General features: G+C 68.2%; 48 protein-coding genes (2 of these 48 cut by a window edge). 18 read left to right on the top strand and 30 right to left on the bottom strand.

Annotated elements, in window-relative coordinates; all coding sequences use genetic code 11:
* The 4 genes from ACX12D_RS30185 to ACX12D_RS30170 form a co-directional block, all read right to left on the bottom strand.
* Positions 1–204 carry the 5' end (the start) of a putative 2-aminoethylphosphonate ABC transporter substrate-binding protein gene (locus ACX12D_RS30185; RefSeq protein WP_416051353.1) on the bottom strand. Its footprint begins 816 nt before the window's first position, so only the first 204 of its 1020 coding nucleotides appear in the window; the start codon lies at positions 202–204; its stop codon lies off the left edge, out of view.
* Between the two features lie 81 nt (positions 205–285).
* Positions 286–2031, bottom strand: coding sequence for a putative 2-aminoethylphosphonate ABC transporter permease subunit (locus ACX12D_RS30180; protein WP_459374698.1), 1746 nt, complete (start codon positions 2029–2031; stop codon positions 286–288).
* Positions 2028–3128 carry a putative 2-aminoethylphosphonate ABC transporter ATP-binding protein gene (locus tag ACX12D_RS30175; RefSeq protein WP_459374697.1) on the bottom strand — a complete coding sequence of 367 codons (1101 nt, stop codon included), beginning with the start codon at positions 3126–3128 and terminating at the stop codon, positions 2028–2030. The genes ACX12D_RS30180 and ACX12D_RS30175 overlap by 4 nt, the downstream gene beginning before the upstream one ends.
* Before the next feature lie 115 nt (positions 3129–3243).
* A complete protein-coding gene (locus ACX12D_RS30170; RefSeq protein WP_459374696.1) occupies positions 3244–6483 on the bottom strand; it encodes a bifunctional diguanylate cyclase/phosphodiesterase in 3240 nt (1079 codons plus the stop codon).
* 287 nt (positions 6484–6770) lie between these two features.
* Between ACX12D_RS30170 and ACX12D_RS30165 the strand changes: the two genes are divergently transcribed.
* Entirely contained in the window at positions 6771–8723 is a 1953-nt protein-coding gene (locus ACX12D_RS30165) for a sensor domain-containing diguanylate cyclase (RefSeq protein WP_459374695.1), read from the top strand.
* Positions 8724–8742: 19 nt separating this feature from the next.
* On the opposite strand, the gene ACX12D_RS30160 is transcribed toward ACX12D_RS30165, so the two are convergent.
* The 9 genes from ACX12D_RS30160 to ACX12D_RS30120 all read right to left on the bottom strand — a co-directional run bounded on the left by ACX12D_RS30160 (position 8743) and on the right by ACX12D_RS30120 (position 22820).
* Positions 8743–9075 carry a hypothetical protein gene (locus ACX12D_RS30160; RefSeq protein WP_441632494.1) on the bottom strand — a complete coding sequence of 111 codons (333 nt, stop codon included), beginning with the start codon at positions 9073–9075 and terminating at the stop codon, positions 8743–8745.
* Positions 9076–9141: 66 nt separating this feature from the next.
* Positions 9142–13563 (bottom strand): cellulose synthase subunit BcsC-related outer membrane protein, encoded by a 4422-nt coding sequence (locus ACX12D_RS30155; RefSeq protein WP_459374694.1) that lies wholly within the window; start codon positions 13561–13563, stop codon positions 9142–9144.
* Positions 13536–14762: a cellulose synthase complex periplasmic endoglucanase BcsZ gene (gene bcsZ / locus ACX12D_RS30150; RefSeq protein WP_459374693.1), complete on the bottom strand. Its 1227-nt coding sequence runs from the start codon at positions 14760–14762 to the stop codon at positions 13536–13538. Before bcsZ ends, ACX12D_RS30155 begins: the two co-directional genes overlap by 28 nt.
* Positions 14759–17026 (bottom strand): cellulose biosynthesis cyclic di-GMP-binding regulatory protein BcsB, encoded by a 2268-nt coding sequence (gene bcsB / locus ACX12D_RS30145; RefSeq protein ID WP_459376565.1) that lies wholly within the window; start codon positions 17024–17026, stop codon positions 14759–14761. The genes bcsZ and bcsB overlap by 4 nt, the downstream gene beginning before the upstream one ends.
* Before the next feature lie 199 nt (positions 17027–17225).
* Positions 17226–19430 carry a UDP-forming cellulose synthase catalytic subunit gene (gene bcsA / locus ACX12D_RS30140; RefSeq protein ID WP_459376564.1) on the bottom strand — a complete coding sequence of 735 codons (2205 nt, stop codon included), beginning with the start codon at positions 19428–19430 and terminating at the stop codon, positions 17226–17228.
* 59 nt (positions 19431–19489) lie between these two features.
* Positions 19490–20263, bottom strand: a complete 774-nt coding sequence (gene bcsQ / locus ACX12D_RS30135; RefSeq protein ID WP_459374692.1) for a cellulose biosynthesis protein BcsQ — start codon at positions 20261–20263, stop codon at positions 19490–19492.
* Positions 20260–20952: a cellulose biosynthesis protein BcsP gene (gene bcsP, locus ACX12D_RS30130; protein WP_459374691.1), complete on the bottom strand. Its 693-nt coding sequence runs from the start codon at positions 20950–20952 to the stop codon at positions 20260–20262. The genes bcsQ and bcsP overlap by 4 nt, the downstream gene beginning before the upstream one ends.
* Positions 20953–21015: 63 nt before the next feature.
* Entirely contained in the window at positions 21016–21471 is a 456-nt protein-coding gene (gene bcsD / locus ACX12D_RS30125) for a cellulose biosynthesis protein BcsD (RefSeq protein WP_459374690.1), read from the bottom strand.
* Positions 21472–21941: 470 nt separating this feature from the next.
* Complete coding sequence (locus tag ACX12D_RS30120; protein WP_459374689.1) at positions 21942–22820, bottom strand: LysR family transcriptional regulator; 879 nt, start codon at positions 22818–22820, stop codon at positions 21942–21944.
* A 150-nt stretch (positions 22821–22970) separates the two neighbouring features.
* Here ACX12D_RS30120 and ACX12D_RS30115 point away from each other — a divergent pair, with 150 nt between their 5' ends.
* On the top strand, positions 22971–24377 hold the full coding sequence (locus tag ACX12D_RS30115) for a class II fumarate hydratase (RefSeq protein WP_459374688.1): 1407 nt from the start codon (positions 22971–22973) through the stop codon (positions 24375–24377).
* A gap of 278 nt (positions 24378–24655) precedes the next feature.
* On the opposite strand, the gene ACX12D_RS30110 is transcribed toward ACX12D_RS30115, so the two are convergent.
* Positions 24656–25045 carry a YfeK family protein gene (locus ACX12D_RS30110; RefSeq protein ID WP_459374687.1) on the bottom strand — a complete coding sequence of 130 codons (390 nt, stop codon included), beginning with the start codon at positions 25043–25045 and terminating at the stop codon, positions 24656–24658.
* 380 nt (positions 25046–25425) lie between these two features.
* On the opposite strand from ACX12D_RS30110, the gene ACX12D_RS30105 reads away from it, so the two are divergent.
* Entirely contained in the window at positions 25426–26373 is a 948-nt protein-coding gene (locus ACX12D_RS30105; protein WP_459374686.1) for a 2-hydroxyacid dehydrogenase, read from the top strand.
* Positions 26374–26393: 20 nt separating this feature from the next.
* Here the strand turns inward: ACX12D_RS30105 and ACX12D_RS30100 are convergent, their stop codons facing one another.
* The 6 genes from ACX12D_RS30100 to ACX12D_RS30075 form a co-directional block, all read right to left on the bottom strand.
* A complete protein-coding gene (locus ACX12D_RS30100; protein WP_459374685.1) occupies positions 26394–27767 on the bottom strand; it encodes an ATP-binding protein in 1374 nt (457 codons plus the stop codon).
* Positions 27767–28465, bottom strand: coding sequence for a response regulator transcription factor (locus ACX12D_RS30095; RefSeq protein WP_459374684.1), 699 nt, complete (start codon positions 28463–28465; stop codon positions 27767–27769). The genes ACX12D_RS30100 and ACX12D_RS30095 overlap by 1 nt, the downstream gene beginning before the upstream one ends.
* A gap of 13 nt (positions 28466–28478) precedes the next feature.
* Entirely contained in the window at positions 28479–29516 is a 1038-nt protein-coding gene (glk, locus tag ACX12D_RS30090; protein WP_459374683.1) for a glucokinase, read from the bottom strand.
* 4 nt (positions 29517–29520) lie between these two features.
* Entirely contained in the window at positions 29521–30201 is a 681-nt protein-coding gene (gene pgl / locus ACX12D_RS30085) for a 6-phosphogluconolactonase (RefSeq protein WP_459374682.1), read from the bottom strand.
* 52 nt (positions 30202–30253) lie between these two features.
* A complete protein-coding gene (gene zwf, locus ACX12D_RS30080; RefSeq protein WP_459374681.1) occupies positions 30254–31702 on the bottom strand; it encodes a glucose-6-phosphate dehydrogenase in 1449 nt (482 codons plus the stop codon).
* Positions 31703–31918: 216 nt separating this feature from the next.
* Positions 31919–32716, bottom strand: a complete 798-nt coding sequence (locus tag ACX12D_RS30075; RefSeq protein ID WP_441632523.1) for a PaaX family transcriptional regulator — start codon at positions 32714–32716, stop codon at positions 31919–31921.
* A gap of 181 nt (positions 32717–32897) precedes the next feature.
* Between ACX12D_RS30075 and ACX12D_RS30070 the strand changes: the two genes are divergently transcribed.
* From ACX12D_RS30070 to ACX12D_RS30050, 5 genes are all read left to right on the top strand, one after another.
* A complete protein-coding gene (locus tag ACX12D_RS30070; protein ID WP_459374680.1) occupies positions 32898–33698 on the top strand; it encodes a crotonase/enoyl-CoA hydratase family protein in 801 nt (266 codons plus the stop codon).
* 129 nt (positions 33699–33827) lie between these two features.
* Positions 33828–33986, top strand: coding sequence for a helix-turn-helix domain-containing protein (locus tag ACX12D_RS30065; RefSeq protein ID WP_459374679.1), 159 nt, complete (start codon positions 33828–33830; stop codon positions 33984–33986).
* A gap of 100 nt (positions 33987–34086) precedes the next feature.
* Positions 34087–34365, top strand: coding sequence for a type II toxin-antitoxin system HicA family toxin (locus ACX12D_RS30060; protein WP_174425730.1), 279 nt, complete (start codon positions 34087–34089; stop codon positions 34363–34365).
* A 117-nt stretch (positions 34366–34482) separates the two neighbouring features.
* On the top strand, positions 34483–35187 hold the full coding sequence (locus ACX12D_RS30055) for a glutathione binding-like protein (RefSeq protein WP_459374678.1): 705 nt from the start codon (positions 34483–34485) through the stop codon (positions 35185–35187).
* A gap of 20 nt (positions 35188–35207) precedes the next feature.
* Entirely contained in the window at positions 35208–35510 is a 303-nt protein-coding gene (locus ACX12D_RS30050) for a cupin domain-containing protein (RefSeq protein ID WP_459374677.1), read from the top strand.
* Between the two features lie 92 nt (positions 35511–35602).
* Here the strand turns inward: ACX12D_RS30050 and fusA are convergent, their stop codons facing one another.
* Positions 35603–37651, bottom strand: coding sequence for an elongation factor G (fusA, locus tag ACX12D_RS30045; RefSeq protein WP_459374676.1), 2049 nt, complete (start codon positions 37649–37651; stop codon positions 35603–35605).
* 646 nt (positions 37652–38297) lie between these two features.
* On the opposite strand from fusA, the gene edd reads away from it, so the two are divergent.
* Entirely contained in the window at positions 38298–40124 is a 1827-nt protein-coding gene (gene edd / locus ACX12D_RS30040) for a phosphogluconate dehydratase (RefSeq protein ID WP_459374675.1), read from the top strand.
* A gap of 22 nt (positions 40125–40146) precedes the next feature.
* On the opposite strand, the gene ACX12D_RS30035 is transcribed toward edd, so the two are convergent.
* From ACX12D_RS30035 to ACX12D_RS30015, 5 genes are all read right to left on the bottom strand, one after another.
* Positions 40147–41139, bottom strand: a complete 993-nt coding sequence (locus tag ACX12D_RS30035; RefSeq protein ID WP_459374674.1) for a porin — start codon at positions 41137–41139, stop codon at positions 40147–40149.
* A 335-nt stretch (positions 41140–41474) separates the two neighbouring features.
* On the bottom strand, positions 41475–42359 hold the full coding sequence (locus tag ACX12D_RS30030; RefSeq protein WP_459374672.1) for a mechanosensitive ion channel family protein: 885 nt from the start codon (positions 42357–42359) through the stop codon (positions 41475–41477).
* A 46-nt stretch (positions 42360–42405) separates the two neighbouring features.
* A complete protein-coding gene (locus ACX12D_RS30025; protein WP_459374671.1) occupies positions 42406–42864 on the bottom strand; it encodes a hypothetical protein in 459 nt (152 codons plus the stop codon).
* 164 nt (positions 42865–43028) lie between these two features.
* Positions 43029–43358, bottom strand: coding sequence for an asparagine synthase-related protein (locus ACX12D_RS30020; RefSeq protein ID WP_459374670.1), 330 nt, complete (start codon positions 43356–43358; stop codon positions 43029–43031).
* A 416-nt stretch (positions 43359–43774) separates the two neighbouring features.
* Positions 43775–45028 carry an MFS transporter gene (locus ACX12D_RS30015; protein WP_459374669.1) on the bottom strand — a complete coding sequence of 418 codons (1254 nt, stop codon included), beginning with the start codon at positions 45026–45028 and terminating at the stop codon, positions 43775–43777.
* 236 nt (positions 45029–45264) lie between these two features.
* Here ACX12D_RS30015 and ACX12D_RS30010 point away from each other — a divergent pair, with 236 nt between their 5' ends.
* Positions 45265–47433: a TonB-dependent receptor family protein gene (locus tag ACX12D_RS30010; RefSeq protein WP_459374668.1), complete on the top strand. Its 2169-nt coding sequence runs from the start codon at positions 45265–45267 to the stop codon at positions 47431–47433.
* 31 nt (positions 47434–47464) lie between these two features.
* On the opposite strand, the gene ACX12D_RS30005 is transcribed toward ACX12D_RS30010, so the two are convergent.
* Positions 47465–48388 (bottom strand): LysR family transcriptional regulator, encoded by a 924-nt coding sequence (locus ACX12D_RS30005; protein WP_459374667.1) that lies wholly within the window; start codon positions 48386–48388, stop codon positions 47465–47467.
* A 179-nt stretch (positions 48389–48567) separates the two neighbouring features.
* Here ACX12D_RS30005 and ACX12D_RS30000 point away from each other — a divergent pair, with 179 nt between their 5' ends.
* Positions 48568–49344, top strand: coding sequence for a sulfite exporter TauE/SafE family protein (locus tag ACX12D_RS30000; protein WP_459374666.1), 777 nt, complete (start codon positions 48568–48570; stop codon positions 49342–49344).
* Between the two features lie 54 nt (positions 49345–49398).
* Here ACX12D_RS30000 and ACX12D_RS29995 read toward each other — a convergent pair whose 3' ends face one another.
* The 3 genes from ACX12D_RS29995 to ACX12D_RS29985 all read right to left on the bottom strand — a co-directional run bounded on the left by ACX12D_RS29995 (position 49399) and on the right by ACX12D_RS29985 (position 52322).
* Positions 49399–50973, bottom strand: coding sequence for a peptide chain release factor 3 (locus tag ACX12D_RS29995; protein WP_441632552.1), 1575 nt, complete (start codon positions 50971–50973; stop codon positions 49399–49401).
* Positions 50974–51109: 136 nt separating this feature from the next.
* Positions 51110–52075 (bottom strand): YihY/virulence factor BrkB family protein, encoded by a 966-nt coding sequence (locus ACX12D_RS29990; protein ID WP_459376563.1) that lies wholly within the window; start codon positions 52073–52075, stop codon positions 51110–51112.
* Positions 52076–52154: 79 nt separating this feature from the next.
* Positions 52155–52322: a DUF1328 domain-containing protein gene (locus ACX12D_RS29985; RefSeq protein ID WP_459374665.1), complete on the bottom strand. Its 168-nt coding sequence runs from the start codon at positions 52320–52322 to the stop codon at positions 52155–52157.
* A gap of 268 nt (positions 52323–52590) precedes the next feature.
* Here ACX12D_RS29985 and ACX12D_RS29980 point away from each other — a divergent pair, with 268 nt between their 5' ends.
* From ACX12D_RS29980 to ACX12D_RS29950, 7 genes are all read left to right on the top strand, one after another.
* Complete coding sequence (locus ACX12D_RS29980) at positions 52591–52776, top strand: hypothetical protein (protein WP_459374664.1); 186 nt, start codon at positions 52591–52593, stop codon at positions 52774–52776.
* 480 nt (positions 52777–53256) lie between these two features.
* Entirely contained in the window at positions 53257–53805 is a 549-nt protein-coding gene (locus tag ACX12D_RS29975) for a hypothetical protein (protein WP_459374663.1), read from the top strand.
* Positions 53802–54413, top strand: coding sequence for a hypothetical protein (locus tag ACX12D_RS29970; protein ID WP_459374662.1), 612 nt, complete (start codon positions 53802–53804; stop codon positions 54411–54413). The genes ACX12D_RS29975 and ACX12D_RS29970 overlap by 4 nt, the downstream gene beginning before the upstream one ends.
* 18 nt (positions 54414–54431) lie before the next feature.
* Positions 54432–55238 (top strand): hypothetical protein, encoded by an 807-nt coding sequence (locus ACX12D_RS29965; RefSeq protein ID WP_459374661.1) that lies wholly within the window; start codon positions 54432–54434, stop codon positions 55236–55238.
* 84 nt (positions 55239–55322) lie between these two features.
* On the top strand, positions 55323–56015 hold the full coding sequence (locus tag ACX12D_RS29960) for a C39 family peptidase (RefSeq protein WP_459374660.1): 693 nt from the start codon (positions 55323–55325) through the stop codon (positions 56013–56015).
* Between the two features lies 1 nt (position 56016).
* Positions 56017–56808, top strand: a complete 792-nt coding sequence (locus ACX12D_RS29955) for a hypothetical protein (protein WP_459374659.1) — start codon at positions 56017–56019, stop codon at positions 56806–56808.
* Positions 56809–56868: 60 nt separating this feature from the next.
* A protein-coding gene (locus ACX12D_RS29950; protein ID WP_459374658.1) for a transporter crosses the window boundary here: on the top strand, positions 56869–57671 show its 5' portion. 532 nt of this gene lie beyond the right edge of the window; only the first 803 of its 1335 coding nucleotides appear in the window; its start codon is at positions 56869–56871; its stop codon lies beyond the right edge, outside the window.

Here is a 57671-nt window from a genome sequence, read left to right as displayed (position 1 = left end):
CAGCTTGGCGGTCACGATGCCGGTGGAGTCGCGCACCCACTTGATCTCGATGTCCGGGTTGGCCTTCTCGAACGCGGCCTTGTACGCGGCGATCTGATCGGCCTCCAGCGCGGTGTAAACCGTCAGCACGGTATTGGCATGGGCGGCGCCGGCCAGCAGCGCGAAGGCGGCCACGGCGGTGGCGGTGCGGAACAGGTGAGTCATGGTTTCTCCTTGGAAGGCATGTCGTGAAATTCGGATCGTGAAATGCGTGTCGTGGCGCCGGCGCTGGTTAGCGACGGCAAATCAAGGCGCCGGCGCGCGCCAGGCTTGCGTGCGTCGCAGCCAGCCGCGCGCGGCGCCCATCAGCAGCAGGCAGGCCAGCGCCGAGGTCAGCAGGATCAGCGTGGACATGGCCGCGGCCGGCGCGGTGTCGCCGGCATCGTCCATGTTCAGTACCGAGATCGCGGCCAGCACGGTATCGGGGCTGTACAGGAAGATCACCGCGGATACCGTGGTCATGGCCGAGACGAACAGGTAGCGGAAGATATCGATCAGCGCGGGCAGGCAGATCGGCACCGTCACCCGCCAGCAGGTGACCAGCGGCGCCACGCCCAGCGACAGCGCGGCGGCCTCGAACTCGGCATCGAGCTGGCGCAGCGCGGCCGCCGCGGTAAGGTGGCCGGTGGTGTAGAAGTGGGCCACGTTGCAGATCACCAGCAGCGTCATGGTGCCGTAGAGCGCGTGCAGCGGATTGGACGGCGCGTTGAAGAAGAACACGTAGCCCAGCCCGAGCACCAGGCCGGGCACCGCCATCGGCAACACAAAGCCGGCACGCAGCACGCCATGCAACCACGCCGGCCCGCGCGTGCGCTCGGTCAGCCACGCGCCGAAGAAGATCGCCAGCGTGCCGGCCAGCGCGCTCAGCGCGGCCAGGCGCAAGCTGTTGCGGTAGGCCAGCCAGCCGCCGCCATCCATATTGTCGAAGTCGTAATGCGCCAGCGTGAGCTGCAGGTTGTACGGCCACAGCTTGACCAGCGAAGCGCCCACCGCCGCCGCCAGCATGGTCAGCAAGGCGGCGCCGATCACCATCACCACCAGCGTGCAACACGTATCGCGCAGCCCGTCGCGGCCCGGCACATAGACCTGGGCGCGGCTCGACATCTGCGCGCGTTGCCGGCGCTGCATGGCGATGTCCACGCCGAAAGTCAGCAGCGCCGGCAACAGCAGCAGCATGCCGATCAGCGCGCCGCGCGCGAACTGCTGTTGCCCCACCACGGCCTTGTAGGCTTCCAGCGCCAGCACCGGATAGCCGCCGCCCACCACCTTGGGCACGCCGAAATCCGTCACCACCAGCGTAAACACCAGGCACGCCGCGCCAAACAGGCCGTGCCGCGCGCCCGGCAGGGTCACCGTGAGGAAGGTGCGCCAGGCGGAGGCCCCCATGGCGCGCGCGGCCTCGTACAGGCGCGCGTCGGCCAGCGAGAGCGCGGCCATCAGCACCATCAGCGCATGGGGAAACGTATAGAAGGCCTCGCCCAGCACGATGCCCCAGAAACCATAGATGCCGCCCGCGCCGAATGCGCCCTTGAAGACGCCCTGGTTGCCGAACAGGTAGACCAGCGCGATGCCCGGCAGCAGCGAAGGGGCAAACAGCGGCAGCAGCGCAATGCCGCGCCAGAGCGGCTTGAACGCGATACGGGAGCGTTGCAGCGCGTAGGCAAAGCCGAAGGCCAGCGGCACCACCAGCGCGGCCACGGTCAGCGAGACGGCCACGCTGCGGCCCAGCAGCGGCAGGAAATTCGGGTTGGCGACCAGCTCGGCCACGCGCGCGGGCAAGGCCCAGCGCCCGGCTTCATCGAACCACGCCTGGCCAAACAGCGCCAGCAGCGGCAGCACCAGCGCCACGGCCAGCCCGGCGAGCCAGAGCCACTTCATCGCGGCGGGCGCGGCATGCGCGATGCGGTCCGCCGCGCTGCCGGCGCCACGCCCGCGACTGACGGCGGCATCACTATCGGCCTTCGCCCCGGCCGCGGGCAATGCGCGCGTCATGCGAACACCTGCAGCGCCTGGCTGGGCAGCGACACCCAGAACTTGTGGCTGCCCGGCGCCGGCAGCAGATGGCGCTCCTCACGCAGCACGTCGGCAAACAGCGTATGGCCCGGCAGGCGGTCGGCCTCCAGCATCAGGCGATAGCGGCTGCCCAGATAGGTCTGGTCGACAATGCGCGCCAGCAAGCGGTTGGGCTCGCCTTCCACGGGGTGCAGCCGGATGGCTTCCGGGCGGCAGCACAGCCGGGCTGCGCCATCGGCCACCTCGCCCGCGCGGGACGGGGACACGGCCAGGTCGAGCTCGCCCACGCTGAAGGTATCGCGCCCGCTGAGCCGGCCATCCAGCCAGTTGGCCTGGCCGATGAATTCAGCCACGAAGGCCGAGGCCGGGCGCTCGTAGATCTCGCCGGGCGTGCCGACCTGGGCGATGCGCCCGCCCTCCATCACGGCGATGCGGTCCGCCATCGCCATGGCTTCATCCTGGTCGTGCGTGACCATGACGGTGGTCACGTTCAAGCGCCGCTGCAACTGGCGCAACTCCAGCCTCAGATGCTCGCGCACCCGCGCATCGAGTGCCGACATCGGCTCATCGAGCAGCAGCAGCGAGGGTGCCGGCGCCAGCGCGCGCGCCAGTGCCACGCGCTGCTGCTGGCCACCCGAGAGCTGCCCGGGGAACTTGCGCTCACTGCCCGCCAGGCCTACCAGCGACAGCATTTCCGCGACGCGGGCCTCGCGATGCGCACGTCCCATGCCCCGGCCCTGCAAACCATAGGCCACATTCTGGGCCACCGGCAGATTGGGAAACAGCGCATAGGACTGGAACAGGATGCCGTAGTCGCGCGCCTGCGGCGGCAAGCCCGTCAGCTCGCGCCCGCCGGCGTGGATACGGCCCGTGTCCTCGCGCTCCAGCCCCGCGATGATGCGCAGCAGCGTGGTCTTGCCGCAACCCGAAGGGCCCAGCAGGCACAGCAGTTCCCCCTGCGCCACCGACAGCGAAACGCCGTCCAGCGCCTGGAACCCTCCCGCCCCTCCGAAACGCTTGCCTACCTGCTCGACCGCCAGGAACGCGCGGCTCGGCGCGGACTCACCTGCTTGCATGAACAACCCTCTGCGCTTTGATAACAGCGGGCAGCATAGGAGCGGCGCATGCCAGCCGTGTGGCAGTTGGGCAAAGAATCCCGATGCAGGTATCGGCGGATTTTGGGGATGGGCCTCAAACCGCGGCCGGCACCCGTTGCGCCCAGGCCCGCATGGTCGCTTCACCGCCTGCCGCGCAGATCTCCATCAGGCCGGCCAGCGGCACCGCCTGGCAGAACAGGTAGCCCTGCACGGCATCGCAGCCGTGTTCGCGCAGGAAGGCGAACTGCGCTGGCGACTCCACGCCTTCGGCCACCACCTGCAGGTGGAGCTGGTGGCCAAGGGTGATGATGGCGGCCGCCACGGCCTGGTGATGCTCATCGTGCGCAACGTCGTCGACGAAGGCTTTGTCGATCTTCAGCTTGTCGATCGGCAGCCGCGTCAGGTAGCTCAAGCCCGAATAGCCCGTGCCGAAATCGTCGATCGACAATCCCACGCCGAGCGCGCGCACGCGCTCGAAGGTGTCGATGGTCTTGCTGCCGCCCTCGATCAGGATGCCCTCCGTCACCTCGATGGTGAGGCTTGAAGCCGGCAGCCCGGCAGCCGCCAGGCATTGCTTGACCATGGCGGGGAACCCTTCCTGGCGCAGTTGCAGCGGCGAGATATTCACCGCCACATCCAGCTCCACGCCAAGCTCGCTGCGCAGGTGCTGGATCTCGCGGCAGGCCGTGGCCAGGATCCACTCGCCCAGCGGCATGATCAGGCCGCTCTGCTCGGCAATCGGGATGAACTCCGTTGGCGGGATCACGCCGCGCTCGGGCGTTTCCCATTGAATGAGCGCTTCCACGCCGGCAATGCGCAACGTGGCCGTGTCGACGATGGGCTGGTAGCGCAGCTTGAACGCCTGCGTGGCCAGCGCGCGCCGCAGCAGCCCCTCGATGGTGAAACGCGCCATGGATGCCTCGGCCATCTCGCTGGAGAAGCGGCTGAGCTGCGCCCCGCCGCGGCGCTTGGCCGCGTACATGGCGGCATCGGCATTCCTGAGCAGGTCGGCCAGGTTGTCGCCGTCGTCGGGGCACAGCACCATGCCGATCGAGGGCGTCACGCGCAGGCGCTGGTTGCCTAGCTGCAGGTCTTCCGACAGGCGGGCCAGGATCTTGGCGGCGACCAGCTCGGCCTCGCTGTCCTGGCTCAACGGGTCGAGCACCACCACGAACTCGTCGCCGCCCATGCGGGCGACCAGGTCGGCGTGGCGCACCGCGGCCTTGAGGCGATCGGCCACGATACGCAGCACCTCATCGCCGATATGGTGGCCGAGCGATTCGTTGATGCGCTTGAACTGGTCGAGATCGAGCAACAGCAGCGCGATGCGCTCGCCCTTGCGCAGCGCGCGCTGCAGCACCAGTTCCGTGCGTGCATGCAGCTGGGCGCGGTTGGGCAGGCCCGTAAGCGCGTCGTGATGCGCGAGGTGCCGGATGTACTCGTCGGCACGCTTGCGCTCCGTCAAGTCATGCGCGATGGCGAGATAGCCGCCGGCATCCAGGCCACCGATGCCGGCCTCGCCAGCAAAGGCCGGGACCGCCACGTCCCCCGTGCCGCCGGGCAAGTGCGGCTCGGGCAGCGCGGTCAGCGTCAGTTGCACCGGCAGGCGCGAGCCGCCCTTGCGGACATAGGTCCACTCCTGCTCGTCGGCCAGCCCGAGCCGGGCCTTGCCGACCACGGCGGCCAGGCCCGGCGCCACCGGCTCGCCCAGCTCGCTGGTGAGCACGGCCGCGCGCGCCGCAACCTCCTTGGGATCGAGGAAGTCCAGGTAGCGCATGCCTGCGGCCACCTCGCTGGCCTGGTACCACAGCATGCGCTGGCCGGCGCGGTTGATGCCGGTCACCGTGCCGTTGCGGTCGAAGGTGATGACGCACAGCGCGGTGTGATCCAGCACGCGTGCGCTGCGCTCTGCCGCGTCGGCGGCCACCAGTTCGGCGCGGCGGATGGCGCTCTGGTCGGTCACTACCCATAGCACCCGGCCGGGCCCGGCAGCAGGCACCGGCGCTACCGCCACGCGCACGGGAATGATGGTGCCGTCGGACCTGCGGGCGTGGCTCTCCAGCCGCCCCTCCAGCGCCGTCGCGGCCAGCGTGGCGGCATCGGGCAGCAAGGTGGCGATGAGGGTGCCGGGGAACTGGTCCGGCGCCTTGCCGAACAGCGCGGTGGCCGCCGCGCTGGCGATCTGGACACGGCCATCGGCATCGCATACCAGGAAGGCATCGCTGGCGCTGGCCAGGCCCGCGCGCTGCATGGCGCCATCCGCCTGCCGGCCCTGGCGCGCCCGCGCCGCGAGCTGCCACGCCATACGCTGCTGGCGTGCCAGGCCAAACACGATCCAGGCAAGCAGCAGCGTGCCTGCTGTGCCGATCGCCAGTACCAGCGTGGAGCGCCGCGGGCGATGCGCCGATTCGAAGGCCGGCGTGGTGATGGCGCGCAAGGTCCAGACCCTGCCGCCGTAGGTCAGCTCGCGTTCGGCCTGCAGCAACGGCGCCGGGACCGGGGTGCTGGCCGGCCCAGGCCCGGGCCCGGGCTCGGCGTCGCCGGCCAGGAGCGCGCCGGGCTTGGTGTCGCGTCCTTCATAAAGCAGGAGCGACAAGGTGCCGGCCGCGGGCAGGCTGACCCCGCGCAGCAGGTCTTCCAGGCGCAGCGAGGTATAGACATAGCCGGTCACGGCCAGCTGCCGCTGGGTCGGGGTGTTCAGCGGCAGGCCACTGCCGTACACCGGCAGGTACAGCACCACGCCACGCTGCGGCGCCTGCGTTTCGCTCTCCCGCGTGAGTTCCACGCCGCCGCTCAGGCGCACCTCGCCGCTATCCCGGGCAGCCTCGGCGGCAGCGCGGCGCACGGGATCGGACATGATGTCAAAGCCAAGCGCCCGCGTAATGCGCCCGGCGAAGGGCTCGACATACACAACCGGCGCGTACAGGTCGCGCGGGCCCAGCGGGTAGACCTCGAAGCCGGGCTGGCCCTCGCGGCGCATCGTCTCGACCAGCCGGTCGAGCTCCCTTGACGCGGTCAGGCGCGCATAGCCGATCGAATGCGTGCCGGGCGGCAGGTCATCCAGCTGGGTGGTGTACAGGTAGTTGCGCCACTGCTCGCGGGTGAGGGCGGGATCGGCGGCAAACAGCCCGGTGGTGCCGCGCAGCAGCTGCTCGTTGTCCTGCAGGCGCCGTTGCAAGGCGGAGAAGACCGGCGAGAACACCGCCTCGAAATCGCCCCGCGCCACCTCGCGCTCGAGCGTATGCATGCCGCGCCAGGCGCCGCCAGTCGCCAGGGCGCCGGCCGCGGCGACCAGCAGGGACAGCAGGACTGGCGAAATTGAGGGCAGTTTCATGAATTGGGGGTGCGGATGGGAGCCCTCGGTGGCCTCCCCCTGCCGCCGCAGGGCGACGGCCCACTATACCGTGGCGGCAATGGCTCGCCCACCCCCGGCGCGCCACTGTAACGTGCGACGCCACACGATGGCGGGCGCGGCCCGCGCGCGCCCAAGCCAGACTCGCGCGGGGCTGGCGCTTGTGGTAGGGTTGGCGGGCCTGCAAGCCTGCCGAAGCCCGACTCCCGGCAACCATGCGGGCCGGCCGTCCAGAAGGCGCGCGCCGTCCCCCGACACCGCCGGCTCGCATGCCCCAAGTTTCGCTTTCCCTGAAGGCGCGTCTCGCGCTGATTACCACGGCGCTTGCCGCCGTGCTTGGTACCGGCATCGTGCTGGCATCGCTCTATTACGCACACGACGACCTGCGCGCCGCGCTGCAAGACCAGCAGGACTCCATCGTCAAGCTCGCCTCGGACCAGCTCGACACCGCCATGGAAGACCGCATCACCCTGCTGTCCCACGTGGCGCCGCAACTTGCCGGCGAGCTCGCCCGCCCGGGCGCCGAGCTGCGCCTGCTGCTGGAGCGGCGGATTCCCGTGCCCGGCGCCTTCAATGCGTTCATGCTGGCCGATGCCCAGGGCCGCGTGCTGGCCCGGGATGGTGTGCAGGTCAGCATTGCCGACCGCGACTACTTCCGCGAAGCCGCGCGCACCCTTGAACCCGTGATCACCCCGCCTATCCGCGCCCGTATCAACGGCGCGACCGGCGTGCTGGTGGCGGTGCCCATCGTCTCGAAGCAAGGCGAATTCCTTGGCCTGCTGGGCGGCTGGCTCGATCTGTCGAGCGCCAACTTCCTGGTGGAGATCACCCACAACCGGCTCGGCACCACCGGCTTCTATTGCCTGGTATCGGGAGGGCGGATACCGGTCTATGTGCGGCACCCCGATCCGGCCAAGGCCACGCAGCCTGCCCGCGCGCTGGGAGATACCTGCGGCGTCGACGACCGCAGCGGGCGCGTCGAGTTTCTCTCGCCCGCCAGGCCGCTGATCTCGCGCTACCTGATGGAGAGCACCGGATGGGAGCTGGTGGCGGTGCTGCCCGCGCAGGAGGCGTTCGCGCCGCTGCACGCCATGCAGGTACGCTTCCTCGCGCTGGCCCTGCTGTCGCTGGCGGTGGTGGCCCTGCTGATCTGGCTGACGGTGCGGCATCTGCTGACGCCGCTCACGCGCCTGCACCAGGTGGTAAGCGATAGCGCGCACGACCTCGCGGCCTACGAGAAACTGCCAGCGCAGCAGCATGACGAGATCGGCGATCTGGCGCGCGCCTTCGGGCAGTTGATGCATGACGTGCGCGAGCGGCGCGAGCAGCTCGACCTGAGCGAGCGCCAGTTGCGCGCGGTCACCGATACGCTGCCCGCGCTGCTGGCGTTTATCGGGCCCGACGAGCGCTATGTCTTCAACAACCTCGCCTACGAGCGGACTTTCGGCATCACGGTGCAGGCCCTGCGCGGCATGAGCGTGCGCGAGGTGATCGGCGACACCCGCTATGCCCGCGCCCGGCCGTTCCTGCAAAAAGCACTGGCGGGCAGCGCGGTGACGTTCGAGACGGAAGAAAGCGATCCGGATTACCGCTGCATGGAGACCAGCCTGCGCCCCGAATGGAGCGCGGATGGCAGCCATGTGGTGGGCGTGCATGTGCATGTGCAGGACGTGACCCAGCGCAAGCTGGAGACCTTGCGGCTATCGCGCATCTCCCGGCTCGACCACCTGACCCAGTTGCTCAACCGCAACGCCTTCGAGGCGCTGCTGCAGGCCGCCATGGCGCGCAGCCGCGAAGACGGCCGGCTCATGGCGCTGCTCTACCTGGACATGGATCGCTTCAAGGCGGTCAACGACTTCCACGGCCACATCACCGGCGACCTGCTGCTGCAGGCCTTCGGGCGGCGCCTGCAGCGCTGCGTGCGCGAGCGCGACACGGTGGCCCGCCTGGGCGGCGACGAGTTCGCGATCGTGCTGGAGGATATCGGCGGCGCGGCCAATGCACAGCGCATTGCGCAGGCCATCGTGCATTCGGTGAGCCGGCGCTTTTTCATCGACGGGGTGTTTGCCGATGTGGATGTGAGCATCGGCGTGGCGCTCTACAAGGGCGCGCCGATGCCGGACCAGGAGCTGATGCGCCAGGCCGACGCCCTGCTCTACCGCGCCAAGGCGGCAGGCCGCGGCCGCTTTGAGATGGGGCCGCCGGACCTGCTGGATAGCTGACTTAGCTCACCTGGCTGACTTACTTGCCTTCTTCGAACGGCACGTGCTTGCCGTCGCGCGACTGATAGCCCAGCTTGGTGTCCGCGCCCATCATCCGCTCCCATGCCACCATGGCATCCGCCACGGCTTGAGGCTCGCCCTTGAACACCAGCACATCGTTGCCGCAGTTCGGGCACTGCCCGCCAAACACGGCATCGATGCCGCGCAGGTTGGGGGCGTCGATGGCATCGAAGGTACTGAACGCCGTCTTGCACGCGCCGCACACCAGTTGCGCGGGCCGCATGCCTTCGAGCCGCGCGCGGGCCTGGCCGGCACGCTCTGCCTGGCTGCCCCGTTGTTTTGCTTCACCCATGATGGACTTCCTTTGCGCAGCCGCCTGGCTGCGCTTCACTTGATTGATTCATCCGTTGCGCGCCCCTCAGAACGGCGCTGGGCCCACGGCCGACTGCGGCGCCACCGGCGGGAACGCGATCTGCCCGGTCTGGCGCTGCAACGCGTAGCGCACATAGACACCGGCATACCACTGGCGATAGTCGCGCGCGTTGTCGATGCCAAGCATGCCGCCGACAAACAGCTGCTGGGCCGCCTGGTACTCCATCGAGCCAACCAGATTGTAGGCCAGGCCGGTCTTGGACTGGCCAGGATAGACGGTATTGCCGGCCGCCGACTGGGCTGCTCGATCGGTCGGGAAATAGTCCGATGCATCCTCGCGGAACGCCTGCATGCCTAGCGCGCCGCGCACATTGTAGGCCAGCCGGCCGCTGCGCCCTGCCAGCGAGAGCGGCACGGTCACGGCGAAGTAGGTCTGCGGGCTGAAGTAACCACCCTGGCCGAAGGTGAAGTAGCGCAGGTTATCCGCGTACCCCATCGAGGTGAAGTTCACGCCGCTCATCAGGCGCTGCTCGGCGTTGTCGATCAGGCGCAGGTAGAACCCGCCACCGCCTTCCCAGCGTGTGTTGCGCTTCACATCGTGCCCCGTCAGCAAGCCGTAGCCGCCGTAGCCGTAGATGCCGAAGAAGCCATCGTCCCAACCCAGGTCGACGCGCCCGCTGCTGTTCATCACGCCGCCCCACTGCAGGCCGGTGCGGTCATCGCGCGCGCCCGCGTACGACAGCAAGCTGTCGGTGACGGGGCGGCGCGATGCGCCAAGCGACAGCGTGGTGCGTTGCGTCAGCGGCAGGTTGAAGCGCACACCGGTATTGACGTCGGTGTAGCGGAAGCCCAGCGGCGTGCTGCCAATGTCAGCCTTGATGCGGTCCGATTCATAGGCCACGCCCAGCGCCACACCAAAGGCATTCTGCTGGCCGGCGGAAGTGGACCGCAGCGGCGTGCCGGCCGAGTTGACGGGCGCGCCGCCCACCGGGACCGCCAGCGGGCCGCCGCCAAAGCGCGAGGCGGTGTTGAAGTCGCTGCCCACAGAGCCCGCGTCCAGCGCGACCGGTGTCACGCGCGCCACCAGCTTGCCGTTGCCGACGGCTATCTTGGCTTCGGCCACCACCTGCATCTCGGTGAGCTGGCTCATGCCGGAGTCGCCATTGCGCCCGCGTAGCACAGGGCCGCCGGCGAGCGTGCTGGTGCGCTGCGATTCGATCTCGTTGAGTTCCTGCTGCGCGGTCTTGGGGCCGGTCGGGTTGGCCTGCGAATCGGCTTCGGCCAGCCAAGGCGCGCGCGACTGCGCGCCAATCGGCTGGCGTGCGGGCGCGGCGGGCGCGGGTGCCGCCGCGTAGCCGCCGGCTGCCGGCGCGGCGTACTGCGCGACGGGATACTGCGGTGCCACGGCCTGCTGCGGCACGGGATAGGGCACGCCAGGCTGCTGGGCGAGCTGCGCGTTGGCTGGATAGGCGGGGTAAGCCTGACCAGTCTGATAAGCCTGGTTGGCTGGATAAGCCTGCGCAGGCGCCTTGGCCGCGCGCGTGTTCTTGCCGCGTGTGCTGGCGGGGGCCTGCATCGGCATGGGCGCTTGGACCTGCTGCGCATAGTAGGCCTGCGGCTGCTGGATCTCCGGCGCCATGCCTTGCCCGGCGGCGGACAGCGGCGCCGGAATGTAGGGTTGCGAGGCCTGTGCGCTCGCGTACATCATCACCGGCGCGGGAGCCATTGCCGGCTGGGGCGCGGCCGCGGCGCGCGTGGGACCGGGCACGATCAGGTACGGCGCCTGCGACCCGGGCGGCGGCAACTGCGAGCTGCCGCGCTGGCCGGGCAGGCCGACAAACGGGTTGGACGGGACGCGGTCGAAGCCCGCGCCATCCGGGCGCGCGCCGGCCGAGGCTATGCCCGCGGCGTTCTCTGCTGCCACCGCTGCGCGGAAATATTCGGCGGCGCGCGAGGTCTTGCCTTGGGCGCGGTAGAGCCGCCCGGCGGCGGTCAGCACCTTGGGCGATTTGGGCGCCTGCGCCAGCGCCATCTGCAGCGTGCCTTCGGCCCAGCTGTATTCCTTGGCGGCGGTGGCGGTGCCGATCGCCGCCAGCATCAGGTCGAGGTTGCGCGGATCCTTCTCCAGCACGCTCTCGTACAGCGTCAGGGCCTTCTTGTTCTCGCCCGCCTGCGCGTACATGCGCGCCAGGCTGGCGCGCACGGCGCTGTTGCCGGGGCGCTCGGAGAGCGCCGGCGCCAGCATATCGTAGGCAGCCACGAGGTCGCCGCTCTCGGTCAGCGCATCGGCCTGGCGCACGATGTAGGCGACCCGCAGGTCGTCATAATCGCGGCGCTGCGAACTGCTCAGGTTGGCGTTGGCAAGCTGGCGCAGCACGCCAGCCAGCTCCACGTCCTGCCTGGTCTTGAGCAGGATGGCGGCGTACTGCAGCTGCATGCCGACATCCGGGCGCACCGTGCGGCCCATGACGTTGCGCATCAGCGAGAGCGCGCGCGCCTCGTCGCCCGCGTCGGCATAAGCCAGAGCCAGCGCGCCGAGCTGATCGGGGTCCTGCTGGGCGTAGCGTTCGGCTTGCTGCAGCACGCCCAGCGCGGCGGCCCGCTGGCCGGCGGCGGCGAGCCCGCTGGCGCGCTCGGCTTCGGCGTGCACCCACAGGCGGCGTTGCAGGGTGCCCATGTCGCGGGTGCGGTTCTGCGGGGGAATGCGCTCCAGCGCTTCAAGCCCGCTTTGCCAGTCGCCGGTCTCGGCGGACAGCAGGGCGCTTGCGTACAGCGCGTCCGGCATATTGGGGTTGGACAGCAGCAGGCCGTCCATGACGCTGCGCGCCTGCTCCTTCATGCCCATCGACGCATAGGCGCGCGCCACATCCAGGCGCACCCACGGGTTGGTGGGGTCGGCCGCCATCGCGTCTTCCAGCGCGCGGCGCGCGCCGGCGGCATCGCCGCGCTGCAAGGCGGCGCGGGCCTGGCCACGGGCCTCCTCGGCGCGCAGCTTGCCCAGCGAGCCCACCTTGTCTTGCTGGGCGGGCGTCAGGTTCTGCACGATGGCAAGCGCTTCCGCGCTCTTGTTCTGCGCCGCCAGCACGCCAACCAGGCCGCGCGTGGCGTCGGGATTGTCCGGCTGCTGCTTGAGCACGCGGCGATACGCTGCTTCGGCCGGGGCGTACTGGCCTTCCTCGGCCATCACGTCGGCCAGCGCCACCTGGGCGGAAGGCTCGCGCGGGTCGAGCTTGACCGCACGCTCCAGCAGGCTGCGCGCCTCGGCGCGGTTGCCAGCGCCGCGCGCGGCGCTGGCCTGCTCGGACAGCAGCCAGTACGTGGCGCTGTTCTGCGCGCTGCGGTAGCGGCCCCCGGCGCCACGCTTGGCGGCCTGGTCGAGGAAGTCCAGGGCTTCGGCAAACTTCTCCTGCTTGAGGCGCAGCACGCCCATGCCGCCGAGCGCGTCGGCGTCGCCGGGGCGCTCCTGCAGCGCGGCCTGGAACCGGTCGCCGGCGCGCTCGAGGTCGCCGGCATCCATGGCGTCGAAGCCCTGCTGCACGATCTGGCGCACGGGGTTGCCAGCGGCACCTGCCGCTTGCGTGGCTTGCTGCTGTTGCTGCTGGGCCTTGACCGCATCGAGCTTGGCGCGGATGGTGGCGTCGTCGGGATGGCTTGCCAGCCAGGCATGGTACAGCGGCGTATCCGCCGGGCGGCCGCCCAGCCAGGTCAGCGCCCGCCGCCAGCTCTCGCTGGCCTGGCTGGCTACGTCACCACTTTTAGACAGCCCCTCCAGCTGGCGAATGCCGTCGCGGCGCGTGGACTCGCGATAGGTCAGGTGCTGCGCCAGTGCGAGCTGCGCGCGATTGTCCGACGGATTGGCGCGGGCCAGCTGCTCCAGGCCCTTGCGGGCTTCTTCCCAGCCCTGTGCCGTGCCGCCCAGCGTCTGGTAGTACTCCAGGGCCAGGTTGCCTTGCGGCACCGCGCCGCCCGCAGCTTGCTGATAGCGCTTGACCGCTTCCTCGCTCTGGCCGCTGCGCGCCAGCTGGCGCGCCTGCTCGACCTGCTGGGTTGCGCCGCCGCTGCTGATCACCTGCGTGAGGCGCGCCACCAGCGGGGAGTTGGGCTGGGCCTTCTTCAGGCGCTCCAGGTAGGTGCGCGCGCCATCGGGGCGGCCCGCCTCGGCTTCGGCCACGCCCATGCCATACAGGGCTTCTGGCTGGGCCGGATTCAGCCGCAGGATCTTCTGCCACGCTTCGGCAGCGCGGTCGCTGCGGCCGCGTTCCTGCCAGTACTTGCCCTGGTCCACCAGCAGCTTGACCGGGTCCTCCTGCGCCGTGGCGGCCGCGGCGAACGCCGTCAGCAGGCTCAGCACCAGCGTCTTGGCGCGCAGGCCCTTGCCGCGCGCGGTGTCCGCAACAATGTGCTGCCCGCTCGCCGAGCGGGGGGTGTACGCGCGTCCGTTCATGGCCGGGCGCTTGCGGTTCGACATGTCTTCTCCCACTCCAGCTCCAGTTGCCCCGAAGGCGCGAACCGGTAGCGGCCTTCGGCAAAGCCGAGGCCGAATAATCCCAATACTGTGTCGTAGTACGTGGCGGCGGATCTGCCCGTGGCCGAGCCGATCATCGTCTCCGCCCGGGTGCGCTGCACCGCGGCTGCGGGCGATCCGGCCGCCTGCAGGAACGGCACCAGCGCGGCGGAAAAGCCCGTCGGGCCATCGCCGTCCACGGCACCGCTATCGGCGTGCATGCGCTCGGGCGGCGCGGCGCGTCCCGCCATGCGCTGCGCCTGCGGCGCCAGCGCCTTCATGAGCATGCGGCCAGCGGCGTCACCGCGTGGCGTCACGCCGGCCCACAGGTAGACACGGATGGCGTCATAGCTGCTGACATCGCCCTTGTCGGGGTCGGTGAGAAAGCCGCTGCCGGCCGCGTCGCTGCGGTAGGCCGACCAGTCGGGCACGATGCCCTGTTTGGCCACCGCGTCGACCAGCTTACCGGCCTGCGTGGCAAGCGTGCCCCACGGGCCGGACGGCTCGGCCGCGGCCAGGCGGCGCAGCAGCGGCACCGGCAGGTAGCTGGCATTGAGGCGCCATTGGCGCGGGCCATCGGCATTGCCTTGGACGAAGCCCTGCGGGCCGGGCAACAGCATGGTGCCAAAGCCGGGCAGCGACACCACTTCTTGCCTGGCCACCAGCTTGAGCAGCGCGCGCGCCTGCTCGCCATAACGCGGCTGCTTCCACAACCGCGCGGCTTCGAGCAGCGCGAAGGCGAACCACAGGTCAGCGTCCGATGCGGGGTTGGCATCGATCACGCCCCACGAGTCATCGGCCCGGTGGCCCCACTGCCAGGCGGGCAGCTTGTCCTGCAGGTTGCCCGCGCCGAGGTTGGCAACGCTCCATTGCCACAGGCGGTCGAACGTAGCGCGGTCGTTGGCCATCAGGGCGAACACCATGCCGTAGGATTGGCCCTCGGAGGTGCTTTGCTGCTCCTTGGTGGACGGGTCGAGCACGCGGCCGTCGGCCTGCACGAAGCGGGACAGGAACTGCTGGTACAACGGCCACGCGCAGGCAACCTGCGCCGATGTCTTCGGCGCTGCGGCGCGGGCCAGCACGGGCCAGCCACCCAGCGCCCCGAGCGCGCCCAGGCCGGGCAAGCCCGCGAGCCATCGGCGGCGTGTGCGGTTCACGCTCACTTGTGTTCCCCCAGCTTGCGGCGCGCGGCGCGTGCCCGCAGCGACAGATACATCAACACCGCCAGCAGCAGCGCGGCGCCGCCGATCATCAGCACCATGACGAGCGGCCGCTGCGAGAGCCACCACTGCACATAGGTCCAGGGCGGCAGCTTGCCCACGTGGTAGTTCTGCTGTGCCGCCAGGCTGTCGATCTCCTTGCCGCGCACCAGCGCCAGGCTGCCTTGCACCTTCGTGACCCGGTCGGGGTCGAGCAGCACCTCTGTCACGGTCTGCAGGCCTTGCGGCGCGTTGCTGGTGACAGCCACCACACTGCGCCCGGACGCCAGCGGCGACTCGAAGGCGCTTAGCGCGGCATCGGTGCTGGCGCTGCTGATCGACATGCGCGTCTCGACCGGGCGGTTGCGCGTGCCATCCGCGCCGTTCCACCAGCCCGTCACCGCGGACACCAGATCGGTCAGCGCAAAGCGCTTTTCATTGCCGGCCAGCGTGACCGGCATGCGCTCGGCCCATTGCGTGAAGAGCGGCTGGCTCTGCGTGGTGCCGATCACCAGCAGGTCGCGCGCGGCCTGCTTGTCGACCTGCGCGGCGCCGCTCACGGCCACTCCGGTAGTCGGATAGCCAGTGGATTCGCCCATGCGCCCCATCAGCGTGAGGTAGGTCGAGTAGTCCTCGGCAGCGGGCTTGTCCGGCAGGATGACCGCGGTCTCGGAGAGGTCGGCCATGCGCGTGAAGGGAAAGCCGCTGTTGCCGAACACCGCCAGGTCAGGCAGCGCGATAAAGTGCGGCAGGCCGGTGATGTTGATGGTCGAGTCCGGGTCGATCGCGCCCTTGACGTTGTCCAGCATCACGTCCTTGCACGCGCCCTGCTTGAGGTAGTCGTAGTAGAAATGGAACTGCAGCTGCGACTGCGCGGGCAGCATGAACAGCGGCAGCGCGATGCGCTCGTCGACCGGCACCGAGCCATCCGGCAGCACCTTGGCCAGCAACTGGCTGGCACGGCCATCCTGGTTCTTGACCGAGCGCAGCGCGTAGGCGCGCAGGAACTGGTTGCTCACACTGATGTTGAGGGTGGACTTGTCCACCACCGGGCGCGGCGTATAGCGGTACTTCAGGTCGATCGGGATGCCCTTGCTGCGCCAGCCGAACAGGTCGGGCGGCAGCCGGAAATTCACCCGCACCAGGTCCGGGTTGTAGCCCGAGACATTGAGGTCGCGCATTTCGGCTAGCTCGCCAAAGCGCACCGGGCGGTCGCTGCGGATCCAGTTGGGCGCGTCGTAAGGCACGCGCGGCGCCACGTCGTCGAGCTTGTTGATGGTGGCGCTCTGCCCGGACAGCGCGCGCGCGCCGAGCGTGAGCGCCTGCGCCGCGGTCTTGAGCTCGGCGCTGTCGCGGCCCATCACCAGCAGAAGCTTGCCGTTCGCATCGCCCGGATTCGGCACCACCGCGATCGACGGCCCGCCGATGGCGGGCACCTGCACACCCGCGGGTTTTTCTTCGTTGGTGACGAACACCACCGCATTGCCGGTAGCGGGTACCTGGTTGAGCGTGGCGGCAAACGACGCACCGCGATAGCCGGCCAGCGCGCCGAACCACGACGAGACCGTGCCCGCGGCTTCCAGCGTGGCCGGCGACGGCGCGCCAGCGAACACAAAGGGCAGCCTGAGGCGGCTAACGTCACGGCGATCGAAGAACGGCAGCGGCAGCAGCGCCAGTTCGTTGGCCAGCGCCACCGGCGTGAGCGTGAGCTCCAGCACGCTGCTGTTGCCAACGGTGGCCCACAGGCTGGAGTGGAAGGGATCTTCGCAATCGGTGGTGTAGTGGCCGATCAGCTGCAGGTTGAGGCGGTTGAACTCGGTGATCAGCCGCGGCTCGATCGGCACGTCGCGCTCCAGGCTGGTGCCCGCGGTGTCCTTGGGCACCGGCACGGCGCCGGCAACCTCGCCGTTGACCATCACGTTGATATGCGACAGCGCCGGTATCAGCGCGGGCGAATACGTGTAGCGCAATTTCAGGCGCGCGCCGGTCACGACCTCGTCGGCACGGATCGAGAATGGCACGCCGTTGATGGCGTCCACGCCGCGCAACTGGAACGGCGCGGCGGCACCCAGCTGCTTGAGCGTGAGCTGCACGGTGCGCGCGCCGCTGCGGGGCGCTGCGGCGGCGGCCTGCGCCGCCACCCCGGCGGGCGACTGCGCGGCGACCGCGTCGCGCGTGGTGTCGGGCACGCCGGCACGCTGGGCGCCGGCCGGGGTCACCGTCAGCATGGCGAGCGCGAGCAATGCGCTAAGGCGGGTCGCGGCGGGCAGGCGCGCGGTGCGGTGCGCGGTTGAGCGCACAGGCGAGCGATCGGTCAGGCGTGGTGTCTTGGTCAAACGCATTCTCTGTCTTTTGCCAGTGGTCCGGTGCGTGTTCAAGCCGCGACCCGAACCGTTGCGGGACGCGGCGCTGGGCCAACGAGGCCGATCAACGGGTGGAAGCGCCAGGTTCTGGACGGCGCAACAATTGGCGCATCTCGCGCCCAAGGTGGAACATCACGTTATGGAAGCCAAGCAGGCCAATGCGCAGGATCTGGCCGGCGGCCAGCCCCGGGGCATCCGGCCGCTTGCGGCCCCAAGAATCGATCCACGCGTCGGCTCGCGCAAAGGTGCACTGCACGAAAGCCATCTCCTCGCGCGGGCTCATTTCCGCCAGCTCCAGGCCGGTGTGCGTGTCGCCCTGGAACACCACCTTGGCGGGGAACATGTGCTCGTCGTTCTGCAGGTAGAGCGAGATCTGCACCTGTTCGCCCACGGCTGCCTTCATGCCCGGCGGCAGCCGCATGCCGATGCCGCCCTCGGCAAAGTCGATGGTCTCGCACACCAGCGTGCGGCCATCGGGAAAGTGCAGCGTGGCTGGCAGCTTCATCGCCACGCGGTGCGCCACGCGGATCTGGCGCGTCTCGCTGGCGACCGCGATCGAGGCACCGAGGATGATCAGGTTGTAGAACGTCCAGATCAGGTTGAGCACCACCGTGGTGGCCTCGAACTGGTTCCACAGGAACAGCCGCAGGAAGCCCACCACCACGCCCAGCAAGTTGAACAGCAGCAGCACCAGGTAAGGCCGCGAGATCACCCAGTCGAAGTAGGCTTCCTCGATCACGCCGCCCTTGGGCGTCACGTTGAACTTGCCGGCCGCTGGGTTGACGAACGCCACCAGCACGGGCCGCATGATGTACCACGCCAGCACGGATTCGTAGACTTCGTTCCAGAACGAATGGCGGAACTTGCCCTGGATGCGCGAATTGGTCATGTTCGCGTGCAACAGGTGCGGCAGCGCGAAGGTGGCGATGGTCAGCGCCGAGGCCTGGATCACGTGGGCGCCGAACAGCAGGTAGGCCAGCGGCGCCGTCAGGAACACCAGCCGCGGCAAGCCGTAGAAGAAGTGCAGCATGGCATTGAGGTAACACAGCCGCTGCGGGATCGACAGGCCTGGCCCGAACAGCGGGTTGTCCACCCGGCAGATCTGCGCCATGCCCCGGGCCCAGCGAATGCGCTGCCCGACGTGGCCGGAGAGGCTTTCCGTGGCCAGCCCCGCGGCCTGGGGGATCGCCAGGTAGGCGGTGCCGTAGCCCTTGCGGTGCAGCTTGAGCGCGGTGTGCGCGTCTTCGGTCACGGTTTCCACCGCGATGCCGCCCACTTCCAGCAGCGGCGCGCGCCGGATCACGGCGCACGAGCCGCAGAAGAAGGTAGCGTCCCACAGGTCGTTGCCGTCCTGCACCAGGCCATAGAACAACTCGCCCTCGTTGGGGACTTCCTGGAAAGTGCGCAGGTTCTTCTCGAACGGATCGGGAGAGAAGAAATAGTGCGGCGTCTGCAGCATGGCCAGCTTGGGGTCCTTGAGGAACCAGCCCATGCTGATCTGCAGGAAGGAGCGCGTGGGAATGTGGTCGCAATCGAAGATCGCCACGTACTCGCCGTGCGTGCCCTTGAGCGCTTCGTTGATGTTGCCGGCCTTGGCGTGGCGATTGTGGTTACGCGTCACGTGGGTGACGCCGACCTTCTCGCAGAACTCGCGGAATTCCTCGCGCCGGCCGTCGTCCAGCACATAGACGTTGATCTTGTCGCGCGGCCAGTCCAGCGCCATCGCCGCGAATACCGTCGGCTTGACCACCGACAGCGGCTCGTTGTAGGTCGGGATGAAAATATCCACGGTCGGCCAGCTGGCAGTGTCCGCGGGCATGGCCACCGGACGGCGCTTGAGCGGCCACGCGGTCTGGAAGTAGCCCAGCATCAGCACCACAAATGCGTAGATCTCCGCCAGCACCAGGCCGATGCCAAAGGCGGCGTCGAACCAGCCGCCCAGGCCCACCGTTTCCGTCAGGCGCCAGTACATATAACGGCTGGAAGCCGCGATCGACAGGATCACCATCATCAGCGTGGCGAGGTGGCCCTTGACCCGGTTCAGCCAGACCGCCAGCCCGAAGCACACCGCGGCAAACCCGACCTGCTGCCAGAAATCCAGCGGCACCGTGATGACCAGCGCAAACATGAGCAGCCCGGCCAGCAACGCCAGCCCCCGCGCCACAGCGCTATCCCAAAAGGGAAGCTCGACGACGGTGTTGCCGAAACGCTGCAACGCGGCCGACAGCGCGTTGGGCTTGTCGTCGCCCTTGCTTTTGACCTTGTCCATGTCCTTGCCCTTGGCCCGCGCGCCCTTGGGCGCCGCGGCGGCTTTTGCCTTGGCTGGCTTCACGCGGCTTCTCCATGAGCGGCCAGCGCCTGGCGCACCCATGCAGCGCAGCGCTGCAGGTCATGCGTGGCCTGGCTGTGAGGGTTGTACTCGAGCACGCTGCGGTCGTAGGCCAGCGCCTCTGCCACCGCCTGGTCCTGGTGGATCACGCCCAGCACGCGCTCGCCGAGCTGGGCGCGCAGCACCTGCACCACGTCCTTGCCGAGCTGACGGCTCACGTCGACCTGGTTGATCACCAGCATATGGCCCAGGTAATCGGGCCGGCCCTCGCAATAGGTGCGGATCAGGTCTTCCATCAGGGGCATGGTGGCGTAGGACGCGGCGTCCGGCAGCGACACCATCAGGCACAGCTGCGCGCATGACAGCGCCTGGCGCATGTATGGCGACGGGCCCGGCGGCGTATCAATCACCACGACATCGTCGCGGCCCAGGCCAAGTCCGGCAAGCTGGGTGCGCAGCCATCCCGGATGGGTGGAGAGGTGCGCCTCAAACGCGGAGCGGTCCACCTCGTTGAGCGAGCCGAACGGCATGACCAGCACACGGGAGCGGCCCATGTACATGCTCTGCTGCCACGCTTCTCCGGCCAGCGTGGCGCGCGCATGCCCGGCAACGTCCTGCGGCGGCATGCCGAAATGCAGGCGCAGCGCATTTTGCGGATCCAGGTCCACGGCGAGTACGTTCTCGCCGGCAACCGCCAGCGCTTCGGCCAGGTTGGCCGACAGCGTGGTCTTGCCCACACCGCCTTTGGCCGAGACAACAGCAATGATCTTCACGAGCGATTCAGCCGATCAAGAAAGGAGCGGCGCGCGGGTGCGCGCTCGCTGGTGGTGGCCGGCTCCTGGCGGCCTTCGAGGCGGGCGAACACCTTGGACAATTCGGTGTCGGCGGCGCGGGCCGGCTCTGCCTGCGGCGCGGTCGCGCCCGCAGGCGCGGACGGGGACCAAATGCGGGCCGGCTCGGGCTCGGGGGCAACGACCGGGTTCGCTACGGCTGCCCGCGGGGGTGGCGCAGCGGCAACTTCCGGGGTTGAACGCGGCATCGAGGCCGACGCCGCCGGCGCCATGCCTTCCGGCGTGCGGAAACGCGGCCTCATCGCCGAGGCGGGCGCGCCCGTTGCCGGCGGTGCCACCGTTACCGCCGGTGGGACAACCTGAGCGGCCGGCGCCTCGGCGGCGCGAGCCGGCTCCGCGGCAGGCGCAAGCTCGCCTGCCGGCAGGGCCGCGCGCCACAATGGCGCGGGCGGCGCGGCCTGCGCCGCTGCCGGGCCGGCAACGTCATGCGCATGCGGCGCGGCGGGCTGCACGGGTGGCACTACGGCAGCGCGGTCGACCCGCACGGACGTCAGCAGCGGCCAGCGCTCGCGCGCCTGCGTCGCCGCGTCTTCGCGCACGATCTCTTTGTATGACTCCGCCTTGCCGCCGAAGCGCTGGAACAGCTTGGACAAATCGTCGGATTGACTCATGGGATCTCACTCACGCAAGGCTGTGCGCCGGCGCGAAAACTATCGCAAACCGCTGACGGCACTTCAACGCCCGAACCGGAATTCCACGCAGCCGGTGGCATCGATCGGTGTACTTTGGCTGACCCGCAGGCTCTCGGACGAGCCGAGCATGCGGAACCAGTGCTGGTACGCCCCTTCCAGGAATGCCGGCGACCAGGTGTCGGCCCCGTCTCCAAGCGCCGCGTTCAGCGGCGCGCAGTAATGCCGGACCACCAGAGCGCCCCCCACATCCTCGATGCTGGTCCAGCCCCAGTCCACATCCAGCCAGATCTGGGCGATGGCGCGCTCCAGCTCCGCAAGCGTCGCACAGGCGCCAGGATCGAAACGCTTGGCAAAACGCGCGCCAACGCGCCACATCATGGCGCGCAGGCCGGCCACGTCCATGGTCTCGGATAGTTCTTCGGCGAGCGCCGACAGTACATCACGCCATTGCGACGAGCAATGCCGCTCAGTGAGATATTGCAGAATTGCTTGATTCACCCCGACATCCTGTTTTTATTGCTTACAGTCAATATTCTTCTTATTGTTGGAGCGCCATTTTCTTACCAACCCCGCGGTCTGGGCAAATGCTTTGCGAGCAACAATGGCTATGTTCCATCCTCGCAACATCCACAACGGCAGCCCCCAATGCCCCAATCCGGACAATTTGCCGCGCGGGCAGGCGCCGCAGCCTCTCACAGGCATCCCAAGCCTGACAGTTTCCAGGTCACGGGGGAACCCACCCCCTTCTGAAGCGGGGATCACTTCACATTGCCAGCCAAATGTCTCTACATTAGCCCGCAAGGTGCTGTTGGCGGTCAGGGAAACCGCTCACAGTGCCATTCTGGCGCGATAAATGGCTGGCCAGCACACGTATATTCTCCCTGCGGGGATATAGCGCGGCTGAGGGCGAGAAACGATATGACAGGGCCCGCGGCAGTAAAGCGAGCGGCTGCGGAGGCGGCTGCGGACTAGTCCAGCATGACCTGTGCGCCAGGACGGGCCGCTGCGACGAATGCATCGATCAGGCGCGCCCCGCGCCGTTCGCGCAAAAAATAAAGATACTCGCTCATTTCCTCGCTACTGTCTTCAAAATCCAGCATTTTCAGGTGCGGATGGCTCGGCACCTCGTGGCGGGCAATGACGGAGACGCCGAGCCCGCGAATGACCGCCTCGCGGATCGATTCCCGGCTGCCGATCTCCATCGGCGTGGCAGGCACCACCCCCGCCCGGGCCAGCATCCGCTCGGTGACAATGCGCGTGGTCGACCCGGCCTCGCGCATCAGCAGCCGGCAACTGGCCAGCGCGGCGACCGGCACCCGTGCCTGCGCCGCCAGCGCATGGCTGCGATGCACCACCAGCACGAGCGGGTCCTCGCCCAGCAGCATGCGCTCCAGGCGGGGGTCGTCCACCTTCTGCGAGGACGAGGCCACGTCCACGCGATATTCCTGCAGGGCATCGAGCACTTCCTGCGAGTTGCCGGTCTCGACCGCCACATCGATGGCCGGATAGCGCGCGCTGAAGCGGCCGATGATGTCTAGCACGTAGTACGGCGCGGTGGCGCCGATGCGCAGGCTGCCGGTGCGCAGGTCGCCCGAGTGGCGCAGGAAGAAATCGATCTCCGTTTCCTGCTGGACCAGCGCTTCGACCTTGGGCAGCAACGCCAGCCCGGCATCCGACAGGGCCAGCCGCCGCCCGCCGCGATGGAACAGCTCGACGCCGTAGGCTTCCTCCAGCGCGCGGATCTGGGCCGTGATGGTCGGCTGCGAGAGGCCGAGCCGCTTGGCGGCCTGGGTCACGCTGCCGATGCGGGCGACCATGAAGAAGGACTTGAGCTGGGCAATGAGCATGCTGGAGACGCGTGGTGATAGCGCAGGTGATTCGGGCGCTGGGCCCCGGTGGCCGCGCCCGGCGCCACGGATGACGCCGTTGCTGCCGGGGGCGTATTCTAAGGCCCGGGATCTGTTGCCACGCCGCCTTCGGCCGAACAGGAGAATGCCATGCCCGAGCGCAAGCAGGACGCCACCCGGATCGAGACCGACAGCCTAGGCGACGTACCGGTGCCAGCCCGGCACCTGTGGGGCGCGCAGACCGAGCGCTCGCGCCAGAACTTCCGCATCGGCAGCGAGACGATGCCGCCCGCGCTGATCGAAGCGTTCGCCATCCTCAAGCTCTGCGCAGCGCGTGCCAACCGAGAGCTGCGCGTGCTCAAGCCGGAACTGGCCCACGCCATCGAGGCGGCGGCGCAGGAGATCATCGCCGGCAAGTGGCCCGGGGAGTTCCCGCTCTCGGTCTGGCAGACCGGCTCCGGCACGCAGACCAATATGAACCTGAACGAGGTGATTGCCAACCGCGCGATCCAGCTGCTGGGCGGCGAGCCGGGCGCGAAGCAGCCGGTGCATCCCAACGATCACGTCAATGCCAGCCAGTCGTCCAACGACAGCTTTCCCACGGCGATGCATATCGCCGCCACCCGGACGATCCAGCTGCAACTGCTGCCCGCGCTGGAGCGCTTGCAGCAGGCGCTGGGGCGCAAGGTGGACGCGTTCAGCGATATCGTCAAGGTGGGCCGCACGCACTTGCAGGACGCCGTGCCGCTGACGCTCGGCCAGGAGTTCTCCGGCTACGAAGCCCAGGTGGGCGAGGCCCAGTCGCGCCTGCGCCAGGCCATGCTGCGCGCCATGCCGGTACCCCAGGGCGGCACCGCGGTGGGCACCGGGCTGAATGCGCCACACGGCTTTGCCGCGGCCTTCGCGCGCGCGCTGTCGGACTACACGGGCCTGCCGTTCGAGCCCGCGCCGAACCGCTTTGCGCTGCAAGCCTCGCACGATGCGCTGGCCGACCTGTCGGGCGCGCTCAACACCACGGCATCGTCCTTCCTGAAAATAGCGCGCGATTTCATGTTGCTCGGCTCCGGCCCGCGTGCGGGCCTTGCCGAGCTGATCCTGCCGGGCAACGAACCCGGCTCGTCGATCATGCCGGGCAAGGTCAACCCCACCCAGGCCGAGGCGCTGGCCATGGTGTGCTGCCGGGTGATCGGCAACCACACCACCGTCACGCTGGCCAATGGCCTCGGCACGCTCGAGCTCAACGCTTACAAGCCCGTGATCATCTACAGCCTGCTGCAATCGGTCACGCTGCTTGCCGATGCCGCCGCGGGCTTTGCCGAGCGCATGGTGGAAGGGGTACAGGCGGATCGCGAGCGCATCGCCGAGATGCTTGGGCGCTCATTGATGCCCGTGACGGCGCTCAACCCGCACATCGGCTACGACCGCGCCGCCGAAATTGCCAAGCTGGCGCTCACGCGAGGCCTGCCGCTGCGCGAGGCGGCGCTCGCCTCGGGACATGTCACGGCCGCCCAGTTCGATGCATGGATCGACCTGAAGGGAATGACCAAGGAAATATGAGGCCGCCGATTGCGGCCAACGCTTAGCGCTGGCCCATCTCGCGCACGGCGCAGACGGTTTGCGGCCTTGGCAGAGAACGCCGGGGCCCGCATTCGGCGATCAGCATGCGTGCCGCCCGAGTGCCACCCGGGCTGAAGCAGGGTTCGACGAAAGCCGGTTGGCTACCGGGGGGCCGTCTGACCGGGTGCACGGGCCGGCCTTTGTTGCCGAAAAGCAAAAGCGTACCCGTTTCTGCGTGCCGTCAAACCCGCCTGCAACGGCCAGGAAGGGGCTCGCGCCTACTTGCCCGCAGCCTTCTGCCGATAGCGCGCCAGTTCGGCGCCTAGCCACGGTGCGCTCTCCATCGGCTGGGCCTGGCCGCACTTGACCAGGTAAGGCTTGCCGCTGACGCTGCTCTTGCTCGCGCCCAGTTCGATAAAGCTCTCGCTGGTGCTGATGGCGCCCTTGTCGGCCAGGTAATCGAATTTCTTCTTGAGGTGGGCGGCCGCATCGGGCGCCGGATACCAGCTGCCGTTGCGGTTGAACTGGCAATTCGAGCCTGCCAGGTAGGCAAAGAGATGGGTGACCTCGGCCTGCGTGGCGGCAGGCGGCGGCGCGGCGGCGGCGGGGGCCATGGGGACCGCCAGCGCGGTGGCTAGCAGCAGGGCGGACAAGAAAGCAGGCTTCATTTTCACGGAGTCGATAAGTCGCATCCGCTGCATTAGAGCGGCATTCCCGCTCCACTTCAAGGCTTGACTAGCAGCCAGGGCGCCCGCCGCGTGGACGAAACCAAGTGCCCGCGCGGCAAAGCGTACCCGTTTCTGCGTAGCAGTCCGGAGCGTCAGCCGATCGCGCCGTCGCCATCGAGCAGCACCGTCGAACCCGTGGCAAAGCCCGTCCCGGCCAGCTAAAGGATGGCTTGCGGATGGCTTGCGCCACGTGCCGGAGCACGCCAGCAAGCCCGGCGCGCCGCCGCTACAATGCCGCGGTGCAGCTTAGGCCTCGTCCCGGGGCCGCTCACCCTCCTCCCAGCCGTCGCCAACCGCCTCGAAACAACCTCCTGCCCATCATGAAGCCGCTCCTGCTCGTCCTCAGCCACGTCAGCGCCCAGCATCTGTCCTGGATTGCCGAACAATACGAGGTGCGCTACGCGCCCGACAGCGCGGCCCGTGCCGCGCAGGTCCGGGAGGCCGGCGCCCGCGTGCGCGCGGTGCTGACGATCGGCACGGTCGGCCTCACCGCCGCGGAGATCGACGCCATGCCCGCGCTGGAACTGGTGTGCGCGCTGGGCGCGGGGTACGAGAACATTGCCGTGGCCCACGCCCGCGCGCGCGGCATCGTCGTGGCCAACGGCGCCGGCACCAACGACAGCTGCGTGGCGGACCACGCCATGGCGCTGCTGCTAGCCACCGTGCGCGCCATCCCGGTGCTGGACCAGGCCACGCGCGCCGGCAAGTGGCGCACCGCGCTGCCGCTGCAGCCCAATGTGTCGGGCAAGCGCATGGGGATTCTCGGCCTGGGCACCATCGGCCGGCGCATTGCGCAGCGCGGCCTGGGCTTCGACCTGGAGGTGGGGTATCACAACCGGGCCCCGCGCGACGACGCGCCGTATCGCTATTTCGACAGCCTTGGTGCGCTGGCCGAATGGGCCGACTACCTGATCATCGCCACGCCCGGCGGCGCGGGCACCCGCCACCTGGTCGACGCCAAGGTGCTGGCCCAGCTGGGCCCGGGCGGCTACGTGGTCAATATCGCGCGCGGCAGCGTGCTCGACACCGCGGCGCTGGCGGATGCCCTGCGCGCCGGCAAGCTCGGCGGCGCCGGACTTGACGTGTACGAGACCGAGCCCGAGCCGCCCGCCGAGCTGTTCGACTGCCCCAATGTGGTCCTGACCCCGCACGTGGCAGGCAGGTCGCCGGAAGCCATCGACGCGTCGGTGCGGCAGTTCCAGGAGAACAGCCGGCTGCATTTTGCCGGCGAGCCTGTACTCACACCGGTAATCACACCGGTAGGCTGAGCAAAGGCCCCGCCGCGCGCTCACGCGACGGGAAACGCCACCCGCACGCGCAGCCCGGGCGCGGCGTCTTCCAGCGAGACCCGCGCGCCGTGCGATTGCGCGATCTCCGCCACGATGGCCAGGCCCAGCCCGCTGCCCCCAGTGGGCGCTTCCGGCACCCGGTAGAAGCGGTCGAACACGCGCGCGCGCTCGGCGGCGGGAATTCCCGGGCCATCGTCCTGCACGATCAGCTCCGCGCTCTGCGTACCCGTTTCTCTTCCGCCCGTCATGGTCCGCTCCCTGCCAACCAGCACATCGACCCTGCCGCCGGACGGCACATAGCGCAGCGCATTGTCGACCAGGTTGGTCAGCAGAATGCGCAGCGCATCGACGTCGCCGCGCACCATGACCGGGCCGGCGGCAGCGTCGAGCCCGAGGTCGATGTGGCGGTCGAGCGCGGCCTGGGTCATCTCCGCCACCACGCTTTGCGCCAGCGCGCACAGTTCCACCGGCTCATGCGGGGGCGCTGCCGCGCCGGGTTCCTGGCGCGCCAGCGTGAGCAACTGGGCCACCATGTGCGTGAGCCGCTCCAGCCCCTGGCGCAGCTTGCCCACGGCCTCCTGCCGCTCCTCGGCCGTATCGGCGCGCTCCACCAGCTGGGCCTGCAGCTGCAGCGCGGCCAGCGGCGTGCGCAGCGCGTGCGCGGCGTCAGCCACGAAGGCGCGCTGGGTATCGATGGCGTGGGACAGCCGCGCCAGCAGCTGGTTGAGCGCCTCGGTCAACGGCGCGATCTCGTCCGGCATGCGGCTGACCGCCAGCGGGGCCAAGGCGTTGGCGTCACGCTGGCGCACCCCCGCGGCGATCTCGCGCAGGGGCCGCAGGCCGCGTCCCACGGCCACCCACACCAGCCAGCCAATCAGCGGCAGCAGCAGTAGCAGGGGCGCCACGGTGCGCAGCGCCATGCGCGCGGCTACCTCGCTGCGCGCCGACATGGGCTGGGCAATCTGCACCACGCCGAGCCCGAGCTGCACGCTGTAGATCCGCCATTCGCCCTGCTCGGTCTTGACATTGGAAAAGCCCAGTTCGGCGCGCGGCGGCAACGCCGGATGCGCGTGCGACAGATACAGGCTGCGGCCGGAGCCATCCCAGATATGGATCACGACGTCTTCATCGGCATGGAACAGGCTGTCGCTAGGCGAGCCCGGCGCGCCGGGCGACTGCTGCTGCACGAACGGCGGCATCACCGGATCGGCAAACTGGCTGGGCAGCGCGGCGGCCACCTGCTTCATCTGGTAGTCGAACAGTGCGTTGGCCTCCTGCCGGGCCTGCCCGTAGATCAGCGCAGTGGCAACGGCGATGCCGGCCAGCAGGCCCAGGGCAAGCCACCACAGCAGGGTTCTCTGGATGGAGCGCATCAGCCCGCGCTCCCGGCTTCGAGCTTGGGCACCACATAGCCCACGCCGCGGATATTGCGGATCAGCCCCGCGCCGAATTTCTTGCGCAGCGCGTGGATGTAGACCTCCACCGTGTTGCTGCCGACTTCATCGCCCCAGCCGTACAGGCGCTCCTCCAGCTGCGCCACCGACCACACCTTGCCGGGCCGCGCCAGCAGCGCCGAGAGCAGGCCGAACTCGCGCGCCGACAGGCGCACCGCCTCGCCGTCAAGGGTGGCCTCGCGGGTCACGGGATTGATCACGATGCCGCCATAGCGCAGCAGCGGCTCCGCCCGGCCTTCGGCGCGGCGCACCAGCGCGTGCATGCGCGCGGCCAGTTCCTGCAGGTCGAAGGGCTTGACGAGGTAGTCGTCGGCGCCGCTGTTGAGCCCCGCCACGCGATCGGCCACGGCGTCGCGCGCGGTCAGGATCAGCACCGGCGTATTCACGCCGCGCGCGCGCAGCGCGGCAAGCACCTCCAGCCCGGAGCGGCGCGGCAGGCCCAGGTCGAGCAGGATCAGCGCATAGCAGGCCTCGCCATCGGGGCCGCCCGACTGGGTGGCCGTGGCCAGGCCGGCCTCGCCGTCCTGCACCCAGTCCACCGCGAAGCCTTCCTGGCGCAATGCCAGCTTCACGCTATCGCCGATCATGGCGTCGTCTTCCACCAGCAACACTCGCATGGGCAGGTCCGGATCAGGCAGGGTTAGGTTGGTTGGCCGGGTTGGCTCGGCTGGCACCATCGCCATCGCCATCGGCGCCGTGCGTGATCGCTTCCTCCAGCGCCTGCGCCAGTCCGGGCAGCGCCGGGTACTGCGCGCTGATCACGTAAACCGGCAGGCTTTCCAGGTAAGCGCTCAGCCGCCCCTTGGCGGTAAAGCGCGCGTTGAACGCGGAGTTCCGCAGCGCGGGCACGAAGCGCGGCACGATGCCGCCGCCCAGGTAAACGCCGCCGCGCGCACCCAGTACCAGCGCAATATCGGCCGCCACGGAACCCAGCAAGCCGCAAAACACGGCAAGCGCGCGCTCGCAGAGCGGGTCGTGCCGGTGGATCGCGCCTTCGGTCACCTCTGCCGGCTCGAGCTGGCGCGCCAGGGGCGTACCCGTTTCTGCGTGCAACGCGGCATGCGTCAGCGACAGCCCCATGCCCGACAAAAGTCGCTCGGCCGAGACACGGCCGAAGGCCTGGCGGGCCGCGCGCCACGCGGTCCATTCGTCTTCGGTCTCCGGCATCAGCTCGATATGGCCGCCCTCACCAGCCAGCGCCACGGCCGGCCCGGAGCGCGCGGGCACCAGCCCGGACACGCCCAGCCCGGTGCCGGGCCCGACCAACGCGAGCGGCGCGCCGGCCACCGCCATGCCCTGGCGCAGCGGCGTCAGATCCTGCGCGCCGAGGTGTGGCAAACCCAGCGCCAGCGCGGTGAAATCGTTGATGGCCAGCAGCAGGTCCAGGCCCAGCGAGCGCTGCATCTGCGAGATGGAGAACGCCCAGGCGTGATTGGTCAGCTTGACGCGATCGCCGGTCACCGGGTTGGCGAGGCCAACGGCCGCGTAGCGCGGCCTGGCACTGCCGGCCGGCAAGCCGCCGAGATAGTGCTGCATGGCAGCCTCGAGTGAGGGGAAATCGGCCACTTTGAGCGCGGTCACCGGGCCGATGCGCTGCGGCGCGGTCTCCAGCGCAAAGCGCACATTGGTGCCGCCGACATCGCCCAGCAGGCGTGGAAAGTTCTGCATGGCATCAAGCCGAGAAGACATCGGTGCCGTGCCGGTGCCGGCTAAGCACCAGGCTGATGGGCAGCGCCGGGATGGGTCCCTTGCTGGCGCGTGCGAACACGGCTGCCTTGACGGGTCCCGCGAACGACAGGAAAACGCGCTCGGCGGCCAGCAGCGCCGCCAGGTTCAGCGTGATGCGCGCGTGCGGCGCCTCGCGCGGATGCGTCACCATATAGCCCGGCCGCGGCTCGGCAAGCGCCTGCTGCAACTCGGGCGCCTCGGGAAACAGCGAGGCGGTGTGGCCATCCTCGCCCATGCCCAGCACGATCACGTCGGGCTGGCGCCAGACCACGTTGAGCCGGGCCACCGCGCTGGCCGGGTCGGCCGCTTCGGCGGCATCGGCCACCAGCGGCACGAAGGCCGCCTTGCCGGCCGCCTCGCGCAGCAGGTGGCGGCGCACCAGCGCGCCGTTACTGTCGTCATGGTCCGGCGGCACCACGCGCTCGTCGACCAGCGTGATGGTGACCGCGTCCCAGCGGATGGTCCGATGGCGCAGGCGCTCGAACATCGCCACCGGCGAGCGGCCGCCGGACACCGCCAGCACCGCCCAGCCGTTTACGCCGATGGCGATCTCCAGCGCGTGGGCCACCGAGATCGCCATCGCTTCGGCCAGGTCCGCCTCGGAGGTATGTTCGTAGCGTCGCATGGGCAATGTCTCCTGTTCGAATGAGGGTCAATCAATGATCAGCGGGCGCGGCTCACACCTCTTCGTGCCACAGCGAGCCGTCGCGCGACATCAGCGCGGACGAGGAAGCCGGGCCCCACGTGCCGGCGGTATACGCCTTGGGCGGCACAGTGCTGCCCGCCCACGTATCGATGATGGGCTCGACCCAGCGCCAGGCCTGCGCCTGTTCGTCGCGCCGCACGAATAGTCCGAGGCGTCCGCGGATGACATCGAGCAGCAAGCGCTCGTAGGCGCCCGCGCGGCGCACCTTGAAGGAGTTGGCGAAGTCCAGGTCGAGCGAGGTGCCCGTGAGCGCCACCGTATCGCCGGGCTGCTTGACCAGGAAATACAGGCGGATGCTCTCCTCCGGTTGCAGCCGGATCACCAGCCGGTTCTGCGGCGACAGGGTCAGCGGGCGCGGGAAGATGGCGTGCGGCACATCGCGGAAGTGGATGACGATCTCCGCCACGCGCGACTGCATGCGCTTGCCGGTGCGCAGGTAGAACGGCACGCCGGACCAGCGCCAATTGGCGATCTCGGCCTTGATGGCGACAAAGGTCTCGGTGTGGCTGTCGGGCGCAATGCCCTTCTCGTCCAGGTAGCCCACCACCGGCTTGCCGCCCACGGCGCCGGCCCGGTACTGCCCGCGCACGGTTTTCTCGGCCACGTCCTGCGGCGTGATGGGCTTGAGCGCCTTGAGGATCTTGATCTTTTCGTCGCGGATCGCGTCCTCGGACAGGCTGCTGGGCGGCTCCATCGCCACCATGCACAGCAGTTGCAGCAGGTGGTTCTGCACCATGTCGCGCAGCGCGCCGGTGTTGTCGTAGAACTCGCCGCGCGTCTCCACGCCAAGCTCCTCGGCGATGGTGATCTGCACGTCCTGCACCCATTCGCGGCGCCACAGCGGCTCGAACAGTGCGTTGCCGAAGCGGATCGCCATCAGGTTCTGCACCGACTCCTTGCCCAGGTAGTGGTCGATCCGGTAGATCTGGTCTTCGGCGAAATACTGCGCCACGGCCGAGTTGATCGCGTCGGACGAAGGCAGGTCGTGCCCGAGCGGCTTCTCCAGGACGATGCGGACATTGGGATGATTGAGCCCGGTGCGCGCGAGCTGCTCGCAGATGGGGACAAAGATATGCGGCCCGGTGGCGAGATAGCACACCACCACCTCTGGCGAGCGCTGCAGCACCTTGGCCGCCAGCGCATCGAAGTGCTCCGGCACGCGGGCGTCGGCCTGCACATAGCTGATGCGCGCAAGGAAGGTGGCCCAGGCTTCGGGCGGCGCATGCTCAAGACCCGGCCGCACGCTCTGCTCCAGCGAGCCGACGTAGTCTTCGGTGGAAAGGGGATGGCTGCCGGTGGCAAGAATGCGGGCGTTGGGATGAAGCAAACCCGCGCGGTGTGCATCGAACAGCGCCGGCAGCAGCTTGCGCCGCGCCAGGTCCCCGGTGCCGCCGAACAGCACCATGTCGAAATCGGGCATGCTCACCCTGTACTCCTTGTCTTGGCCAACGTGGGGGCGGCGCAAGAGCCCGGCGGGGCCTGCGGGGTTCCAGGAACACCAGCGCGCGTCACTTTACTGAGTGCCGCGGTGCGCCGCATAAGTTCCGGCCAGTTTAGTTGAGTCGCTGCCGCTTGGCGAGGCGAGGATCGCTCGGCGCCACCCGGCGCGCAGCCCGCGATTCGCCGCCTGCGCGCGCTAGCCGGCCAGCAGATCCACCCACAGGCCGCGCGCCTGGAGCTGGTAGGCGCGCGTGGCCTCGATCAGGGCGCGGCGGGGCGCCGGGTCCATGATGGCCTCGGGCAGCAGCGGATCGCGCACGATGGCGCGGATGATGGCACGCCCCACCAGCATGGTTTCGCGCGCGCCGGCATCCGGCGCCATGCGCGCCAGCTTGGCCCGGCTGCGCTCAAGTTGCGCCAGCGCGCGGCGGTACGCGGATTGCAGCGCCGGCACGTCCCACAGCTGGGGCATGCGCGCGGCGGCATCAGCATCGAACTCGCGGCCCACGAATAGCAGGCCGGCGCTGGCCATCCCGAGCCGGGACAGCGCGGCGCGCATGGCCGGGGCGCCGCCCGCGAGATTGTCCGGGCGCACGTTGATGCCGGCGGCCAGCACCCGAAAACCGGACAACGACAGCGCGCGCGCATGGTGGCGCCAGGCGGTCTTCTCGCTGCGCGCCACGGCGGCATCCTGCACCACCAGCCAGTCGCCGGCCCAGTGCCCCAGCCGGCTCTCCTTTTCAAACCAGTGCTCGACCTCGTCGTAGACCGGGTTGCCTTCCGGCAACACCGCGTAGCAGCCGCGCTCCGTCTTGACGATGCGGCCCTGGCGCTGCAGGCGCGTCAGCGCCACCCGCACGCTGGGCGTGCCGATGCCCATCACCTCGGCGCCGCGCGCCAGCGCCTGCACCGGCAGGGTACGCTCCGGGTGGCCGTAGAGCAGGTCCAGGACCAGGTCGGTCGCCGAGGGCTCGCGGATTTCTATTTCATGCATGGGTCGAAAGCGGGAGCAACGTGGGCGGTACAGGATGCCGCGAAGGGTAAACCAGAAATATTTCTTTTCTTGGCATAAATATATCATTCGACGAAATATTTATGCATGTGGAAAAACACCTAGAAAGTACCTGAAAGTACCCGATTCACCCTTGCCAGGCGCAGGCACCGAGGATGAGAGCATGGATAGTAAGCCCAGTCAGCCCAACCATTATGTCAGGACCGAAACGTCCGGCCCGGTCCTCACCATCATTCTGGACCGCGCCGACAAGCGCAACGCCGTGGACGGCCCGATGGCGCTGGCGCTACGCGAGGCATTCACCCGGTTCGAATCCGACCCGGCGCTGCGCGTGGCCGTGCTGTGGGGCGCGGGCGGCCATTTCTGCGGCGGCGCCGACCTGTCGGCGGTAGGCGACCCGGCGCGCCGTCACGAACTGGATCCGCAAGGCGGTGGCGCGGGCCCGATGGGCCCGAGCCGGATGGCGCTGTCCAAGCCGCTGGTGGCCGCGGTCAGCGGCTATGCGGTAGCGGGCGGGCTGGAACTGGCGCTGCTGGCGGACCTGCGCGTGGCGGAGCGCGATGCGGTTTTCGGCGTGTTCTGCCGGCGCTGGGGCGTACCGCTGATCGACGGCGGCACGGTGCGCTTGCCGCGCATCGTTGGCATGGGCCGCGCGCTTGACATGATCCTGACCGGCCGCCCGGTGTCCGCCGAGGAAGCGCTCGCCATGGGGCTGGCCAACCGCGTGGTCGAGCCCGGCCAGGCCCGCGCCGCGGCCGAGGCGCTGGCGCATGAGCTGGCCGCCTTCCCACAGCGCTGCATGCTGGCGGACCGGGCCTCCGCCTACGGGCAATGGGACCTGCCGCTGGCCGACGCACTGCGGGCCGAAGGCGCCAACGGCACGCCGATCGTGTTCGAGGAGGGCATTCCGGGCGCCGCCCGCTTTGTCGGGGGTGCCGGCCGGCACGGCAATTTCTCCGGCTAGGCAAGTATCGGGAACGAGGCAAACACGCCCCAGCTCAACTAAGCGTACCCGTTTCTGCGTAGCCGAACCGGGACGCAATGGCCACGGAATCACCTCCGTACCGCCAGCGCCGAACTCAGCCCACCATGCATGGCCGGCCCGGCGGCCATGGAGCGGCTGGTGGCAGGCGAAAGCGTCACTACCGTGGCGTTCGGCCTGGGCTACGCCAGCGTCAGCAGCTTCATTGCCCTGTTCCGCCGTTACACCGGCGCCACGCCGCGGGCCTGCCTGGCGCGGGGCAAGTGCTGAGATAGGACAGGCGCGAGGGGCCCCTCGCGGGTGCAGCAAGCGCCAACCTACCCGCTCTTGTATGCTACGGCTATTGCCGCCGAAGAAGCCTGACCGCGCCATGAGCCACAAATCCCGCAGCCTCCTGCAGTCGATCTTCAGTCACCCGCTCAGCAACAACATCCACTGGCGCGAGGTGGAGTCGCTGCTGCAGCAACTCGGCGCGAAGGTAGAGCCGATCCAGGGCGCCCGCTTCAGGGTGGTGCTCAACGAGTATGAGTTCTACCTTCATCACCCGCACCATGGCAATGTCTGCGCCAAGCAGGAGATCAAGCACCTGCGCGATTGCCTGGTTGCCGCCGGCGTCAGCCCGCCCGACGGCGACGACAAGCCGAAGTGACCCGGCGCTTGCCCGGGCAGGCCCCGCGGCGAACCCCGGCACGGCCATCCTCATCGGCCGCCAGGGCCAACCATTGCCCCAGCTCATCCATTCCCATTCCCATTTCTACGGATTTCCATGACCAATCTTTCCGCCTTCCTCGTCACCAATAAATGGCCCGCCTTGCGCCCGGAGCGGATCCAGCTCTATTCGCTGCCCACGCCCAATGGCGTCAAGATCTCGATCATGCTCGAGGAAACCGGCCTGCCGTACGAACCGCACCTGGTGCGCTTCGACACCAATGACCAGTACACGCCGGAGTTCCTGTCGATCAGCCCCAACAACAAGATTCCCGCCATCCTCGACCCGAACGGCCCCGGCGACCAGCCGCTGGCCCTGTTCGAGTCCGGCGCGATCCTGCTCTACCTCGCCGACAAGAGCGGCAAGTTCATCCCGCAAGATCCCGCCGGCCGCTACGAGACCATCCAGTGGCTGATGTTCCAGATGGGCGGCATCGGGCCGATGTTCGGGCAACTGGGATTCTTCAACAAGTTCGCCGGCAAGGAATACGAGGACAAGCGCCCGCGCGACCGCTATGTCGCGGAAGCCAAGCGCCTGCTGGCCGTGCTCAACGGCCGCCTCGCGGACCGCGCCTGGATCATGGGCGACACCTACACCATTGCCGACATCGCGACCTTCCCCTGGGTGCGCAACCTGATCGGGTTCTACGAGGCCGGCGAGCTGGTCGGCATCCAGGACTTCCCCCACGTCACGCGCGCGCTCGAGGCCTTCCTGGCGCGTCCCGCGGTGGCCAAGGGCCTGGATATACCGAAGCGCGTTTAAACCAACCCGGAGCCACACCAGTGCCGCTGATTCAGTTTGACGACCTTGCCGCCGCGCTGCCCAGCGCATGGAAGTCCACCGTCGTGGGCCAGGTCGGCCCCGCCCGCATCAAGGTCCTGCGCATGGATGAACAAGCGTATGAAGCGGAGACGCACGACTACAACGAAGGCCTGCTCGTGGTGAGCGGACGGCTCATATTGCAAGTGCAAGGCGAAGCCGGCACCGTTGTCGTCGAGCCGGGGCAGATGTACCTCGCCCTTGCCGGCATCCCCCACGCCGTGCTGCCCGGCAGCCACGGCACGCTGGTGATCGTCGACGTCTGAGCGGGCCTGTGCGCGCCGGCGGATGATGCCTCGCCGGTCGCCAAGGGGCGGGCGCCCACGCGGCGCCCGCCCGATTGCAACTGCCGTCAGACTCAGCCAGCCATCTCCACCAACGCCGTGGCCGGTGCCGCGGCATAGTGATCGAACTGCATGCCAAAGCTGGCGCGGCCCGAGGTCAGCGCGCGCAGGCTGCCGATGTAGCCGAACATGCTGGCCAGCGGCACATGCGCCTCCACCACCATGGTGTTGCCGCCACCGCGTTGCGATTGCCCGCGCACCGTGCCCCGGCGCCGGTGGATATCGCCGATGACATCGCCCACATGATCGGCGGGTGTCACCACTTCCACGCTCATCACCGGTTCCAGCACCACGGGCGCAGCCTGCCGCGCGGCTTCACGGAAGGCGCACGCGGCCGCGGTCTCGAAGGCCAGGGCCGAGGAGTCGCGCTCGTGATAGCTGCCGTCCAGCAAGATGGCCTGGACATCCACCACCGGGTAGCCGGCGAGCACGCCCTGCGCGGCCGCGCGCCGGATGCCGGCCTCCACCGCCGGCACGAACTCGCGCGGCACCGCGCCACCGCTGATGCGGCTCTCGAACCGGACGCCCTCGCCACGCGCCAGCGGCTCGAAGCGCAGCACCACTTCCGCGTACTGTCCCGGGCCACCGCTTTGCTTGCGATGCAGGTAGCGCGCATCGGCGGCACGGGTCAGCGTTTCGCGATACGCCACCTGCGGGCGGCCTACCGTGACCTCCACCTGAAAGCGCGTGCGCAGCTTCTCCAGCGTGACCTCCAGCTGCAGCTCGCCCATGCCGGACAGCAACGTCTGCCCGCTCTCCGGATCCTGACGCAGGCGCAGGCTCGGATCTTCCTGCACCAGCACTTGCAGGCCGCGCGACAAGCCGGCCTGGTCGGACTGGCTCTTCGGCTCGATGGCCACGTCGATCACCGGCTCGGGCGTGTCGATCGTCTCCAGCACCATGGGGTGCGCGGGATCGGTCAGCGTGTCGCCGGTGATGGTGGCCTTGAGGCCCGCTATCGCCACGATGTCGCCGGCCACGGCAACCTCCAGTTCCTGCTTGCGGTCCGCATGCATCTCGTACAGCCTTGCCACCCGCTCGCGCTTGCCACTGCCCGCGTTGAGCACGGTGTCGCCGGCCGCGAGCCGCCCGCGATACACCCGCAAGAACGTCAGCGTGCCGTGCGCATCGTGCACGACCTTGAAGGCGAGCGCCACCAGCGGCTGGTCCGCGTCCGCGCTCACGGCATGACGGCCCGCTTCGCCGGGTGCCGGCAGGTACGCTGTCACCGCATCGAGCAAAGGCTCCACGCCCTTGTTCTTGAAGGCGGAACCCGCCAGCACGGGCACCACGGCTGCGCTGATGGTCGCGCGCCGGATGGCTGCGCGCAGGGCGTGCGCGGCCGGCTCGCGGCCCGCCAGGTAGTCTTCCAGCAAGGCATCGTCCTGCTCGGCCAGCGTTTCCAGCAAACGCTGGCGCCAAGCCGCGGCCTGCTCCGCCAGCGCCTGCGGCACGGCATCGGTCACGTAGCCCGTGCCGCCCGCGCCGCCTTGCCATAGCAGGGCCTGCATGGTGACGAGGTCGACCACGCCGTGGAAATCGCCCTCGCTGCCGATCGGCAACTGCAGCACGAGCGGCACCACGCCAAGGCGTTCCTCGATCATGCCGGCCACGCGCAGGAAATCCGCGCCGGTGCGGTCCAGCTTGTTGATGAAGGCCAGGCGCGGCACGCGGTAGTGGTCCGCCAGGCGCCAGTTGGTCTCCGTCTGCGGCTCCACGCCGGCCACGCCGTCGAACACCACCACGGCGCCGTCGAGCACGCGCAGCGAGCGGTTCACCTCGATGTTGAAATCGATGTGGCCCGGGGTGTCGATCAGGTTGATCTGGTGCCCGCGCCAGAACACGGTGGTGGCCGCGCTGTTGATGGTGATGCCGCGCGCCTGCTCCTGTGGATCGAAATCCATGGTGGCGGCGCCGTCATGCACCTCGCCCAGCCGGTGGCTGGCGCCGGTGTAGAACAGGATGCGTTCGGACGTGGTGGTCTTGCCCGCGTCCACGTGGGCAATGATGCCGATGTTCCTGAGTTTCCTGCTTTCCTTCCTGCTTTCGTTTCTGCTTTCCATGATGGGCTGCCTGAATGCAAACACCCTGGCGGGTGCGTGCCTGCCAGGGTGTTTTTGGTCCCTGGGAGGCGATCTGCGAGGCCTCCCGGACTGCATGTGCAGCCAGGAGGCTATGGGATCGCTTGCGAGGCGGCGCCGGCATGCCGCATGCGGCACGCAATGGTCTCGGTGACTACGCCAGACGACGCCGTTACCGCACCAAGGGACGAGCGCAAGCCCCCGTTCCCTTGGCCGGTTTGAATCGTGGCAATCAACTTGTCGTAGGTACGCATGGCGTGTCAGATGGTGGCGAAACAAAAAAACAAAACCCCGGCGGGCCTGCGGGCCGTCCGGGGTTGGCGATGATCGGTTTCGTCGTTCCCGGAACTGGCCTTGCAGCCTTCCGGGCGGGACGCTCGGAAGACTAGACGTGAATAGCCAGCAGCACGCGTTCACCGTAAGGTGCCGCGGCAAACGCTGCGATGGCGGTGCGTTGCGCTGCTTGCTTCATGTCGTTTGAACTCCAGAGAATGGGGCGGAGTCTAGCACTTGTGGAGAAAACGTGCAGCGGCTCATACTGGCGCCAACCGCGCGCCAACCCCGCGCCAACCGTGCACCCCTCCCCAAAGTGCACTAGGCTGAAAAAGCACCCACGCAGGAGATCCCCATGCCAAGCCACCCAGTCCTGGAACGGGTCACCGCCCGCATCATCGCGCGCAGCGCCGCCACCCGCCAGACCTACATGGACCGCACCCGCGCCATGGCGGGACAGAAGGTGGAGCGCGCGCAGCTCTCGTGTACCAACCTGGCGCACGCCGTGGCGGCCATGCCCGAGCAGGCCAAGATCCGCCTGAAGGCGCAGGAGCGCCCCAACCTCGCCATCGTCTCCTCCTACAACGACATGCTGTCGGCGCACCAGCCCCTGGCGGAGTATCCGCAATGGCTCAAGGAAGCCGCGCTGGAGGCGGGCGGCACCGCGCAATTCGCCGGCGGCACGCCCGCCATGTGCGATGGCGTGACGCAAGGCCAGGACGGCATGGATCTCTCGCTGTTCTCGCGCGACGTGATCGCGCTATCCACCGCGGTGGCGCTATCGCACCAGATGTTCGACGGCGCGCTGTACCTCGGCGTGTGCGACAAGATCGTGCCGGGGCTGGTGATGGGCGCGCTGTCGTTCGGCCACCTGCCCGCCATCTTCGTGCCGGGCGGCCCCATGACCACCGGCATCGGCAACGAGGAAAAGGCGCGCGTGCGCCAGCGCTACGCCGAGGGCAAGCTCAGCCGCGCGGAGTTGCTGGAGGCGGAGAGCAAGTCCTACCACGGCCCCGGCACCTGCACCTTCTACGGCACCGCCAACTCCAACCAGATGCTGATGGAGATCATGGGCCTGCACCTGCCCGGCACCGCCTTCGTCAATCCCAACACGCCGCTGCGCGAAGCCCTCACGCGCGAATCCGCGCGCCAGGCGCTGCGCCTTGTGCATGGCGGCGATCGCTATACGCCGGTGGCGGACGTGCTCGACGAGCGCGCCTTCGTCAATGGCATCGTCGGCCTGCTGGCCACCGGCGGCTCCACCAACCATACGCTGCACCTGGTGGCGATGGCGCGCACCGCGGGCATCGTGCTGGGCTGGGACGATTTTGCCGAGCTATCGGAAGTGGTACCGCTGCTGGCGCGCGTGTATCCGAACGGCAGCGCGGATGTGAACCAGTTCCAGGCCGCCGGCGGACTCGGACTGGTGATTCGCGGCTTGCTGCAGCTTGGCCTGCTGCACGATGACGTGACCACCGTGGTCGGCAAGGGCCTGGCCGACTACACGCGCGAGCCGGTGCTGCGCGATGGCAAGCTCACCTGGATCGACGGGCCCGAAGCGCCGCTGGACGACAGCATCGTGCGCGCCGCCGGCCAGCCTTTCGCGCCGGAAGGCGGCATCAAGCTGCTTGACGGCAATATCGGCCGCGCCGTGCTGAAGATCTCGGCGGTCAAGCCCGAGCACCACATCGTGCAAGCCCCGGCGATGGTGTTCCACTCGCAAGACGCGCTGATCGAAGCGTTCAAGCGCGGCGAGCTGGAGCGTGACTTTGTCGCGGTGCTGCCATGGCAAGGGCCGGCCGCCTGCGGCATGCCGGAGCTGCACAAGCTCACGCCCACGCTGACCGTGCTGCAGGACCGCGGCTTCCACGTGGCGCTGGTGACAGACGGACGCATGTCCGGCGCGTCGGGCAAGGTGCCGGCCGCCATCCATGTGTGCCCTGAGGCATTGAGCGGCGGCGGCATCGCCCGCGTGCGCGAGGGCGACCCGATGCGCGTGGACGCGCATGCGGGCGTGCTCACGGTGCTGGTGCCCGAAGCGGAATGGGCCGCGCGCTCGGTGACGCCACCCGATCTGTCCGCCAACCGGCATGGCGTGGGACGCGACCTGTTTGCCAATTTCCGCCGCCACGTCAGCACGGCGGAGGCCGGGGCGTGCTCGCTGTTTGCCGAGGAGGGCTGACGGGAGATGGCTTGTGCGCGGCTTAGAAGCTATGGCTGATGCCGGCACCGAAGCCGGTGCCGCCACCTGCGTAGCGGCTGTGGCGGTACGACACCGCGCCGTACAGCGTGGTGCGCTTCGATAACGCGTAGTCCACCCCGCTGGTGACGTAGCCGGTCGCGCCCGCCGTGCCATAGCCCTGGAAATCGCGCGCGCCCGAGAGCTTCAGCGTATAGGCGCCCACGCGCCAGTTGACGCCAAGCGTGGCGGCGCTGCGCCTGGCGCTGGCGTCGCCGAGCAAGGCCTGGCTCGCGGCGCTTAGATGGGTCTGGCTGTACGAGGCCATTAGCCGCACCTTGGTGAACGCGTAGGCCAGCCCCGCGAACCACGTGTTGTCATAAGCCGAATTGCGCTCCGCCGTCAGCATGGCCGACCAGGGCCCGGCATCGTAGTTGAGCGAGGCCGCCAGCGGCCGCGTGCGGTCCTGGTTGCCGGCGGCGTCCGGCGTTTCGTTCTTCTCCACGCCGGCGGATACGTGCACGTGCATCCCGCCCCATTTCGGCGAGTCGTAGAACACGCCGTTGTTCAGGCGCGAGTATTCGCCCGCGGGGCCATTGTGATACGGATCGGTGCGATAGGACGGGTGATACACGTACCACGCCACGGAACTCACGCGGTTGAAATTGTCCCAGCTGTCGTACTGCCAGTCGTATTGCCACATCGGCGTCAGCGCACGGCCAACGCGCAGGTCGCCGTAGGGCGACCTGATTCCAACGGTGGATTCGCCCTGGAAATACGGCGTGGCGCCGCTGGCTTCGAGCCGGCCATTGCCCATGTCGAAGCGCGTTTGCAGGTTCAGGGTGGCGGCCCAGCCGGGGGCCAGGGTTTCGCTGCCGCGCAGGCCGATGAAGCTGCGCTGCATGGTGCCGAGCTGAATGGGCTGGCCGGGCGCGGGACGAAAGATGCCGACGTCGGCAAACCCGTACAGCGTTAGGCTGCCCTGCGCGTTGGCCATCGGCGCGGCAGGAGCGAGCACGGCGGCGCAGGCCAGTGCGGGCAGACACCGCGCGAGCCTCGCGCGCGATGCACAAGGGAAGATGCCTTGATTGGCGGGAGAGACTTTGCGCAAGCTGAGGGGCTTCCGTGCGATGGGGTTCAGTTCGAGCTTGTGTGCAGACAGCAAATCCAATTCCAGAGATTGAAGGCATGCCGTGTTGCGCCGCGTGGCGCAACGAAACGCGGATACCGGTGAAGAACCCAAAGGGCAGAGAGAAATAGAAAAGCAACGGCGGCGCAAGCGCTCGCCACCAAACGAGATCGCCACCGGGGTGCTTGCGCACCGCGGCGGCGGTATCCGAAGAGGTTGGTTCGTCAGCTCAGGCGATGCGCGGGACTCGGCGCTGCGGGCGCGGCCGCTTGCACGTCCTCGGACACGCGCCACTCCTGCACCGGCACGGCGATGGCGCAGCCGGCGGCTTCGAGCACCTGCTTGATGCGGTGGTAGAAAGCAAAGCGCACGTTCCAGTAATCCCCGGCGGCAACCCAGCAGCGCACGTTGAGCGTCACGCCCTGCGCGGCGTAATTGACCACCATCGCCTCGGAGGCCGGGTCCGCCAGGACGCGGCCCTCGGCCGCGAGCATGGCGCGCAACGCATCGAGTGCGGCCTGGATGTCGGCACCGAAGGTGACCGTGACTTCAATGTCGAGCCGGCGGGTGGGATTCTCGCTGTAGTTGGTGATGGCGCTGCCCCAGATCTTGCCGTTGGGCACGCGCAGGCAAACCCCGTCGAAGGTGGTCAGCTCGGTCATGAACAAGCCCGTCTCGCGGACAGTGCCGGCCACGCCCTGCGCATCGATGTACTGGCCCACGCGAAACGGCCGCAGCAGCACCAGCATGATGCCCGCGGCAATGTTCTGCAGCGTGCCCTGCAACGCCAGGCCGATGGCCAGGCCGGCGGCGCCGAGCATGGCGATGATGCTGGCGGTCTGCACGCCGAATTGCGACAGCACCAGCACCACCGTGATCACGCGCACGATCCACTGCGTGGCGCTGGCCAGCATCGGGCGCAAGGTGGCATCCACGCTCGGGCGGTCAAACGCGCGCAGCACGGCGGCACGGGCGCGCCCGGAGAGCCACCAGCCCAGGATCAGGATCAGCATGGCGGCGATGCAGTTCAGGCCTTGCTGCACCACCAGTTGCAGCAAGTACGCCCAGGCTGCCTCCAGCTTGTGGGGCTCGATGAAGTTCAGGTTCATGGATTCGACTCCGGCGATCAATGTGGAAAGGCGAGACATGCTTGGCTCAGGATGCATCGTCGTCGCGGCAGCGGTGCACCGGTTCCCCGGCATCCGGCAGCGGCGTTTCGCTGCGCGCCAGTTGGCCCGGATCGAGCTGGTGCGAGAAGCCGGCGACCGAGCGCATGCGGCGCTGGCGGTCCTCCGGCAAGGTAGGCACGCTCTGAATATAGACGGTGAGCCATTGCGCAAGGCGCACCAGCACGGACAAGCGCGCGCGCTCGTAGCCATGCGAGGCGTCGGCGCCGAAACAAAGCAACGCGGTACGCACATCGTGCCCGGCGCTCGCCGCCGCGCCCGCATCGGCACGATGGAAGCGGAACATATCCCGATGGCTGGGAATGCCGTGCTTGTCGCACAGGCGCGGCGAGCGCGGCGGTGACGAAATCGCCCACCTGTATACCGATTTGCGCAGCGCCTGCGGCGTGGTCTTGAGGTAAAGCGGGTCGATCTTCAATGTCTGCATGCGGGCGGGTTCATGGTTCGGTTCGAAAGATTTAAGGAAGAGGTTGGTACGCTATTGATCATGAAGAGGTTGGTACGCACGAGCGTGGCATCGGGCCATGAAGCGCTCGGCGGCCGGCTGGGGTTCGTGGTTGGCCACGCCGGGTCGCTCGTTGGCTTCGATCATCACGTGCGCCGGTGATCGTGCGCCGGCACCAGAAAATCCAGCGCCACCACCGGGATGCGCAGTGCGCGCGCAACGGTGACGGCGGCCTCGCCACCCACGGCTTCGAGGCCGATGGCGTAGGCACGCAGGTCGGGCGTACCCGTTTCTGCGAGCAATCCGGTGATCGGACTGGTGTCCATCCCGCCCGACAACAGCACGCTCATCGGCACGTCGGCCACGGTGCGGCGATGGTCGAACGCGCGCGCGCCCAGACCGACCAGGCCCTCTGCGCCGGGGCCGCGCCTGGCCCGGTCGCGGGTCATGTCGCTGACGGCGTGCAGGTCGGCCATGACCTGATCAGAGCGTCGTTCTCCAGCAATGCCGCACATGTTTGTGTCGCTCTCCTGTCACTGGCGGTGCCCGGACTACCAAAGCCGGCGATGACCGGACTTGATGTCAGACGATTGCCTGCATTTGATTGAAATTGAGGATACTTTCAGGACAAATGACAGGGGAATTGGTTTCCCCCGGATGCTCGGGAACCGCCGGGCGAATCGGCGCCAGCCCTGCGTGGGTAAGGGCTGGCCCCGATTGAAAAAAATTTCGCCGGAGTGGGCTTGGGCGTACTTTCTATGTGGGGGAAATCGTGCGGCACCGCTGCGCGGGAGCACGCAGAATTGGGTACGCTTTGGTGCGGAGGAAGGCGCGGAGGAAGAACGGGCGCAGCACCCGGCCGGTGCTGGGACCGGCCGGTTTGAACCTTATTTCAAGCTGTGACGGGGTGATTGTGCAAGCGGTCGCGCGAGGCTAGCGAGGGGAACAGGCGCATCCACACCACCACCACCACCAACGTGCCGATGCCGCCAAGCAGCACCGCGCCAACCGGCCCGAACAGGGCAGCCGTCACGCCGGACTCGAACTCGCCAAGCTGGTTGGACGCGCCGATAAAGACCGAATTGACCGCGCCCACGCGCCCGCGCATATCGTCGGGCGTATCGAGCTGGACCAGCGTGGAGCGCACCACCACGCTGATCATGTCGGAGGCGCCAAGCATGACCAGGGCCGCCATCGACAGCGGCAGCCAGTGCGAGATGCCGAACACCATCGTCGCCACGCCGAAGACGGCCACGGCGCCGAACATCACGCGGCCCACGCGGCGGTTCATCGGATGGTGGGCGAGCCACAGCGCGGTCGCCAGCGCGCCGATGGCGGGCGACGAGCGCAGCAGGCCCAGGCCCCAGGGGCCGGTATGCAGGATGTCGCGCGCATAGATGGGCAGCAGCGCGGTGGCGCCGCCTAGCAGCACGGCAAAGAGATCCAGCGAAATCGCGCCAAGCAGCACCGGCCGGCCGCGGATATACGAAAACCCCGCGAACAGCGTGGCGATGCTGACCGGCGTGGTCAGCCGCTGCGCGGCCTGGCGCAGCTTGAGCGCGGTGACCAGGCAAGCGGCCACGGCGAACAGCGTGGCGCTGATGGCATAGACCACGCCCGGGCCAGCCACGTAGGCGAAACCGCCCAGCGCGGGGCCGATGATGATGGCCGTCTGCGTGGCGGAGCTGGACAGCGCGACCGCGCGCGGAAACATGCGTGGCGTGACCACGCTGGGCAGCAGCGCTTGCAGGGTCGGCGTTTCAAAGGCACGGGTGGCGCCGATCAGGGCCACGAACACGAAGATGTGATCGCGCGTGATCCAGCCCGACAAGCTCGCCACCGCCATCGACACCGCGATCAGCGCTTCCAGCGTCTGGCAGGTGCGCACGATCAGGCGCCGGTCGAAGCGATCGGCCACATGGCCGGACATCAGCAGCAGCATCACCGAGGGCAGGAACTGCACCAGCCCCACCATGCCAAGCATGAACGGGTCGCGGGTGAGATCGTAGATCTGCCAGCCTACCGCCACAGTAAAGATCTGGTAGCCGATGGTGGTGCACAGGCGGGCAAACCAGAACAGCCGAAATGAAGGGTCGCGAAAGACTGAGTCCGGCTCGGGGGCCGGAACGGAAGCAGGGGTCGGCATGGATGGCGGAGATGACAGGACGGGCGGCGGGGCAAAGCTGGCACGAATTCTATCCGAGTCGCGGCGTGCATGCAGGCGTATGCATCACCTCCCGCCCCTTTCATGTATCAACAATGATGCATTGTGGCAACGGGGAAGACACATACAGTGGAATCGAGAATGATTCGTATTTATAATACGAGCCCTCGATGCGGCGGATGCACGGATCCCCGCCAGCGCTTCCCAGGAATTCCATTTTGCAGCCCACTTTCAAGCTCTCCAGCGCCGCCATCGGCGCTGCCCTGCTTTGCCTGACCCTGTGCGTGCATGCGGCCGCGCCGGCAACCGCCCCTGACGCGGCAACCCCAGGTGCTTTCAGCGCCGAAAGCACCCTCAATGCCGTCACGGTGGTCGGCAACTGGCTGGAGAGCCCGAACGAGGCCAAGGTGCTGGAGCACCCCGGGGCGCGGACCATCGTCGACCGCGAGACCATGGTGGAAAGCGGCGCGAGCAATGTGCGCGATGTGCTGCGCCGGGTACCTGGCGTGCAGGTCCAGGACAGCAACGGCACCGGTGGCAGCGACATTTCGCTGAACGTGGGCGTGCGCGGGCTGGCCTCGCGCCTGTCGCCGCGCTCCACCATCCTGCTCGATGGCGTGCCGCTGGCCGTTGCGCCCTACGGCCAGCCGCAGTTATCGATGGCCCCGGTGTCGCTGGGCAACCTGGAGGCGGTCGACGTGGTGCGCGGCGCGGGCTCGGTGCGCTATGGCCCGCAGAACGTGGGTGGGATCATCAACTTCGTCACGCGGCCGATTCCCAAGACCTTCGCCGCAAGCGCCTCGGTGGAGTCCGACATCTACAGCCATGGCGGCGGCGTGAAGACCATCCCGAGCGCCTTCATCGGCGGCACCAACGCGCAGGGGCTGGGCGGCGCGCTGCTGTACTCGGGCGTGCACGGCAACGGCTACCGGGCCAGCAACGACCACGTCAACATCGACGACCTGATGCTCAAGGGCGCTTACCGCATCACGCCGGCAGACGAGCTCACCGGCAGCCTGCACTACTACGATGCCACCGCCGGCATGCCCGGCGGCCTGACCTCGGCGCAGTACGCGGCAGACCCGTTCCAGTCGGTGCGCCCCTTCGACAACTTCAGCGGACGCCGCAAGGACATCACGCTCAAGTACGCGCACAACGACAACAACCGCAAGTTCGAGGTGCTGACCTACTACACCGAGAGCTTCCGCGGCAGCAATATCGAAAGCGAATCCGGCAACCAGCGCCGCCTGGTCTCGTACCCGCGCAACTATCACACCTTCGCAATCGAGCCGCGCTATTCGCAGCTGTTCCGGGGCGAGAACGTAAGCCACGAAGTGGGCGTGGGCTATCGCTTCCTGCGCGAGGCCAGCGACGAGCAAGCCTCGCGCACGGCCTTCTATCGCCCGGGCGCCGGCTTTGACGCACCCAACGCGCCGTCCACGCTGTACCAGTCACGCACCGGCGGCACCACCGCCAACGCGGTGTATATCGACGACACCATCAACGTGGGCAACTGGACCATCACCCCGGGCGTGCGCTACGAGATGATCCGCTCCCATGTGACGGACAACCTCTCCAGGCTGCGCAACGACGTGAAGTCCGAGGAGCCGCTGCCCTCGCTGGCGGTGATGTACCACGTGACCGACCAGTGGAAGCTGTTCGCCAACGCTGGCGTGTCCTTTGGCCCGCTGCAGTATTTCCAGATCGCGCAGACCACCAACGGCCTGGCCCCGGAAAAGGCCAAGACCTATGAGATCGGCACGCACTTCGACAGCGTCAATGGCTGGGGCGGCGAGCTGACCCTGTTCAACATCGACTTCGATGACGAGCTGCAACTGCGCGGCGGCACCAGCGGCAGCCCGGACGCGTGGACCAACCTTGGTGCGACCACGCACCGCGGGGTCGAATCCTCGCTGCGCTACGACTTCGCCAAGCTGACGCCGACACTCGCCGGACTCTCGGCTTACGCTACCTACACCTTCACCGACGCCACCTATAGCCAGGGCAACTTCGCCGGCCGCGACCTGCCGTTCTATTCGCGCCACGTGGCCACGCTAGGCATGCGCTACCAGCGCAACCGCTGGATGCTGAACGTGGACGCCTTCGCGCAATCGAAGCAGCGCTCGCCGGGCGACCCGGCAGTCGCCAATGCGCAATACCAGACCGCGCAAAGCGCCAACGGCGCGCTGGGCGATATCCCCGGCTATGCATTGATGAACCTGCGCCTGGGCTATGACTTCGGCAAGGCGGCGCAGAACCTGAAGATCGCGGTGGGCGTGAAGAACCTGTTCGACCGCCGCTACTTCACCCGCTCCACCGACAACAACGCGGGCAAGTACGTGGGCATGCCGCGCACGTTCTACGTCCAGGCTTCGCTGGCCTACTAAGCGACTAAGGCAACGAAGGCGATCAAGGCGACTATCGAGGCGACAGCGCCGCACGCAGGCACTGCGCCAGCGCCGCGGCGGCTGGCGCGGCGTCGCGGCGCGACAGCAGCAGCACGCGCGTATCACAGCGACTATCACAGCGACTATCGCCGCCGGCATCGGCCAGCGGCACGCAGCGCACGCCCGGCGGTGCCAGGCGACTGAGCGAAGCCGGCACCAAGGCTACGCCAAACCCTGCCTCCACCAGCGCCAGCTGCGACAGCTTGCGCGAGATCGCCGCCGCCGAGCGCGGATAGAAGCCACGCTCCAGGCAGCACTGCGCCACGCGATGGCTCAGGCCGCCCCGATCCGGATGCGGCAGCGACACGAAGGGTTCTTCCCGCAACCTCTCCAACGCCACGCTTTGCTCATGCGCGAGCGGATGTGCGCTGCATACCGCCAGCATCAGGCGCTCTTCATAGAGCGGGTCCACCTCGACGCCGGGGAGCCGGCGCAGCAGCGGCTCGCGCGCCAGGCCCAGGTCGGCGCGGCCCTCCTCGATCTCCATCGCCTGCTGTTCGCTGGAGGCCTGCGAGATCTCGAAACGTATCCCCGGGTGCGTCGCCTGGTACTCGCGCAGCACCGCCGTGCATGCCGGCGTCAGCGGCACCGAGCTGGAATGCAGCAGGCGCACCGTGCCCTGCTCGCCGCGCTCAACCTGACGCGCCTGCGCCGAGGCCTCGGTCAGCTCGGCCAGGATGCGGCGTGCCGCCTCCAGGAAAGCGCGGCCGGCCGGCGTGGTCTCCACATGGCGCGGCTTGCGCACCAGCAATACCACCTGCAGCATGCCCTCCATCTCCTTGATCTGCCGGCTCAGCGCCGACTGCGCAATAAAGAGCCGCTCCGCGGCCAGGCTGAAGCTGCCGGCATCGACAATTTCAACGAAGTAGCGCAACTGCTTGAGGGACGGACTCATTGAATGGGCGGGCTCATGGGACGGACGGGCTGACATCGGCCTGGGTCGTGCGCGCAAGTGTGCCATGGCGCGCGCGCCGCGCCCAGCGCGCTGCCATGCCGCTTTGCGATGGATCGCGGGGCGCTTTGATATTGGTCCGAGCACGCACGCGTCCCTATGCTGTGGGGCACGCAACCCTGATGCCAATGCCCGTGGACCTGACCGCCCTGCTGCCCGACGTTTCCCTGCCTGCCTACCTCGCCATGTGCATGGCCATCGCCGGCGCCTATGTGATCTTCGGCATGGCGGGCTTCGGCACCGCGCTGGTGGCCGGGCCCCTGCTGGCCTACCTGATGCCGGTGCGCCAGATCGTGCCGCTGCTGGCGCTGATGGACTGCACGGCCGCAGCCTTTGCCCTGCTGCGCGATGGCCGCGCCGCCGACCGCGCCGAGCTTGGGCGGCTGCTGCCCTGCATGCTGGCCGGCAGCCTGGTGGGTGCCGCACTGCTGCTCAAGCTGCAGTCGGACCTGTTGCCGCTGCTGCTTGGCGTGTTCGCCATGGGGTATGCGATCTGGTCGCTTGCCGGCAAGCGGCCCACCGGCTTCACGCCACGCGCGGCGCTGCCCTTTGGCTTGGGCGGCGGCGTGTGCTCGGCCATGTTCGGCAGCGGCGGCTTTCTCTATGCGATCTACCTGTCGGGCCGGCTGGGCAAGGACGCCATGCGCATGACGCAGTCCACGCTGATCGGCGTGAGTACGCTGACGCGGCTGGTGCTATTTGCCCTGGCGGGAGTCTATGCGGGTGCGGCCATCATCAAGCTGGCGCTGCTGCTGGCGCCGGCGATGGCGCTGGGCCTGTGGGCCGGGCGCAGGATCACGCTGCGCTTGTCGCGCGAGCAGTTCCTGCGCATGGTCAATGCGGTGGTGCTGTGCTCCGGTGGCACGCTGATCCTGCACTACCTCATGCGCCTGGATTAGACGCGCCGCCCGAGCGGGCGGCGCTTGCGCCAGATCGCTCTGGCCGCGCGAAAATCAAACGATTTCGCGCGTCTCCATGAACTGCAGCTTGGGGAAGCGCTCCTGCGTCAGGCGCAGGTTGACCATGCTGGGCGCCAGGTAGACGTGGTCGCCGGCGCCGTCGAGCGCCACATTGTGGCCCGCCTTCTCGATCAGCTTATCGATCTCCGCGGGGTCGCCCTTGAGCCAGCGCGCGGTGGCGCAGTCGTGCGACTCGAAGATCGCGTCGACACCGTACTCGTGCTCCAGGCGGTGCGCCACCACATCGAACTGCAGGATGCCGACGGCGCCCAGCACCAGGTCGTTGGAGGCGATCGGGCGGAACATCTGCGTCGCGCCCTCTTCCGCCAGCTGCTGCAGGCCCTTTTGCAACTGCTTGACCTTGAGCGGGTTGTTCAGCCGCGCGCGGCGGAAGAACTCAGGCGCGAACGACGGGATGCCGGTGAACTTGAGTGCCTCGCCCTCGCTGAACGCATCGCCCAGCCGGATGGTGCCGTGATTGGGCACGCCAATGATGTCGCCAGCGTAAGCCTCTTCGGTCGTATTGCGGTCCTGCGACATGAAGGTGATGGCGTTGTTGATGGCCATGGTCTTGCCGGTGGACACATGCTGCACCTTCATGCCGCGCTCGAAGCGGCCCGAGCAGACGCGCACGAACGCGATGCGGTCGCGGTGGCGCGGGTCCATGTTGGCCTGGATCTTGAACACGAAGCCAGTGAACCTGGGCTCCTGCGGCTCCACCGCGCGCGACTCGGCATTGCGGCCCTGCGGCGGCGGTGCCAGCTCGCACAAGGCGTCGAGCAGTGATTGCACGCCAAAGTTGTTGACGGCCGAGCCGAAGTACACAGGCGTCTGCTTGCCGCTGAGGAACGCGTCCTTGTCGAAGGCATGCGACGCGCCGCGCACGAGCTCGATCTCGATGCGCAGCTCTTCCGCCTGGGTGCCCAGCACGCGGTCCAGCTCCGGGTTGTCCAGGCCCTGGACCATGGCCGAGGTGCCCTTCTCGCCGTGCGGGTCGAACAGCTGCACGCGGTCGTCGATCAGGTGGTACACACCGCGGAAGGCCTTGCCCATGCCGATCGGCCAGGTCATCGGCGCGCACTGCATCTTCAGCACGTCCTCGATTTCGTCGAGCAGCTCGATGGGCGAGCGGCCTTCGCGGTCGAGCTTGTTGATGAAGGTGATGATGGGCGTGTCGCGCAGGCGGCAGACGTTGAGCAGCTTGATGGTCTGCGCTTCCACGCCGTTGACCGAGTCGATCACCATCACCGCGGAGTCCACCGCGGTCAGCGTGCGGTAGGTGTCTTCGGAGAAGTCCTCGTGGCCCGGGGTGTCGAGCAGGTTGACGATGTTCTCGCGGTACGGGAACTGCATCACCGACGAGGTCACCGAGATGCCACGCTGCTTTTCCAGCTCCATCCAGTCGGAGGTGGCGTGGCGGTCGGCCTTGCGCGCGCGCACTTCGCCCGCGACCTGGATGGCGCCACCGAACCACAGCAATTTTTCGGTCAGGGTCGTCTTACCCGCGTCAGGGTGCGAAATGATGGCAAAGGTGCGACGACGCGCAATTTCGGATACGAGCGAGCTCACGGCAGTGGATTCGGCAAACAGAAGATGAAAAAGGGGCCCGGGGCGCAGCGGACCGGCGCCAGGGGCCGGCGCGACCATCAGCTTGCGGTCGGGGGCCGGGCACTGCGGGCATGCACGAAGGGAATCGGGCCGTATTTTACCGGTTCGCGGGACCGGCCGCGCGCGGATCGGGCGGCGGGCTGATGCTTTGCCCTCGCAAGCTGCCGAATTGCAGCGCGTATTGGCGAGTCAGCTCGGCACCGAAGAAGAAAATTTGTGCCGAATAATACACCCACAACATCAACGCGACCACAGAGCCCGCGGCCCCATAGGACGAAGCCACGGCGCTATTGCCCAGGTAAAGGCCAATCAGCCGCTTGCCCACCGAGAACAGCAGGGCGGTGATGATGGCGCCCATGGCCACGTCACGCCAGGCGATGCGGGCATTGGGCAGCATCTTGAAGATCACGGCGAACAGCAGGGTCACCACGGCAAATGAAAATGCCGTGGAAAGCACGTCCGCCACCGGCGCAAACCACGATTGCGTCCACATCTGCCCCCAAAACCGCTCGACTATCGCCAGCGCGGCATTGACGATCAGCGACACCAGCAGCATGAAAGCCAGTACCAGCACCAGGCTGAACGAGAGCAAGCGGGCGCGCAGCAATTGCTGCCAGCCGGCGCCCTGCGGCGGCGGTGTCTCCCAGATCTCGTCGAGGCTGCCTTTGAGTTCCGCGAAGGCGCTGGTGGCGCCGACAAACAAGATGCCGGTGGCGATGGCCGCGGCCAGCCGGCTACCGCCCGAGCGGTGCGTGGCGGCAAGGATTTCCTGGATGGCAGCCGCGCCCTGGGCACCGACGAGGTCGTCGATCTGGGCAAAGATCTCGCCTCGTGCCGCTTCCGCGCCAAAGAAGATGCCGGCAATCGAGATCACCAGCACCAGCACTGGCGCCATCGAGAAGAGCATGTAGAAGGACAGCGCCGCGCCCTTGCTGGCGGCCCGGTGCGCCAGCCATGCGCTGACCGCGGCCAGCACCACCTTGGCCGTGCGCGTGGCGGTGTGGCGATCTGGCAGCCATTGGCCGATGCCGCGAGCGTGTCGCTTGGGCGGCGTGCGGTCCAGGGACTGGTCGGGGGAATCTGCTGGATTCAAGCGTGGATCCCGTTGTTGATCGGGCGGCTAAAGGGCCCGGCGACCTGCCCTAGCCCTGGTCTTTGCTCAGGCCCCATATCAACGACACCGCGCACAGCACGAGGAAGATGATGAAGAGGATCTTGGCGAACTCCGCCGCCGCGGCGGAGATGCCGCCGAAGCCAAACACGGCCGCGATCATGGCGATGACGAAGAAAACCACGGCGTAGCGCAACATGATGGGACTCCAATGAAGCCTTCTCCCGTTTTGTTATCCGTTCCAAGGTTCATGATACAGCCCATCCCGCGCTTTGCCCAAGCCGCCCGGGCGCGGCTCGCGCCCCCGGTTCCGGCCCGGTCCGGGCGTTGAACGGCTAGACTGAAAGATGGGCTACGCGCCGTCTCGCTGCGGGTGAACGGCGCCGCCGGGACGGTTGGCCGCAAGCACCAGCCGTCCAGGTACCGTCCTCCCGCACACAACCTTTCGACAACCAGAAGGAGGCACCATGAACCGGAAAACCCTCCGCCGCCTTGGCACCGCCGTCTTCCTGGCGCTCGGCCTGCTCGCCGCCGCCGGCTGCGAACGCAGCCAGCCCGGACCCAAGCCCATCTCCGGTGCACTGGCCGAGCAAGCCGCCGGCACCGCGCAGGCACCCCTCGCTCCATCAGTCTTGCCCGTGCTGCCGGCCTGAGCGCCAACAGCTTCGCAACGGCGCGCCCAGGCCAATGCCGCCGACCCAGGCATCACGCTCCTGCAAGCCCGGAGCGTACCCGTTTCTGCGTACGGAGCCGCGCGCCTGCAAACGCGCGTAAAGCGGCGCAGGCGGGGCGCAGACTGCCCGGGCCGCCCGCCTTGCCGCCGATAGCAAAGACCGGGCGGCACGCTTGCCGGCCCCAGCCCTGTTTCAGCGATGCAACCAGCACCGGCCCGCCCTTGCGGGCGCTCATGGCGCGTCGTCATGCCTGACTCAGCATGGCCGTGCGCCCAATCGGCGATCGCTTTCGTCCGGCACCATCGGCAATGCCGCGTTACAGCGCTGCAACCAAAATGTTCTTCCTCTATCAGGGAACTTCCGCGCGCTCTCGCGCACCACCCGCAAACCGTTGCCAGCGCTCGATTGCAGGGTATTGGCACGCTTGTCGCTCTGTTCGCCACAGGGAGACATAAAAAAATGACGCGACGAGTCCTACAACGCGGGAGTGAGTTCAGCCATGCGTCAGCCGCCAGCGCGAATGACGGCACGGAGGCGTTCGTATCGACTGGCGCGGCCTGCGCCATCGGTCTTGCAGCTTTTGTCGCCGCCCTTGCTTCCTTCTCCGCGATTGCAGACTCAAGCGATATCGTCGTTCTGCGCAGCGTCGAGCCGCGTATTGCCTATCGCGGCATACCGCAGGGGGACATGCCGATAGCCGCCGCTGTCGAGCCGTTTCCGTCCGCACGTTTCCAGCAGTCCACCGCCGCCATCGCCAGCGACCTGACCGACAGCGATCTCGCTGCCGCGGTAGGCCGCAGCACGGCCGGCAACGCCGTGTCCGGCGCCAGCCAGTCCGCCACCGGGCGGCTGGCCCTGGCGCCCAGCCAGATCGAGGGCCTGGCTAGTGGCAGTGGCGCCGGGAGCGTTCCGGGCGGCATCGCCGGCCAGGTCGCGCAGGCTACCGGCAACATGACTGGCGCCTTGATGCACGGACTGGCGCCGCTCGCGGTGGGAGGCCGGCCATGACAGGCGTCCACACCATGCGCGGCAACCACGCTGCCTGGCTTGCCACCCTGATGCTTGCCTGCCTGCCACTGCACGCGCAGGTCCAGGGCTCAACCACCGACAGCACCCGCATCGATGCCGGCGCGCTCAGCGGCGTTGCCGGTCGCGCGGCCGTGAACCTGGCCGCTGGCAACGGCAATGCGCAAAGCAACCAGGCCGCCATCGCGAGTGGCAGCGCGGATGTGCAATCGCGGCAGCGTGCCGGCGCAACCGCGCCCGCGACAAGCGCCGTCAGCCAGATCGGCGGCGGTGCCTTCGCCAATGGCAGCGGGCTGCTTTCGGCAAACGTGGCCAGCGGCAACGGCAACGTGCAAATCAATGCGGCAGTGCTGGCGCCGGCCGCCAGCGTAAAGATCGAAGCCATCTCCGACGGCTTGCTAGCCGCGGAATCGGCCGGAGGAAGTCGCCCGAGTTCAGCGGGCCACGCAACGGGTCCGCGCGAGGCAGTCATCCAGCCAGATGCCTACCGCAACGCAACTGGCCTGGTGCAGCTGAACCAGACGGCAGGATCGGGGAATGTCTCGTCCAACGTTTTTGTGCTCCGTCCCCCGGCGGGCACTTTTTTCTAAGCAGGGAAGGAGAAAATCATGAGAACGAAAATCCTCGCCATTGCAGCGGGCATTGCGCTTTCAACCAGCGCATTCGCGGGCGGCTTCAGTTACTTCGACCGGCCCGACGACGCCGATATCTACAGCCAGACAGCGATCAGCAACGACATCTATGTCCGTGGCTTCGGCTTTGCCTGGGGAGATATCCACTTCAGGTCAGAATCGGGCGCGGTGGTCAACAGCCAGCAAAGCGCGCGCGACAACAGCGTGCGCATCGGCCCGTCCACCAACAGTGCATTCGGCGGCGGCAGCGCGCTGGTCAATGCGCAAGGCAATATCGGCGTGAACATATCCGCTGGCGCTGGCAACGGCCAGTCCAACCAGGCCGCGCTGGCCAGCATCGATGCGTCGGATGTCTTCGCCTCGGCGCAGGTGTTCTCCAGCCAGAAGACCGGGGATAACGGCATGCACATGGTCGGCGCAGCAAACAGCGCCAGCATGGCCGATAACATGCTGGCCGGGGCCAAGGGCAACGTCGGCGTGAACATCGCCGCGGGCGCCGGCAACCTGCAGAGCAATGCGCTGGCGGCCTCGGTCAATATGGGCAGCGGCGACAGCGGCCGCAAGGGCGGGGACCCTGTCGGCGCGCTGGCCAAGGCAACCGCGTCCAATGACCAGACCACCTACGGCAATGGCCTGTCGATGTGCGGCTGCGGGCCGAACAACGCCGCCACGCTCAACGGCGGCGCCCTGGCAAACGCAGTGGGCAACATCGGCGTAAATATCGCCGCCGGGGCCGGCAACGCGCAGAGCAACGGGCTCGCCATTTCCACGGCGACCCACTGAGCAGGCACTGCGGCAACAGCACGAACGCGGCAGGAGAGCCGGGGTCCGGGGGACGCCGGCTCAACCCGCCCAAAGGGGAGTGTCATGCGCGCGCTATTCCGCGTGACCGGGGCATGCATGCTGCTGGCAGCAGCATTCAGTGCCCATGGTCAGAGCACGATGACGATCGACATCGACGGACAGCCGATGCTCAGGAAGCCCGTCAAGAGCATGCTCGAGATGCGCTACCAGAACATGATGCGCCAGCAGCTTGACTTTAGTTGCGGCGCGGCCGCGGTAGGCACGCTGTTGCGCTACGGCTACGGCTATGATCTGGCGGAGCCCAGGATCGTCGAGGACATGCTGCGCATCTCCGACGCCGACACCGTGGTCAAGAATGGCTTCTCCATGCTCGACATGCGCAACTACGTCGAAACGCTGGGCTTGCGCGGACGGGGATTCCGTGTGGACTACAGTGCCCTGCGGCAACTCAAGATCCCGGTCATCACCTTGCTCGACGTCAACGGCTACCTGCATTTCGTGGTGGTGCGCAAGGCCATCGATGGGCGCGTGTTCGTTGCCGATCCGGCGCTGGGCAACCGCATCATCAAGGAGGAGGATTTCGCGGCGAACTGGAACGGGCTGGTGTTCGCCATCGTCGGCCGGCCGTTCGATCCGAACTCGCCGCTGCTCGATATCGCCGCGCCCGCCTTGCGCGACCGGACCAATGCCGCGCTGGCCGGGGGCATGGTGCCCGCGGCGCTTGATTTTGGCCTGATACGGATGGACTACTTCTGACATGGACACCGCGCTGCGCCTCCTCTGCCTGAGCTGCTCCGCCGGCATGGTGCTGGCCACGCCAACGCCTGCGCTGGCATCCACGGCGGCTGACGATGCCAGCGACGTGATGGCATCGCCGGCAATGGCGGAACTCGTCTCCGACGCGGAAATGGCGGGCGTGCGCGGCAAGTACATGGGCGCGAGCCTGGTCAGCGGCTTTGTGGTGGAGATGGTTTCGCGCTGGCAGAACGATACGGCGATCGCCACGGCAACCGCCCGCGTCGCCGCCGCCAACCTCGCCGCCAGCACCGCGGTGGCGCAGGCCACGGCGAGCTTGTCGGCTCGCGTCCAGAGCCTTGCCCCCGGCAATGTGCAAGGCAATGGCGGCACTGCTAGCTCGGCGGTGCAGGTGGCAGGCGTGGGCCAGGTCGCGCAGATCGCCGGCGATGGCAATTCGGCCAGCAACGTCAGCACCATCACGACCCAGACCACACCCATCGCGGCGGCACCCACACCAAGCGCGGCAAGCAGCAACCCGGCAGCACAAGTGGCACACGGCAATGGCATCACCGCCAGCGCCACGGTCGCGCCAGGCGGCGGCGTGTCGCTGGCCATCCAGTCGGCCGCGGGCAGCGCCACGCAGAATGCGCAGGGCGGCAGCCTGATGCAGGCGGCACGCATCACGGGCAATGCGCAGCAAGTGCTCAACCTCACCAACATTACGCTGCAGGTGCAGCAACTGACGATCCAGCAACTGACGCAAACCAGCATGCGGGACGCACTAGCGGCAATCGCAACGATGCGACGATAATCCAGCATGCACAGGGCTGGCGCACCCGCTTCGCGCCCATTCAGATTTCCGGGGGGAAAGATGAAGACCGAACTCGCTCTGATAGGTACCCTGGCGGGTACGCTGATCTCGGCCGGCGCTTGGGCGCAGGTCAGCGCCCAGCCCAGTGCCGACGAGCGGATCGAACGGCTGACAAAACTGGTCGAGCAACAAGACAAGACCATCAAGGCTCTCGAACAGCGCCTGAACGACCTGGAAATGGTCGGGGCGCGCGGGCGGGGGGTAGTAGCAGGAACGGGGAGCAGTGCCAACGGGAACGCCGGTGGCGGAATGACCGCCGCCGGCGTTCCCTCCTTGGCACAAAGCGCAAGCCCTGCCGCGGGCGGCACGGCCACCGCAACGCCCGCCGGCGACACGCCGGTGGTGGGTTCCGATGCACGCGAGACACAGCAACAGGCGGCGCGCGTGCAGAGCAAAGACCTGGTCTACCAGAGCGAGCATGCGCCGCTGTTCGAGCGGCGCCTGACCATCGACAGCGGCTTCATCTACAGCTACTACGACCGGCGCGCGCTGTCACTGTCCGGCTTCCTGGCGCTGGACGCCATCTTCCTCGGCACCATCAACCTCAACCAGACCAAGTCGCACACGCTCACGTACGACACCATCGCACGCTATGGCCTGTCCGACCGCCTGTCGATGGACTTCGATCTGCCGGTGATGTACCGCAACACCAACTTCATCTCCGGCGGCGCGGGCGGCTCCGCCTCCAGCCTGTCCGATGCCACGCTGAGCACGACGGCGCTGGGCGATATCAGCATGGGCCTGTACTATCAGTTCCTGCGCGAAAGCGGCGCCGCGCCCGACGTGGTCGGCAGCATCCGCGT

This window comes from Cupriavidus sp. PET2-C1, assembly GCF_054515855.1.
Note: the sequence above shows the minus strand (reverse complement) of the source record. Positions and strands in the feature narration are given on the sequence as shown.

Excerpts from the sequence above, each read along its gene's own strand:
- ACX12D_RS30175 (WP_459374697.1), bottom strand. The coding sequence starts at position 3,128 with ATGCAAGCAGGTGAGTCCGCGCCGAGCCGCGCGTTCCTGGCGGTCGAG.
- ACX12D_RS30100 (WP_459374685.1), bottom strand. The coding sequence starts at position 27,767 with ATGCGCTCCATCCAGAGAACCCTGCTGTGGTGGCTTGCCCTGGGCCTG.
- pgl (WP_459374682.1), bottom strand. The coding sequence starts at position 30,201 with ATGCGACGCTACGAACATACCTCCGAGGCGGACCTGGCCGAAGCGATG.
- ACX12D_RS29975 (WP_459374663.1), top strand. The coding sequence starts at position 53,257 with ATGACGCGACGAGTCCTACAACGCGGGAGTGAGTTCAGCCATGCGTCA.
- ACX12D_RS30025 (WP_459374671.1), bottom strand. The coding sequence starts at position 42,864 with ATGCAGACATTGAAGATCGACCCGCTTTACCTCAAGACCACGCCGCAG.
- ACX12D_RS29955 (WP_459374659.1), top strand. The coding sequence starts at position 56,017 with ATGGACACCGCGCTGCGCCTCCTCTGCCTGAGCTGCTCCGCCGGCATG.
- ACX12D_RS29960 (WP_459374660.1), top strand. The coding sequence starts at position 55,323 with ATGCGCGCGCTATTCCGCGTGACCGGGGCATGCATGCTGCTGGCAGCA.
- ACX12D_RS30115 (WP_459374688.1), top strand. The coding sequence starts at position 22,971 with ATGCCCGAGCGCAAGCAGGACGCCACCCGGATCGAGACCGACAGCCTA.
- bcsA (WP_459376564.1), bottom strand. The coding sequence starts at position 19,430 with ATGGACAAGGTCAAAAGCAAGGGCGACGACAAGCCCAACGCGCTGTCG.
- ACX12D_RS30105 (WP_459374686.1), top strand. The coding sequence starts at position 25,426 with ATGAAGCCGCTCCTGCTCGTCCTCAGCCACGTCAGCGCCCAGCATCTG.
- fusA (WP_459374676.1), bottom strand. The coding sequence starts at position 37,651 with ATGGAAAGCAGAAACGAAAGCAGGAAGGAAAGCAGGAAACTCAGGAAC.
- ACX12D_RS29985 (WP_459374665.1), bottom strand. The coding sequence starts at position 52,322 with ATGTTGCGCTACGCCGTGGTTTTCTTCGTCATCGCCATGATCGCGGCC.
- ACX12D_RS30055 (WP_459374678.1), top strand. The coding sequence starts at position 34,483 with ATGACCAATCTTTCCGCCTTCCTCGTCACCAATAAATGGCCCGCCTTG.
- ACX12D_RS30120 (WP_459374689.1), bottom strand. The coding sequence starts at position 22,820 with ATGCTCATTGCCCAGCTCAAGTCCTTCTTCATGGTCGCCCGCATCGGC.
- glk (WP_459374683.1), bottom strand. The coding sequence starts at position 29,516 with ATGCAGAACTTTCCACGCCTGCTGGGCGATGTCGGCGGCACCAATGTG.
- ACX12D_RS30020 (WP_459374670.1), bottom strand. The coding sequence starts at position 43,358 with ATGGCCGACCTGCACGCCGTCAGCGACATGACCCGCGACCGGGCCAGG.
- ACX12D_RS30070 (WP_459374680.1), top strand. The coding sequence starts at position 32,898 with ATGGATAGTAAGCCCAGTCAGCCCAACCATTATGTCAGGACCGAAACG.
- ACX12D_RS30000 (WP_459374666.1), top strand. The coding sequence starts at position 48,568 with ATGCCAATGCCCGTGGACCTGACCGCCCTGCTGCCCGACGTTTCCCTG.
- ACX12D_RS30165 (WP_459374695.1), top strand. The coding sequence starts at position 6,771 with ATGCCCCAAGTTTCGCTTTCCCTGAAGGCGCGTCTCGCGCTGATTACC.
- edd (WP_459374675.1), top strand. The coding sequence starts at position 38,298 with ATGCCAAGCCACCCAGTCCTGGAACGGGTCACCGCCCGCATCATCGCG.
- ACX12D_RS30110 (WP_459374687.1), bottom strand. The coding sequence starts at position 25,045 with ATGAAGCCTGCTTTCTTGTCCGCCCTGCTGCTAGCCACCGCGCTGGCG.
- ACX12D_RS30180 (WP_459374698.1), bottom strand. The coding sequence starts at position 2,031 with ATGACGCGCGCATTGCCCGCGGCCGGGGCGAAGGCCGATAGTGATGCC.
- zwf (WP_459374681.1), bottom strand. The coding sequence starts at position 31,702 with ATGCCCGATTTCGACATGGTGCTGTTCGGCGGCACCGGGGACCTGGCG.
- ACX12D_RS30075 (WP_441632523.1), bottom strand. The coding sequence starts at position 32,716 with ATGCATGAAATAGAAATCCGCGAGCCCTCGGCGACCGACCTGGTCCTG.
- bcsB (WP_459376565.1), bottom strand. The coding sequence starts at position 17,026 with ATGCTGACGGTGACCCCGGCCGGCGCCCAGCGTGCCGGCGTGCCCGAC.
- ACX12D_RS29965 (WP_459374661.1), top strand. The coding sequence starts at position 54,432 with ATGAGAACGAAAATCCTCGCCATTGCAGCGGGCATTGCGCTTTCAACC.
- ACX12D_RS30160 (WP_441632494.1), bottom strand. The coding sequence starts at position 9,075 with ATGGGTGAAGCAAAACAACGGGGCAGCCAGGCAGAGCGTGCCGGCCAG.
- ACX12D_RS30095 (WP_459374684.1), bottom strand. The coding sequence starts at position 28,465 with ATGCGAGTGTTGCTGGTGGAAGACGACGCCATGATCGGCGATAGCGTG.
- ACX12D_RS30030 (WP_459374672.1), bottom strand. The coding sequence starts at position 42,359 with ATGAACCTGAACTTCATCGAGCCCCACAAGCTGGAGGCAGCCTGGGCG.
- ACX12D_RS30005 (WP_459374667.1), bottom strand. The coding sequence starts at position 48,388 with ATGAGTCCGTCCCTCAAGCAGTTGCGCTACTTCGTTGAAATTGTCGAT.
- ACX12D_RS30170 (WP_459374696.1), bottom strand. The coding sequence starts at position 6,483 with ATGAAACTGCCCTCAATTTCGCCAGTCCTGCTGTCCCTGCTGGTCGCC.
- ACX12D_RS30155 (WP_459374694.1), bottom strand. The coding sequence starts at position 13,563 with ATGTCGAACCGCAAGCGCCCGGCCATGAACGGACGCGCGTACACCCCC.
- ACX12D_RS30060 (WP_174425730.1), top strand. The coding sequence starts at position 34,087 with ATGAGCCACAAATCCCGCAGCCTCCTGCAGTCGATCTTCAGTCACCCG.
- ACX12D_RS29980 (WP_459374664.1), top strand. The coding sequence starts at position 52,591 with ATGAACCGGAAAACCCTCCGCCGCCTTGGCACCGCCGTCTTCCTGGCG.
- ACX12D_RS30065 (WP_459374679.1), top strand. The coding sequence starts at position 33,828 with ATGGCCGGCCCGGCGGCCATGGAGCGGCTGGTGGCAGGCGAAAGCGTC.
- ACX12D_RS30015 (WP_459374669.1), bottom strand. The coding sequence starts at position 45,028 with ATGCCGACCCCTGCTTCCGTTCCGGCCCCCGAGCCGGACTCAGTCTTT.
- ACX12D_RS29970 (WP_459374662.1), top strand. The coding sequence starts at position 53,802 with ATGACAGGCGTCCACACCATGCGCGGCAACCACGCTGCCTGGCTTGCC.
- bcsP (WP_459374691.1), bottom strand. The coding sequence starts at position 20,952 with ATGAGTCAATCCGACGATTTGTCCAAGCTGTTCCAGCGCTTCGGCGGC.